The organism is Streptomyces sp. NPDC002680 (genome assembly GCF_042889145.1).
GTDB classification, from domain to species: Bacteria; Actinomycetota; Actinomycetes; order Streptomycetales; family Streptomycetaceae; genus Streptomyces; species Streptomyces adonidis.
This window is the reverse complement of the sequence record NZ_JBIAQP010000001.1, coordinates 1,315,449-1,373,119: the sequence shown is the minus strand read 5'-3', so window position 1 is coordinate 1,373,119 and position 57,671 is coordinate 1,315,449. Positions and strand designations below refer to the sequence as shown.

At 71.6% G+C, this 57,671-nt stretch carries 44 protein-coding genes (2 of these 44 cut by a window edge); 20 read left to right on the top strand and 24 right to left on the bottom strand.

Features of this window, described 5'->3' with window-relative positions; translation table 11 throughout:
* The 6 genes from wecB to ACFYXF_RS06170 all read right to left on the bottom strand — a co-directional run.
* On the bottom strand, window positions 1-24 hold the beginning of the coding sequence (wecB, locus tag ACFYXF_RS06195; RefSeq protein WP_389348348.1) for a non-hydrolyzing UDP-N-acetylglucosamine 2-epimerase. Its footprint begins 1,107 nt before the window's first position; the window shows 24 of its 1,131 coding nt (coding positions 1-24); its start codon is at window positions 22-24; its stop codon lies off the left edge, out of view.
* A 3-nt stretch (window positions 25-27) separates the two neighbouring features.
* Window positions 28-1,287, bottom strand: a complete 1,260-nt coding sequence (locus ACFYXF_RS06190) for a nucleotide sugar dehydrogenase (protein WP_389348347.1) — start codon at window positions 1,285-1,287, stop codon at window positions 28-30.
* Window positions 1,287-2,057 carry a WecB/TagA/CpsF family glycosyltransferase gene (locus tag ACFYXF_RS06185; RefSeq protein ID WP_389348346.1) on the bottom strand — a complete coding sequence of 257 codons (771 nt, stop codon included), beginning with the start codon at window positions 2,055-2,057 and terminating at the stop codon, window positions 1,287-1,289. The genes ACFYXF_RS06190 and ACFYXF_RS06185 overlap by 1 nt, the downstream gene beginning before the upstream one ends.
* A complete protein-coding gene (locus tag ACFYXF_RS06180) occupies window positions 2,054-3,220 on the bottom strand; it encodes a hypothetical protein (protein WP_389348345.1) in 1,167 nt (388 codons plus the stop codon). The genes ACFYXF_RS06185 and ACFYXF_RS06180 overlap by 4 nt, the downstream gene beginning before the upstream one ends.
* A gap of 275 nt (window positions 3,221-3,495) precedes the next feature.
* On the bottom strand, window positions 3,496-4,095 hold the full coding sequence (locus ACFYXF_RS06175; RefSeq protein ID WP_389348344.1) for an acyltransferase: 600 nt from the start codon (window positions 4,093-4,095) through the stop codon (window positions 3,496-3,498).
* 159 nt (window positions 4,096-4,254) lie between these two features.
* Window positions 4,255-5,235 carry an NADPH:quinone reductase gene (locus tag ACFYXF_RS06170; protein WP_389348343.1) on the bottom strand — a complete coding sequence of 327 codons (981 nt, stop codon included), beginning with the start codon at window positions 5,233-5,235 and terminating at the stop codon, window positions 4,255-4,257.
* Between the two features lie 163 nt (window positions 5,236-5,398).
* Between ACFYXF_RS06170 and ACFYXF_RS06165 the strand changes: the two genes are divergently transcribed.
* Window positions 5,399-6,505 (top strand): NAD(P)/FAD-dependent oxidoreductase, encoded by a 1,107-nt coding sequence (locus tag ACFYXF_RS06165; protein WP_389348342.1) that lies wholly within the window; start codon window positions 5,399-5,401, stop codon window positions 6,503-6,505.
* A 160-nt stretch (window positions 6,506-6,665) separates the two neighbouring features.
* Entirely contained in the window at window positions 6,666-8,069 is a 1,404-nt protein-coding gene (locus ACFYXF_RS06160; protein WP_389348341.1) for a cytochrome P450, read from the top strand.
* Window positions 8,070-8,234: 165 nt separating this feature from the next.
* Here ACFYXF_RS06160 and ACFYXF_RS06155 read toward each other — a convergent pair whose 3' ends face one another.
* From ACFYXF_RS06155 to ACFYXF_RS06135, 5 genes are read right to left on the bottom strand one after another with little or no spacing between them, the layout of a single operon-like run.
* Window positions 8,235-9,116 carry an SDR family oxidoreductase gene (locus ACFYXF_RS06155; RefSeq protein WP_389348340.1) on the bottom strand — a complete coding sequence of 294 codons (882 nt, stop codon included), beginning with the start codon at window positions 9,114-9,116 and terminating at the stop codon, window positions 8,235-8,237.
* A complete protein-coding gene (locus ACFYXF_RS06150; protein ID WP_389348339.1) occupies window positions 9,113-10,198 on the bottom strand; it encodes an acyl-CoA dehydrogenase family protein in 1,086 nt (361 codons plus the stop codon). Before ACFYXF_RS06150 ends, ACFYXF_RS06155 begins: the two co-directional genes overlap by 4 nt.
* Window positions 10,199-10,207: 9 nt before the next feature.
* Entirely contained in the window at window positions 10,208-11,338 is a 1,131-nt protein-coding gene (locus ACFYXF_RS06145) for an acyl-CoA dehydrogenase family protein (protein ID WP_389348338.1), read from the bottom strand.
* 3 nt (window positions 11,339-11,341) lie between these two features.
* Window positions 11,342-12,106 (bottom strand): enoyl-CoA hydratase family protein, encoded by a 765-nt coding sequence (locus ACFYXF_RS06140; RefSeq protein WP_389348337.1) that lies wholly within the window; start codon window positions 12,104-12,106, stop codon window positions 11,342-11,344.
* 19 nt (window positions 12,107-12,125) lie between these two features.
* Complete coding sequence (locus ACFYXF_RS06135; RefSeq protein WP_389348336.1) at window positions 12,126-13,226, bottom strand: NAD(P)H-dependent flavin oxidoreductase; 1,101 nt, start codon at window positions 13,224-13,226, stop codon at window positions 12,126-12,128.
* A gap of 108 nt (window positions 13,227-13,334) precedes the next feature.
* Between ACFYXF_RS06135 and ACFYXF_RS06130 the strand changes: the two genes are divergently transcribed.
* Window positions 13,335-14,219, top strand: coding sequence for a CoA transferase subunit A (locus tag ACFYXF_RS06130; RefSeq protein ID WP_389348335.1), 885 nt, complete (start codon window positions 13,335-13,337; stop codon window positions 14,217-14,219).
* Window positions 14,216-15,028, top strand: coding sequence for a CoA-transferase subunit beta (locus ACFYXF_RS06125; RefSeq protein ID WP_389348334.1), 813 nt, complete (start codon window positions 14,216-14,218; stop codon window positions 15,026-15,028). Before ACFYXF_RS06130 ends, ACFYXF_RS06125 begins: the two co-directional genes overlap by 4 nt.
* A 39-nt stretch (window positions 15,029-15,067) precedes the next feature.
* Here ACFYXF_RS06125 and ACFYXF_RS06120 read toward each other — a convergent pair whose 3' ends face one another.
* The 4 genes from ACFYXF_RS06120 to ACFYXF_RS06105 all read right to left on the bottom strand — a co-directional run bounded on the left by ACFYXF_RS06120 (window position 15,068) and on the right by ACFYXF_RS06105 (window position 20,741).
* Complete coding sequence (locus tag ACFYXF_RS06120) at window positions 15,068-17,125, bottom strand: non-reducing end alpha-L-arabinofuranosidase family hydrolase (RefSeq protein ID WP_389348333.1); 2,058 nt, start codon at window positions 17,123-17,125, stop codon at window positions 15,068-15,070.
* A 141-nt stretch (window positions 17,126-17,266) separates the two neighbouring features.
* Window positions 17,267-18,172, bottom strand: a complete 906-nt coding sequence (locus ACFYXF_RS06115; protein ID WP_389348332.1) for an amidohydrolase — start codon at window positions 18,170-18,172, stop codon at window positions 17,267-17,269.
* Window positions 18,169-19,743: a histidine ammonia-lyase gene (gene hutH, locus ACFYXF_RS06110; RefSeq protein WP_389348331.1), complete on the bottom strand. Its 1,575-nt coding sequence runs from the start codon at window positions 19,741-19,743 to the stop codon at window positions 18,169-18,171. The genes ACFYXF_RS06115 and hutH overlap by 4 nt, the downstream gene beginning before the upstream one ends.
* A complete protein-coding gene (locus ACFYXF_RS06105; RefSeq protein WP_389348330.1) occupies window positions 19,740-20,741 on the bottom strand; it encodes an ornithine cyclodeaminase family protein in 1,002 nt (333 codons plus the stop codon). Before ACFYXF_RS06105 ends, hutH begins: the two co-directional genes overlap by 4 nt.
* 136 nt (window positions 20,742-20,877) lie before the next feature.
* Here ACFYXF_RS06105 and ACFYXF_RS06100 point away from each other — a divergent pair, with 136 nt between their 5' ends.
* The 9 genes from ACFYXF_RS06100 to ACFYXF_RS06060 all read left to right on the top strand — a co-directional run bounded on the left by ACFYXF_RS06100 (window position 20,878) and on the right by ACFYXF_RS06060 (window position 33,218).
* A complete protein-coding gene (locus ACFYXF_RS06100) occupies window positions 20,878-22,011 on the top strand; it encodes an ABC transporter ATP-binding protein (protein ID WP_389348329.1) in 1,134 nt (377 codons plus the stop codon).
* Window positions 22,008-22,673, top strand: a complete 666-nt coding sequence (locus tag ACFYXF_RS06095) for an ABC transporter permease (protein ID WP_389348328.1) — start codon at window positions 22,008-22,010, stop codon at window positions 22,671-22,673. The genes ACFYXF_RS06100 and ACFYXF_RS06095 overlap by 4 nt, the downstream gene beginning before the upstream one ends.
* Window positions 22,670-23,359 (top strand): ABC transporter permease, encoded by a 690-nt coding sequence (locus tag ACFYXF_RS06090; RefSeq protein ID WP_389348327.1) that lies wholly within the window; start codon window positions 22,670-22,672, stop codon window positions 23,357-23,359. The genes ACFYXF_RS06095 and ACFYXF_RS06090 overlap by 4 nt, the downstream gene beginning before the upstream one ends.
* A gap of 71 nt (window positions 23,360-23,430) precedes the next feature.
* On the top strand, window positions 23,431-24,363 hold the full coding sequence (locus ACFYXF_RS06085; RefSeq protein WP_389348476.1) for an ABC transporter substrate-binding protein: 933 nt from the start codon (window positions 23,431-23,433) through the stop codon (window positions 24,361-24,363).
* A 93-nt stretch (window positions 24,364-24,456) separates the two neighbouring features.
* On the top strand, window positions 24,457-25,323 hold the full coding sequence (locus ACFYXF_RS06080; RefSeq protein ID WP_369029947.1) for a MurR/RpiR family transcriptional regulator: 867 nt from the start codon (window positions 24,457-24,459) through the stop codon (window positions 25,321-25,323).
* Between the two features lie 46 nt (window positions 25,324-25,369).
* Window positions 25,370-26,551: a cytochrome P450 gene (locus ACFYXF_RS06075; RefSeq protein WP_389348326.1), complete on the top strand. Its 1,182-nt coding sequence runs from the start codon at window positions 25,370-25,372 to the stop codon at window positions 26,549-26,551.
* A 53-nt stretch (window positions 26,552-26,604) separates the two neighbouring features.
* Window positions 26,605-27,390, top strand: coding sequence for a cyclase family protein (locus tag ACFYXF_RS06070; RefSeq protein WP_389348325.1), 786 nt, complete (start codon window positions 26,605-26,607; stop codon window positions 27,388-27,390).
* Window positions 27,387-29,027 carry a thiamine pyrophosphate-binding protein gene (locus tag ACFYXF_RS06065; RefSeq protein WP_389348324.1) on the top strand — a complete coding sequence of 547 codons (1,641 nt, stop codon included), beginning with the start codon at window positions 27,387-27,389 and terminating at the stop codon, window positions 29,025-29,027. The genes ACFYXF_RS06070 and ACFYXF_RS06065 overlap by 4 nt, the downstream gene beginning before the upstream one ends.
* 324 nt (window positions 29,028-29,351) lie before the next feature.
* Entirely contained in the window at window positions 29,352-33,218 is a 3,867-nt protein-coding gene (locus tag ACFYXF_RS06060) for a glycoside hydrolase family 2 TIM barrel-domain containing protein (protein ID WP_389348323.1), read from the top strand.
* A gap of 22 nt (window positions 33,219-33,240) precedes the next feature.
* On the opposite strand, the gene ACFYXF_RS06055 is transcribed toward ACFYXF_RS06060, so the two are convergent.
* Complete coding sequence (locus tag ACFYXF_RS06055) at window positions 33,241-34,440, bottom strand: CdaR family transcriptional regulator (RefSeq protein WP_389348322.1); 1,200 nt, start codon at window positions 34,438-34,440, stop codon at window positions 33,241-33,243.
* 224 nt (window positions 34,441-34,664) lie between these two features.
* On the opposite strand from ACFYXF_RS06055, the gene ACFYXF_RS06050 reads away from it, so the two are divergent.
* Genes ACFYXF_RS06050 through ACFYXF_RS06035 form a run of 4 tightly spaced genes read left to right on the top strand, consistent with a single transcriptional unit; the run spans window position 34,665 to window position 38,454 of the window.
* Window positions 34,665-35,597, top strand: a complete 933-nt coding sequence (locus tag ACFYXF_RS06050; RefSeq protein WP_389348321.1) for a substrate-binding periplasmic protein — start codon at window positions 34,665-34,667, stop codon at window positions 35,595-35,597.
* 12 nt (window positions 35,598-35,609) lie between these two features.
* On the top strand, window positions 35,610-36,383 hold the full coding sequence (locus tag ACFYXF_RS06045) for an amino acid ABC transporter permease (protein WP_389348320.1): 774 nt from the start codon (window positions 35,610-35,612) through the stop codon (window positions 36,381-36,383).
* Window positions 36,380-37,174 carry an amino acid ABC transporter ATP-binding protein gene (locus tag ACFYXF_RS06040; protein WP_389348319.1) on the top strand — a complete coding sequence of 265 codons (795 nt, stop codon included), beginning with the start codon at window positions 36,380-36,382 and terminating at the stop codon, window positions 37,172-37,174. The genes ACFYXF_RS06045 and ACFYXF_RS06040 overlap by 4 nt, the downstream gene beginning before the upstream one ends.
* Complete coding sequence (locus ACFYXF_RS06035; protein ID WP_389348318.1) at window positions 37,171-38,454, top strand: NAD(P)/FAD-dependent oxidoreductase; 1,284 nt, start codon at window positions 37,171-37,173, stop codon at window positions 38,452-38,454. Before ACFYXF_RS06040 ends, ACFYXF_RS06035 begins: the two co-directional genes overlap by 4 nt.
* Before the next feature lie 340 nt (window positions 38,455-38,794).
* Here the strand turns inward: ACFYXF_RS06035 and ACFYXF_RS06030 are convergent, their stop codons facing one another.
* From ACFYXF_RS06030 to ACFYXF_RS06005, 6 genes are all read right to left on the bottom strand, one after another.
* Complete coding sequence (locus tag ACFYXF_RS06030) at window positions 38,795-40,747, bottom strand: hypothetical protein (RefSeq protein WP_389348317.1); 1,953 nt, start codon at window positions 40,745-40,747, stop codon at window positions 38,795-38,797.
* Window positions 40,744-44,499, bottom strand: coding sequence for a DUF5682 family protein (locus tag ACFYXF_RS06025; RefSeq protein ID WP_389348316.1), 3,756 nt, complete (start codon window positions 44,497-44,499; stop codon window positions 40,744-40,746). Before ACFYXF_RS06025 ends, ACFYXF_RS06030 begins: the two co-directional genes overlap by 4 nt.
* A gap of 5 nt (window positions 44,500-44,504) precedes the next feature.
* Window positions 44,505-45,674 (bottom strand): AAA family ATPase, encoded by a 1,170-nt coding sequence (locus tag ACFYXF_RS06020; RefSeq protein WP_389348315.1) that lies wholly within the window; start codon window positions 45,672-45,674, stop codon window positions 44,505-44,507.
* An 82-nt stretch (window positions 45,675-45,756) separates the two neighbouring features.
* Complete coding sequence (locus ACFYXF_RS06015) at window positions 45,757-50,754, bottom strand: hypothetical protein (RefSeq protein WP_389348314.1); 4,998 nt, start codon at window positions 50,752-50,754, stop codon at window positions 45,757-45,759.
* Window positions 50,751-51,605, bottom strand: a complete 855-nt coding sequence (locus ACFYXF_RS06010) for a DUF4132 domain-containing protein (protein ID WP_389348313.1) — start codon at window positions 51,603-51,605, stop codon at window positions 50,751-50,753. Before ACFYXF_RS06010 ends, ACFYXF_RS06015 begins: the two co-directional genes overlap by 4 nt.
* 86 nt (window positions 51,606-51,691) lie before the next feature.
* Window positions 51,692-53,437 carry a SpoIIE family protein phosphatase gene (locus tag ACFYXF_RS06005; RefSeq protein ID WP_389348312.1) on the bottom strand — a complete coding sequence of 582 codons (1,746 nt, stop codon included), beginning with the start codon at window positions 53,435-53,437 and terminating at the stop codon, window positions 51,692-51,694.
* A 120-nt stretch (window positions 53,438-53,557) separates the two neighbouring features.
* Between ACFYXF_RS06005 and ACFYXF_RS06000 the strand changes: the two genes are divergently transcribed.
* A complete protein-coding gene (locus ACFYXF_RS06000; RefSeq protein WP_389348311.1) occupies window positions 53,558-53,884 on the top strand; it encodes a chorismate-binding protein in 327 nt (108 codons plus the stop codon).
* Here the strand turns inward: ACFYXF_RS06000 and ACFYXF_RS05995 are convergent.
* Entirely contained in the window at window positions 53,835-54,236 is a 402-nt protein-coding gene (locus ACFYXF_RS05995) for a DUF5997 family protein (protein ID WP_389348310.1), read from the bottom strand. The two genes, ACFYXF_RS06000 and ACFYXF_RS05995, sit on opposite strands and share 50 nt — an antisense overlap.
* Window positions 54,237-54,315: 79 nt before the next feature.
* On the opposite strand from ACFYXF_RS05995, the gene ACFYXF_RS05990 reads away from it, so the two are divergent.
* Window positions 54,316-55,041 (top strand): LysR substrate-binding domain-containing protein, encoded by a 726-nt coding sequence (locus tag ACFYXF_RS05990; RefSeq protein WP_389348309.1) that lies wholly within the window; start codon window positions 54,316-54,318, stop codon window positions 55,039-55,041.
* A 92-nt stretch (window positions 55,042-55,133) separates the two neighbouring features.
* On the opposite strand, the gene ACFYXF_RS05985 is transcribed toward ACFYXF_RS05990, so the two are convergent.
* Window positions 55,134-56,534, bottom strand: coding sequence for an esterase/lipase family protein (locus ACFYXF_RS05985; RefSeq protein ID WP_389348308.1), 1,401 nt, complete (start codon window positions 56,532-56,534; stop codon window positions 55,134-55,136).
* A 332-nt stretch (window positions 56,535-56,866) separates the two neighbouring features.
* Between ACFYXF_RS05985 and ACFYXF_RS05980 the strand changes: the two genes are divergently transcribed.
* On the top strand, window positions 56,867-57,671 hold the start of the coding sequence (locus tag ACFYXF_RS05980; RefSeq protein WP_389348307.1) for a helix-turn-helix domain-containing protein. It continues 1,034 nt past the right edge of the window; only the first 805 of its 1,839 coding nucleotides appear in the window; its start codon is at window positions 56,867-56,869; the stop codon falls past the right edge of the window.

The window sequence follows — 57,671 nt, the reverse complement described above, 5'->3', positions numbered from 1 at the left end:
CCCGGCGACGCAGACGACTCGCATGGGTCAGAGCACCTCGACAGTGGAGCCCGACGACAGCCGGCGACGGCAGTCGAGGACGAAGGGGGCGTGTTCGGCGACGAGTTCGTAGTCGAAGCTGTCGTGGTCGGTGAGCAGGACCACCACATCGGCGGCGGCCAGCTCCTCCGGTACCGGTTCGACCCGTACCAACCGGGTGTCCACAGGCAGGCTCTCGACGACGTGCGGGTCGGCCGCCCTGACCTGGGCGCCCATGTCGAGCAGGAGTTGGGCGATGCGCAGGGCGGGCGACTCGCGGGCGTCACCGGTGTTCTTCTTGTACGCCAGACCGAGCAGCAGGATGCGCGAGCCGTTCACGGATCTGCGTCTCTCGTTGAAGAGGTCGCTGATGCGTCTCGCCACGTACTCGGGCATGTGGTTGTTGATGTCGTTGGCCAGCTCCACGAACCGGAAGCTCTGGCCGAGTTCACGCTGCACCCGCCAGGAAAGATAGGAGGGGTCGATCGGCAGGCAGTGGCCGCCGACACCCGGTCCCGGCGTGAACCTCATGAAGCCGAAGGGCTTGGTGGAGGCGGCGTCGATGGCCTGCCAGACGTCGATGTCCAGGTGGTGGGCGAACATCGCGATCTCGTTGACCAGCGCGATGTTCACATGGCGGAAGGTGTTCTCCAGCAGCTTGGCCAGCTCGGCCTCCTTCGGCGAACCCACCGGCACGGTGGTGTCGACGAGTTCGGCGTAGAAGTCCTGAACGGCCTTGAGAGACGCCTCGTTGACGCCGGAGACGACCTTCGGGGTCTCCTTGAAACCCCAGACGGCGTTTCCGGGGTCGATCCGCTCCGGGCTGTACCCGAGGTGGAAGTCGGTGCCCGCGGTCAGACCCGAGCCGTCCTCCAGGATCGGGGCGAACAGCTCCTGGGTGGTGCCGGGATACGTGGTCGACTCCAGGACGACCGTGGCTCCCGGGCGCAGATAGCGGGCGAGGGTGGCCCCCGACTCCTTGATGTACCGGAGGTCGGGAGTGCCCTCGTGCAGCGGGGTCGGCACGGTCACCACGGCGATGTCGAAACCGCCGCAGTCACGTGCCGACTCGCTCGGGCGGTACGAGCCCGCGTCCAGTGCCGCCCGGATCCGCTCGGAGGAGACGTCCTCGACGAAGGACTCACCGGCGGCGAGGCTCTTGACCCGCCGGGAGTCGACGTCGTACCCGATCACCTCGTGTCCGACCTCGGCGGCGCGGACGGCCAGCGGCAGGCCGACGTATCCCTGTCCAACCACGACGACGCGCATCAGTTGCTCCTGTTCGCGGAAGCGGGCGACGGGGTGAGCCGGATCAGCTCCCGCGCCGTCATGAGGACGAAGGCCGCGTTGGTGGTGAGGTAGCGGCGGCCGAGGCGACGCGGTTCCTGGAGCGCGCGGTAGAGCCACTCGACGCCCCACCGCTGCCAGGACTCGGGGGCCCGCTTGGTGATCCCGGCGAGGATGTCGAAGGAGCCGCCGACCCCGTGCACGACGCGGGCGCCGGTGCGGGCGCCGTACGCGGCCGTGAAGATCTCCTTCTTCGGCGAGGTCATGCCAAGGAAGAGCATCTGGGCGCCGCTGTCCGCGATATCGCCCGCGATGACCTCCTGCTGGGAGTCGTCGAAGTAGCCGTTGCGGCTGCCCGCCACCTTCAGCCCGGGGAAGCGGTCGGCCACCCGGCGCAGCATCTCCTCCAGCACCTCCTCCTTGGCGCCGAGGAAGTACACCGACATGCCCGCCGACTCCGCCTCGGCCAGCAGCCGCAGGAACAGGTCGATACCGGCCACCCGTTCCGGCAGCGGGGCGCGCAGGATCCGGCTCGCCCAGACCACGGCCTGTCCGTCGGCGAGCACGAGGTCACAGCCGGACACGGCGTCCGCGAGGCGCGGGTCCCGCCGCATGTTCACCAGCTTGGCGGCGTTGACGACGCCGATCTCCAACTGCCTGTCGTCCCGCACGGCTTGGAGGCAGTGCTCGACGGTCTCGTCCATGGTCAGCGGGTCCAGCTCGACCCCGAACAGAGTCTGGCGCTCGCTCATATCCGTCCCCCCTGCCAGGCGTGGAGCATCCAACCGAACTCGTACGGGCGGCATTCGCGGTCCACGGAGAGGGGGCGGTACACCCGGTCCAGGGACTTCAGCCGGAGGTTCGGAGCGACTCGGGTGCCGAGTCCCCGGGCGGCGCGTACGGCCTTCTTCGGGTCGCCCCGGTAGACCTTGCGCCAGGTGACGCCGAGTTCGTCGTGGATCATCGACTCCTCGTGGCCGGCGGCCAGTTCGGGTACGTCGGTCATCCAGCGCAGGCCCTTGCGGATCGCCGCGCCGAAGTCGCTGCCACCCGCGTCGGTCAGGTCGAACAGGGCGGTCGGCGCCATCGCGTGCTGGTGGACGCTGTAGACCGGGTAGCCCTCCACGACACCGCCGGTGCGCGCGTCGTAGTGCCACCACCACTGCCCGCCGTCGCCCTGCAGTTCGCAGATGCGCGCCGCGCAGGCCTCGGACGCGGCCAGCGCCTCGGGGTCGCCGCCCTGTTCGTCGCTGGCGTGGGCGCGGGCCAGGGCCTGGAGCGGGTACGTCTGGTCGGCGAAGCAGCTCACATGCGCCCGGTACCAGGGCACCAGACCGGGCCCGGTGGCATGCGGGAACAGCGGGCTGTCGCCGATCCGGGCCTTCAGCAGCCGGTCCCGAGCTGCGGTGAAACGTCTCTCCACGTCGACCGTGCTGCGAGCCGCCGCGAGGGCCGACAGCACCCAGGCCGCCTCCACCGTGTACTGCGGCCGGCCCTCCTCGTCCAGGGCGTCGACCCGGGCGAGGGCGTCGGAGAGTTTGGGGTGCTCGGTGTCGGCGGCGGCCCAGGCGATGAGCGCCGCGTCACCGAGGTTGGTCACCGCGGGCAGCGACTCGACGAGCAGACCCGTGAACTCCTGGGCCGTGTGCCCGCCGAGCACCGCGCGCTGACGGTCCTCGGGGAGAAAGTGGGCGCCCAGCACGGTGATGGCCGCGTACCGGGTGCTGATCCCGCGCCGCTCCAACGTCCAGGAGCCGTCCGGGATTTGCCGTCCGGACATGGTGAAGACGAAGGCTTCGCCCCCGGGAAGCAGCATCGACGGGAGCCCCGACTCGGCGACGGCAAGGAGCCGTTGGGCGAGCGGAAGCAGCGGCGGCTCGTCACGACCGAGCGCCGCCAGACGTGTTGTGGTCATCGTTTGGGCACACCAACCCCCCTGTGGGTCCTCTGCTTTTGAACAGCCTGGTGATCGCCGCGGCGCCAAGGGCCGCACGGCGGAAGGCAGACAACAGACATCACGCGTCGGAGCGGTCCCAGCTCCTCGCTTCAGGCACAGCTGTCCCTACCCGGTAACCCCCCCTGGGCACTGGTTTCGTGTGCTCATTGTGCTAGGTCTGCATAGTTCGCACACATGTTATGCCTGAGGATGTTCGAAGATTTGCGTTTTGTGGGAAACATGGGAAACAGGCGTCATGCGCGCTCGACGAGTTGGTCGTCCTTCTCGTCGAACAGCCCACCCGTCTCGGGGCACTCCCACACGCCCGGCTCGCCCTCCCGTTGCATCAGTCGTACGCCGGCCCGGCCGACCCAGCCGATCCGGCGCGCCGGAACACCGGCCACGAGCGCGAAGTCCGGCACGTCCTTGGTCACCACGGCACCCGCCGCGACCAGCGCCCATCGGCCGACACGCACCGGCGCCACACACACCGAACGGGCTCCGAGCGACGCTCCCTCGGCGACCACCACCGCCACGGCCGTCCAGTCGTCGCCGCGCTTCAACTTGCCCTGGGGGTCGACCGATCGGGGAAAGTAGTCGTTGGTGAGGACCGCCGCCGGACCGACGAACACCCCGTCCTCCAGCACCGCGGGTTCGTACACGAGTGCATAGTTCTGAAGCTTCACGTTGTCGCCGATCCGCACTCCCGGGCCGACATACGCCCCCCGGCCCACGATGCATCCGGTGCCCAGCCGGGCGTCCTCCCGGATCTGGGCCAGATCCCAGACCGTCGTTCCGTCGCCGACCGTGGCCGCCTCGTCGACCTGAGCGGTCGGCTGGACTCTGAAGCTCACGTGGTTGAACCCTTCTGTTCGTCGAGGCTCGGCGAAGTTCGGCGAAGCTCGTCGACATTCGTGGAGTCTCGTGGAGACGACAAAGGTGCGTTCATGAGATCACCATATGTATGTCGAACTCGGGTGCGGGAGGGCTCAAACGTGAACGTTTGCTGCCTGTCAGTTGGCGACGGTGATCAGCACTCGGCCGCGTCCGCCCGCGTCGACCCGTTCGTGGGCCTTGGCGATGTCGGTGAGCGGGTAGCGGTCGCCGATGTCGACGGTGAGGGCGCCGACCGCTGCCGCCGCCGTGAGGTCACGGGCGGCCTGCCGTCTGGCGTCGGCGGGGAAGTCGTCGCTGCCGAGCAGGCGCAGGGTGATGTTGTTGAACAGCAGGGGCCAGAAGGGGAGTTCGGTGCGGTCGGCGTGGGTGCCGTAGGCGGCGATGACGGCGTCGGGTGCGGTGACGGCGTTGTCGAGGTCGGCGTTGGCGGACAGGGACGCCTCGACGACGCGGTGCACGCCGCCGGGCGCGTGGGAGCGGATGTCCACGGCCGGGTCGGCGGTGTCCAGGGCGACGGCGTGGGAGGCGACCGCCGGGTCCACGTGGTCCAGGTCGCTCTTGTGGCGGACGGTGCCGATGACAGTGGCCCCGCCCCAGCCGGCGAGTTGGGCGGCGAGGGAACCGACACCGCCGAGCACCCCGTGCACGAGGACGAGCCGCCCGTCGACCGGGCCGTCGGCGAACACCGCGCGGTGGGCGGTGATTCCGGGGATGCCGAGGCTCGCGCCGAGTTCGTCGCCGAGGTGGTCGGGGAGTCGGACGGCCTGCTGATCGGGTACGACGGTGTACTGGGCGGCGGTGCCGAACGCGCGGTAGGACTGGGCGCCGTACACCCAGACCCGCTGGCCCACCCGGCGGGCGTCGACGCCGTCACCGACCCGGTCGACGACCCCGGCGGCGTCGCTGTGCGGGATCACGCGCGGGTAGGGCATCGAGGAGCCGAGCCAGCCGCGCCGCTTCTTGGTGTCGCCGGGGTTGACGCCGGAGACGGTCACGCGGACGCGGACCTCGCCGGGGCCGGGCTCGGGGTCGGGAAGCTCGCCGACGCGCAGGACGTCGGCGGCGGGGCCTTGTTCGTCGTACCAGGAAGCGAGCATGGACGTACCTTCGGAGTACTACGGTCGCACTACTTCACGGAATGCACACAGAAACACATCGGATCTTTAAGTTTCAAGCGCTACGCTCGGGGCAGTCGAGTGGCCGCCGGAGTCCACCCACCGCGCGGTACTCGCTCCCCCCACCAGGCACAGGAGACTCGGCGTGCGTGACGGCGACGTAGTGGTGATCGGCGGCGGCTATGCCGGCGTACGGCTGGCGAGACGGTTGGACGAGACGGCGCGGGTCACTCTGGTGGACCGCAAGGAGGTCTTCTTCCATCGTATTGCCTCCCTGCGCGCAGGCGTGCACCCGGAGTGGACGGTCGCTCCGTTCATTCCGTACGACCGGCTGCTGCGCCACGGCCGTGTCGTCGTGGGCAAGGCCGTCCGGGTCGAGACCGCCGAGCGGGAGGTGGTGTTGGGCACGGGCGAGCGCCTCCCGTACGACGTGGTGGTGATCGCCACCGGCGCCGACTATCCCGAGCCGGCCCGCTTCACCGGGACCACCGTCGAGGAGGCGGCCGAGTCGTTCGCCGGGCACCAGCGGCACATCGCCGCCGCCGATCATGTCCTCGTCGTCGGCGGCGGGCCCTCCGGTGTCGAGCTGAGCGCCGAGATACGCCTCGCCCGGCCGGACGCCCGGGTCACCCTCGCCCACTCCGGGTCGGCGCTGCTGCACGCCACGGGCAGCGAACGGGCCGGACGCAAGGCCCGCGCCTGGCTGGAATCGCACGACGTGGAAGTGCTCCTAGACTCGTTCATGTCGCCCGGCAACGACTTCGGCACCTACCGCGACGCACGCGGCCACATCATCGCCGCCGACCGCTCCTTCTGGGCCACGGGCACCACCCCCAACACCTTCTGGCTGCGCATGGCCGGCCACAGCGACTGGCTGAACGCCGCCGGGCATGTGAAGGTCGACCGGACGCTCCGGGTCGAGGGGCGGCCGGACGTGTTCGCGGTCGGGGACGTCAACGACGTCAGCGAACTCAAGATCACCCCCGTCGCGATCGCGCAGGCGGACCTCGCCGTCCACAACATCCGCTCCTACCTTCAGAGTTCGGGCAGGCACCGCCGACAGCCCCGCTTCTACCGGCCGATCCACCGCACCCCGCTGGTCGTGCCGTTCGGCCCCGCCGACGGGGTGACCATGGTGCCCGTGCCCGGCGGCGAGACCGCGGTCCTCGGCGGCCGGACGGCCACCCTGGCCAAGGCCAAGACCCTCATGACGCCCTACATGCGGCGTCAGTTGGGCTACACGGCGGCCTGAGACCAATGTGCCGCACGTGACCAGCGTGACCGGTGGGGCTGCAACTGTGGGTTGCGCCCCCGTTGTTACCCCGCCGTACGGTCTGCGGTAGGGTCCCCAGCGTTTCCAACTACCGGCTGAACGTAGGCCGGTACGGGGAGTGTTGGAGGGCGACGCGACGATGGAATCCCAGTGGGGCGACGGCGGATCCGTGGACCTGGACGGCGCACGGTTGGAGGAGATGTCACCTGAACCGTTGCTGACCAGGGACTACGAGACGCGCCCCTCGCTCGTGTACGAACGGCTGAGGCAGCGGCACGGCCCGGTCGCACCGGTCGACCTGCTGGGCGTGCCCGCCTGGCTGGTCCTGGGCTACCAGGAGTCGCTCCAGGTCCTCCAGGACGACGACGGCTGGCCGAAGGGGCTGGAGAACTGGCGGGCCCGCTCGGAGGGCCGTGTGCCGTCCGACTGGCCGCTCGGACCGTCCCTGGAGGTCAACCATGTGCTGATCCAGGGCGGCCCCGGATACCGGCCGCTGCGGGCTGCGTGGGACATCGCGCTGAAGCCGTTCCAGGATCCCGGCCACCCCCAGGCGAGGCGCCTGAAGCGGGCCGTCACCGCCTACGCCGACGAACTGATCACCCTCATGGGCCAGGGCGGCACAACAGGCCTCGCGGACCTGTCAGCCCAGTTCTCCCGGCCGCTGCCGCTGATGGTGGCCAGCCATCTGCTCGGTATCCCCGGTTCACAGGGCGACGACGCGCTGATGGACATGTGGCGGGTACTGGACGCCGGCCCCGACGCGGAACCCGCCCTGGAACGGCTGCTGGCGACGCTGGCCGAACTGGCGGCGGCGAAACTGGACAGCCCCGGGGACGACTTCCCCTCCTACCTGCTGGCCGCGCACCCCGGACTCTCGATCGACGAACTGGCCCGCGAACTGTTCATGCTGCTGGGCATGACCTCCGACCACGTCGGCATCCTCATATCCAACACGGTGGTCGAGGTCATATCGGGCGAGGGCAGCGTACGGGCCAGCCTCTCCGCCGGGATGGTGAAGGAGACCATGAACCGGGTGGTCATGCGCAAGCCGCCCCTGGTCAACTTCGTGCCCCGCTTCGCCGCGAAGGATACTCCGCTGGGCAACTACACGATCCGGGCGGGCGACCCGGTGTGGGTTTCCGCCGCGGCGGCCCACGCCGACCCGCTCTTCGCGAAGAACGTGTGCCCGAGCACCACGGTCAGCACCCGGGCGCATCTGTCCTGGGGCGCGGGCCCACGCCAGTGCCCGGCGCGCGAACTCGCGTCGACGGTCGCGGCGGTCGGAGTGGACCGGCTCTTCGAACGCTTCACCCACCTGGACCTGGCCCTCCCGGTCGACCAACTCCCGTGGCGCTCCTCCCCGTTCATGCGCGGCCTGCGATCACTGCCGGTGCGGTACGAACTCGCCCCGGTGGCTCCGGAGCGACGCCTGGCCTACGACCAGACAACGCCACCGACGGAGTCGGACCTGCCGGACCCGTCGGCGCGACAGCGGTCGTCGCTGTGGCGGTATCTGACGGGGTTGATCCGCACGGGGCGGTGAGCTGGGGAGCATTTCAGCCCGTGCGGCGCCTTTCAGCCCGTCCGGCGTTTGAGGACGAGGCCGTTCAGGCCGAAAGGGGGGTCTGGGGGCGCAGCCCCCAGGGATGGGACGGGTAGGGGCGGCGGGGGCGAAAAAGGTCTCGAGACCCACCACAACAGGCCGCGCTCAGGCGCCGTACACCGGCGCCGGCGAGGCCACTTCGGTGAGCAACTCACGCACCGCCGAGCCAACCTCGCCGGGCGCCCAGCGCCGATCCCGCACCCGCCGAGGCCCGTGCTGCCAGCCGTCGGCAACGGCGATCGTGCCGCCCTCGGCCTCGAAGACCCGCCCGGAGACGTCGCCCGACTCGGCGGAGGCCAGCCACACCACCAGCGGGGAGACATTCCCGGGGTGAGGTGCGTCGAAGCCGGACTCCGGTGCACGCATCTGCTCGGCGAAGGCCGCGACCGCCTGGGTCATCGGCGTGCGGGCGGAGGGGGCGATGGCATTCACGGTGACGCCGTACCGGCCCAGTTCGGCGGCGGCAATCACGGTGAGCGCCGCGATACCCGCCTTCGCGGCACCGTAGTTGCCCTGGCCGACACTGCCCATCAGCCCGGCACCCGAGGTGGTGTTGACGACCCGGGCGTCGACCGGCCGACCCTGCTTGCTCAACTCCCGCCAGTACGCGGCCGCGTGTCGAAGCGGCGCCGCATGCCCCTTGAGATCGACCTTCAGGACCAGGTCCCAGTCGGCCTCGGTCATGGAGACCAGCATCCGGTCACGGTTGATGCCCGCGTTGTTCACCAGCGCGTGCAGCACCCCGAACTCACCGACGGCCCGCCCGATCAGCGCTTCCGCGTACCCCCAGTCGCTGACGTCCCCCAGGTCGGCGACAGCGGTACCCCCGGCCGCCCCGATCTCCTCGGCCACCACCTTCGCGGCCTCGCCCAGATCATTGACCACGACCCGGGCCCCCTCCGCCGCCAACGCGAGGGCATGCTCCCGCCCCAGCCCCTGCCCCGCTCCGGTGACGACGACGACCCGGTCCCGACAGATCCCGCTCACGTGATTGCCCCTTCGCTGACGATGCCGAGTCCGAGCCGCTCCGCGATGAACTCCCGGTGCTGCACGGGCCCGCCCCAGTCCGCGGCCAGGGCCCAGGCCCGTTTGGCGTACAGGTGGAGGTCGTACTCCGTGGTGTAGCCCATGGCGCCGTGGCACTGGATCGCAGTACGGGCCGTCTTCCGGGCCGCGTCCGAGGCGAGCACCTTTGCCATCGATGTGCGTACGGCGGCCTCCGGATCGGCGGCCGTCTGCGCCCAGCCCGCCGCGAGGACCGCCGGCCGGGCGAAGCGCAGTGCCAGCTCCACATCGGCCAGGGCGTGTTTGACCGCCTGGAACGAGCCGACCGGTACGCCGAACTGGTGGCGCTCCCGGACATGGGCCACGGTCAGTTCGAGCATCCGCTCGCTCAGCCCGATCAACAGCGCGGCCGTGGCCAGCACTCCGTGTCGGTAGGCGACTGCCAGTTCGGCGGGCCCCTCGGCCAGTAACAGCCCACTGCCCGCAAGGGAGTTGACTCGGGCCAGCCGCCGGGAACCGTCCACCGAGTCGACCGGCTCCAACTCCACCTCGTCGCGGGTGTACAGGCGCAGCCCGTCGCCGTCGGGTACGGCGATCAGGTCGGCGCGTGCGGCGAAGGGGACCGGGGCGTCCGGGGTGAGCGACACCGTCAGCAGGGCCGATCCTCTTAGGACAGCCGGGAGTTGGGGGGCGCCCGCTGCGGCGAGCAGAGGGGCGCCGACGGCCACCGTCTCGGCGGCCGGTACCGGCAGACCGCTGCGGCCGAGGGCCTCCATCAGCGGCGGAATCGCGTTCTCGTCGAGCCCGAGGCCGTCGGAACTCCCCGAACTCCCCGAACCCCCAGATCTCCCCGAACCCCCTGAATCACCTGAACCCCCCGACCCCTCGGGGACCAGCGCACCGGTGACACCCACCCCCGCGAGAGTCCGCCACACCGCGTCCACCGCCTCCACGCGGCCCCCCGGCCACCCCGCCCGGATCTGCTCGGCGCCGGCCTGTTTGGCGAGCACCTCACCGGCTGCCTCGGCGAGAGCCGCGTCCCGTTCCGCTACGGCCAAGCGCATCGCGTCCGGTCACCTCCTCGGCAGGCCGAGCAGTCGCTCGGCGACGATGTTGCGCTGGATCTCGTTCGTGCCGGCGTAGATGGGACCCGCCAGGGAGAAAAGGAAGCCTCGGCTCCAGGTGCTGTCCAACTCGGCCTCGGGGCCGAGCAGTTCGGCCGCCGTCTCGTGCAGGGCGATGTCGAGCTGGGACCAGAACAGCTTGTTCAGGCTGGACTCCGCACCGACCGGCCGCCCCTCGACGATCGAGGTGACCTGCTCCAGGGTGAACAGCTCGTACGCCTGGGCCTCGATCCACGCCTGCACCACCCCGTCCCGATGAGCCCCTGGCCCCTTTGTCCGCGCAAGGTCGAGCAGTCGCTCGGCGGTGTGCAGGAACCGGCCGGGGGAGCGCAGCGTCAGCCCGCGCTCGGACCCCGTCGTCGCCATCGCCACCCGCCAGCCCTCCCCGACCCCGCCCAGCACATCGGCGTCAGGCACGAGGACGTCGTCGAGGAAGACCTCCGCGAACCCCTCGTCACCATCGAGGCGTTCGAACCCGCGCACTGTGACACCGGGCGCGTCCAGCCGGACAAGGAAGTACGTCAGCCCTCGATGCCGCTCCGCCTCCGGGTCCGTACGGAACAGACCGAACAGGTGCGTGCAGAAGGCGCCACGGGTCGTCCAGGTCTTCTGGCCGGTCAGCCGCCACCCGCACGCCCCCTCGTCACGGACCGCCCGGCTACGGATCGCGGCGAGGTCGCTCCCCGCACCCGGCTCGGACCAGCCCTGTGCCCAGAGATCCTGCGCGGCGGCCATCCTCGGCAGAATGCGCCGCTGCTGCTCCTCCGTACCGAAGGCGAAGACGGTCGGCGCCAGCAGGAAGATGCCGTTCTGGGTGACCCGGGCGGGCGCCCCGGCCCGGTAGTACTCGTCCTCGAAGACCAGCCACTGCCACAACGACGCGTCCCGCCCGCCGTACGCCTCGGGCCAGGACACCACCGACCAGCGGGCCTCGAACAGCGCCCGCTCCCACTCCAGATGGGCGGCGAACCCCTCACGGGTGTCACCGGACGGGAGCGGGGTCCGCGGCACGTTCGCCGCCAGCCACTCCCGCGCCTCCTGCCGGAACGCCTCTTCCTCCGGGCTCCAGGTGAGATCCATGGCTCAGCCCTCCCCGTCCGGGCGCCCGCCGAAGGTGTCGCGGACCTCGGCGGCGACACCGGAGAGGTTGATCTCGAAGGTGAAGCCCTGTTCGTAGCGGTAGCTGCGTTTGACGTCCCAGAGGTCGATGCCGTTGAAGGCCTCCTTGGCGGCGCGGATCACCGTCGGGTTCTTCCCGGCGATGTCGGCGGCGACCTCCAGGGCGCGGTCCCGGAGGCGGTCGGCCGGTACGACGTCGAACACCGAGCCGAAGGCGTGCAGTTCGGCGGCCGACGCGGTGGCGCAGGTGTACATCATCGCCCTGGCCCGATGCTGCGGGACGAGACGGGAGAGGTGCGTCGCGGCACCCAGTGCGCCCCGGTCCACCTCCGGCAGCCCGAAGTAGGCGTCCTCGGCCGCGACGATCACGTCCGAGTTGCCGACCAGACCGATCCCGCCGCCGAGACAGAAGCCGTGGACCGCCGTGACGACCGGCACCGCACACTCGTAGACCGCGGCGAACGCGGCGAAGCAGCCACGGTTCGCCCCGATGAGGGCGGTGTGGCCGGTGTCTGCCTGCAACTCCTTGACATCCACACCCGCGTTGAAACCGCGGCCCTCGGCGCGCAGCAGCACCGCCCGTACGTCAGGGTCGCGGCCGAGCCGCTCGACCGTCTCCGCCAGCTGGTACCAGCCCGCCACCGGAAGGGCGTTGACCGGCGGGCAGTCGACGACCACCTCGGCGACACCGCGCTCGTCGACGGTGGCCCTGATGAATTCCGTGCCCATGCGCTCTCTCCCGTCCTGGTCACCGTTCGCTTCGTGTTCCGTCGGCCTTGGTCAGGCGGGTGAGGACCGCGTCGGCCTCCGCGACGATGCGTTCGACGAGTTCCACGCAACTGGGCAGGTCGTCGATCACGCCCGCGACCTGGCCGGAGGCCAGGGTGCCGAGGTCCGTGCGGCCGTCGACCATGCTGGCGCGCAGCATCATCGGGGTGTTCGCCGCCATCAGGACCTGGGACCAGCCCAGTTGATGGCCGCGCCGCATCGCCAGTCCCTCGCGGACCAGGTCGGACCACGAGGTCCCGGAGACCTTCCGGAACGCGACGGCGTGCCGCAGCGACCGGACGAGCCGCGCGGGCGCCCGTTCCCGCAGCAGCCGTTCCACCGCCTCGGTGCGCAGTACGCGCTGGGGGATGCCGTCGAGGACCGGGGTGACGACCGTGTCGGTGACGCCCCGCTTCAGATACTCGGCCTTGACCGAGTCCCGTACGGTGCTGTCGCTGGTCAGCAGGAACCGCGTGCCCATGGCGATGCCCACGGCCCCCAGGGCGAGTGCGGACACCAGCCCCCGCCCGTCCCGGAACCCGCCGGCCGCGATGACCGGGATGTCGACGGCGTCCACGACCTGCGGGACCAGGATCGAGGTGGGCACGCCCCCGGTGTGGCCGCCGCCCTCACCGCCCTGCACGACGACCGCGTCCACGCCCCACGCCTGCACCTTCTCCGCATGCCGGCGGGCACCGATGGACGGGATGACCACCAGCCCGGAGTCCTTGAGCTCCCGGATGACGCGTTCGTGTGGCGCGAGCGCGAAAGACGCGATCTTCACGCCCTCGCGCACCAGGAGTTGGCCGCGCTCCAGGACGTCGGGGGAGTCGCCGCGCATGTTGACCCCGAACGGCGCGTTGGTGCGCTCCCGGACGGCCCGGACGGCGTCCCGGGTCTCGTCCAGGGAGAGCGTGGCGCTCGCCAGGATGCCCAACCCGCCGGCCGCCGCCGTGGCCGCCGTCAACTCCGGTCCGGACACATACCCCATGCCGGTCTGCACGATCGGGTACCGGACACCGACCAGATCGCACAGCGCGGTGTGCAGGGCGGGATGGACGGGGGCGATGGGGGCGCTCATGCCGGGACTCCTTCCGCTTCCGAGGGGTTGTCGGTCGACCCAACGTAACCTAACAATTGTTTGCTAGGTAAGGCTGTGGATAACTTGGACGCGCGGGAGGAACAGCCCATGGGCGACAAGTCGATGTCCCTGGAGGACGTCGCCGGAACCGTCGAGTCGGGCATGACGATCGGTATCGGCGGCTGGGGATCGCGGCGCAAACCGATGGCGCTGGTGCGTGAACTCCTGCGCGGCGACGCGCGCGACCTGACCGTCGTCTCCTTCGGCGGCCCGGATGTGGGGCTGCTGTGCGCGGCGGGCCGGGTCCGCAAGCTCGTCTACGGCTTCGTCTCGCTGGACAGCATCGCGCTCGACCCGCACTTCCGCGCCGTACGGGAGCGGGGCGGTGTGGAGACCGCCGAGTACGACGAGGGCATGTTCGTCACCGGTCTGCGGGCCGCCGCGAGCCGGCTGTCCTTCCTGCCCACCCGCGCGGGCCTCGGCTCCGACGTCCTCACGATGAACCCCGACCTCGTGACGATCGCCTCCCCGTACGACGACGAGGAGTACGTCGCGATGAAGGCACTGCGGCTCGACGTGGCCCTGGTGCACGTCAACCGCGCCGACGCGGCGGGCAACGCCCAGTACCTGGGCCCGGACCCGTACTTCGACGACCTGTTCGCGATGGCGGCCGACCGCTGCTACGTCAGCACCGAACGGATCGTGGAGCCGGGCGGCCTGCTCGCCGACGGGCCCGCACAGTCGCTGCTGATCAGCCGTCTCTTCGTCAACGGGGTCGTCGAGACGCCCCGAGGCGCCCACTTCACGTCCTGCGACCCGGACTACGCGCGCGACGAGGCCTTCCAGGCGCACTACGCGTCGGCGGCGCGGGACGCCGACTCCTGGGAGCTGTTCCGCAAGACGTTCCTAGACGGCGACGAACAGGCGTACCAGGACGCCGTGGCCGAGTTCCACGCGAACCGCGACGACGGACGACAGGGGGAGGGGCGATGACGGAGAGCCCTTCGGCCGAGACGGAGACCGCCCAGGCCCGGACAGACATCACCCGTGCCGAAGTGTGCGCCGCGGCCTGCGCCGACGTCTGGTGCGGCGCCGGGGAGATACTCGCGCACACGGCCGGTGTGCTGCCCTCGATCGGTGCTCGCCTCGCGCGGCTGACGACCAGCCCGGACCTGGTCCTGACCGACGGCGAGGCCTACTTCATGAGCGACCCGCCGCCGCTCGGCCGAACGGCCGCCGACGGAGGCGTGGTCGAGGGCTGGGTGCCGTACCGGAAGGTCTTCGACATCGTCGCCAGTGGCCGTCGGCAGAGCATGATGGGCGCCAGCCAGATCGACCGGTACGGGAACCAGAACATCTCCCTCATCGGCGACTGGCGCCGTCCCACGCGCCAACTCATCGGCGTACGCGGCGCTCCCGGGAACACGGCCAACCACCGCACCGACTACTGGGTGGCCAGGCACACCCCGAAGGTGTTCGTCGAGAAGGTCGACGTGGTCTGCGGCGTGGGCAACGACCGCGCGCGCGGGACGGGCGGAAACGGCCTGAGGTTCCACGACCTTGGCGTGGTGATCACGAACCTGGCGGTCCTCGACTACGGGGAGGACGGGCGGCTGCGCGTGCGCTCGCTGCATCCCGGCGTCACCGCGGACGAGGTCCACGCGAACACCGGCTTCGAGATCGACACGAGCGGTGCCACGGAGACCCGGCTGCCCGACGAGACCGAACTGCGGCTCATCCGCGAGGTCGTGGACCCACGCGGCCTGCGCGACCGCGAGGTGAGCCGGAGCACCGGGTCGTAGGACCCGGCACCCCGGCTCGGAACCAGAACTATCGGCCGGTCAGCACGGCGAGTTGGTCTGGGTGAGCAGGCCGAGCCGCCACGGCAGGGTGTTGTAGTCGCCGGTCGCGTTCGGGTCGAGCCCCTGGTACAGGTACTGGAGCTTGCAGCCGGGGATCGTCAGCGTCTGGTCGTACCCCGCGCGGATCATCTCGCCGTGACTGATGTCCCGCGTCCAGGCCCCGGCCGGGAAGGTGACGTTGTTCGCCCGGGCGAACGGGTTGCTCTCGGTCGCCGCCAGCGCCGTCCACGACCCGGCGAGACCGGTGGAGGTCCAGGAGCGGAACCAGCGTTTCCCGTCCGACCCGATCGCCTCGACGAGCAGCAGATACTGGTTGGTGCCCTGCACCTTGTAGACGTTGGCGGCCTCGAACAGGGCGTATCTGTTGGCGTCCTGGGCCGCTATCACCGTGTTGGTGAAACCGTTGGGGAACTGGCCGACGGTCGTCTGTGAGCGGTACAGATGGCCGTTGTCGTCGGAGGAGAACAGATAGCAGTTGGCGCTGTCGCAGATCACCCACATGTCGACCCAGTAGCCGTTGCCGATGTTCTGCTTGATGATGTCCGGCATCGCCGAGTAGAAGTGGCGGGGCGCGCTCCAGCCGTTCGGGTTGCCGATGTCGGAGTTGGTGGAGAAGGAGGCGTTCCCGGTCTGGTAGACGAGGTACCACAGGCCCTGCGGCGCGTAGTAGAACACCTGCGGCGCGGCCCGGTACCCGGTGCCGATCGCGGAGCGGTCCAGATAGTGGTGCGTGGCCGAACCCGCCTGCGACCAGTCCGTGAAGTTCAGATACACCAGGTTGTACCCGGAGGCGCTCGCGGTGCTCGCGAACACGTGGTACCTGCCGTGGAAGTACACCACCGACGGGTCCTTGATCCCGGCGATGTTCGGATGCGTCGAGTCGGACTTCGGAGCGATCAGCGAACTGCTGGAACTCCAGCTGAAGTTGGCGGGCAGCGCAGCCGCCGAGTCGGCCGATCGGGTGCTCGCGGCGGACTTCGCCGCCACCGTGGCCGCGCTGCCGCCCAGCGCGGTCAGTGTCGCCGTGTAGGCCGCCTTCTTGTTCCCGCTGCCGTCGAACAGCAGCGGCTTCTCCCCGCTCCGCCAGGAGTCGGTGTCCCGGATGCCCCACACGGAGATCCCGGTGCAGCGCGACACGTTCAAGCACGCCCGGACGGTGTTCGTGCACGCGGCCGACGGCGCCTGCGCGATGTCGAGTTCGGTGATCTGTACGTCCACACCGAGTGCCGCGAAGCTCGACAGCGTGGTCTGGAAGTTCGACGGCGGGCCGCCGGTGCCGAAGTGCGCCTGGAATCCGACGCAGTCGATGGGCACGCCCCGCGCCTTGAAGTCACGCACCATGCGGTAGACGCCCTGCGTCTTCGCGGCGCTCCAGTTCTCGATGTTGTAGTCGTTGTAGCAGAGCTTGGCCGCCGGGTCGGCCGTCCGGGCGGTGCGGAAGGCCTGTTCGATGAAGCCGTCGCCCAGCAGGTTCTGGAACACCGAGGGGCGGTGAGTGCCGCTACTGCCGTCGGCGAACGCCTCGTTGACCACGTCCCAGGAGTGGATCCTGCCCTTGTAGCGGTTCATCACCGTGGTGATGTGGTTGTTCATCACGGTACGCAGCGTGTTCGCGTCCGTGATCGAGCCGACCCAGCCCGGCAGTTGGGAGTGCCAGACCAGGGTGTGGCCGCGCAGTCGCTGCCCGTTCGACGAGGCGTGGCTCGCGATCCGGTCCGCGGGCGCGAAGTTGAACGAGCCGCGCGAGGGCTCCGTGGTGTCCCACTTCAGCTCGTTCTCGGGTGTGACCATGTTGAACTCACGGTTCAGGATGCCCGTGTAGGTGGCGTCGCCGAGCTTCCCGGCGGCCACTGCGGTCCCGAAGTACCGCCCGGACTGGGCCGCTTGGGCGCCCAGGGTTGAGGCCCGGACGTCCGCCGTGGGCTCGGCTGCGGGCACGGCCGTGGCGGTGCCGGTCGCCAGCAGCAAGGTCGCGGAGAGCAGCCCCAGCGCCGGTGCCCGGCGCCACCCCGCTTGTGTTTGACGTAGGCATGACATGTGAAATGCGCTCCTCTTGGGTGCGGGTTAAGAGGTGTGCGAGGTCGGCACGGATACTAGGAGGCGCCCGGCGCGCGTCAATCCCCCTCGCATCATTCGCATTTCACTTCGAAATGTTTCGACACTTCTGTGCTTCTGCGGTCAGCCCTTTCCGGTGAGCAGCCGCCGAGGATTGGAGATCCGGAAGGCGTACGCCGCCGCTCCGCCGAGCCCGAACCCGGGATGCAGCGGCGGCTCCGCGTAGGGCCGGTCCGAGCCCTGGACGACGGCGCCGGTGCCGAGGGCGCGGACGATCGCGTCGACGGCACGCGGACCGTAGGACGACGTGTCGACGAAGACGCCCGGGTCCGCGTCCCCGTCCGTCAGACCGCCGGACCGGGCGGCGAACCGCTCCCCGTGCAGCGGAGCCAGCCCGGCCAGCAGCGCGAAGCACACGCGCAGGCGCGGATGGCGAGGCCGGCCGAAGGCGCGGAACGCGAACCAGGCGGCGTGCATCTGCTGGACGTACGGCACCATCGCGGGCCACCAGCCGGGGCCTTCCGACTCGCCGGCCGCCGGTCCCGGGTGGACGAACAGCGGCAGGTCGCGCTCCTCCAGCAGGTCGAGGAGCGGGGCGCAGCGCTCGTAACCCGCCGCATCGGCAAGGGCGTTCGCCGGGAGCTGGAGGCCGGCGAAGCCCCGGTCGAGGTCCTTGGCCGTCGTGTCCGCGTCGATGTCCCGTACGCAGGCCGCGGCCCAGGCGTCGAACGGTTTCGGAAGTTCGGCCGATCCTTCGTGGTACGCGTCCAGCAGGGGCCGGGCCTCGGCGGCGGGCAGCCACTCCACGCCGATCGGGGCGGACAGCGAGACGAGCACCCGGCCGAGACCGTCGGCGGCGGCGAGTTCCGCACGGCGGGCGATGTCGTGGTCGGCGGGCGGTAGCGCGAAGGGCGGCTCACCGCGCAGGTACAGGGTCCAGCCGTCCAGGAACGGTGGTTCGCGGCGGGCGCGCAGGGCCGCCACCAGCGACGGGGTCCACAGATGCTGGTGTACGTCGACGCTGGTCATGACGTTCCTCCTGCCGGGGCCGACGATTCTTCCAGCAACGCGCGCAGTGCGCCCCGGACGTCGTCGGACCCCAGGATGCCGTCACTCACCGCCGTCACGTCCACCCCGCAGGGCCGGTCGTCGTCGAGGCGGGGCACGGCCGCCCGGATCGCCCGGTGCAGAAGCCGGGGTCCTCGGCCCATCGTCGGGGGCGCCGCCAGGTCCACCGCCTGCGCGGCGACCACGGCCTCCACGGCGAGCAGTTGCCGCAGCCGGACCAGGAGCGTGGCCAGCCGCCGGGCACCGAGCGACGCGTTGGTCGAGTCGTCCTCGACGGCGTCCGCGCCATGGCGGGGATCGGTGGACACCGGCGTGGACAGCAGCCGGATCTCGGCGACGAGCGCCTGGGCGGTCTTGGTCAGGGGCGCGAAGCCCGAGCGCTCCGGCCCGTACGGCGAGAGGTTCGCGGGCAGCCCGCTGACACCGGGGTCGAGCAGCCGGCGCATACGCTCGGCCGAGATCGAGGCCGTCTGGGTCAGGGCCAGCGCGAGGGTGTCCAGGGCGAGGGCGAGCGCCGGGGTGTGGAAGTTGCCCGAGGACAGGATCTCGCCGGTGTCGGGCAGCACCACCGGGTTGTCGCCGCAGCCGTTCAGCTCGGGGTCGAGCGCGGCTCCGGCGAAGTCCAGGGCGGCGTACGCGGCCCCGTGCACCTGGGCGGCGCAGCGCAGGCTGACGGGGTCCTGGACTCGCCGCGCGTTGCGTGGATCGCCCAGCTCACCGCCGTCCAGCAGGGCGAGCAGCTCATCCGCGGCACGGGACTGGCCAGGCGCGGGGCGCAGGCCCAGTACCCGGGCGTCCAGCGGACTCGTGTTCGCCCGGAAACCCTCGTACGTCAGTGCCGTGACCGCCTGCGCCAGCGCGAGGAGCGCGGCGGCCTCGTGCAGGACGAGCGCCCCCTGCCCGGCCGCCAACGGACTCGCGCTGCACAGCACATGGCCGTCCTTGGGGCCCAGTTCGGCCGGCGCGAGACCGGCCCGCCGCAGTGCCGTCGCGCCGTCGAGCACCTCGCCGTCGAACTCGGCGCTGCCCTCGCCGATGACGACCAGGCCGACATGCGCGAGCTGGCACAGGTCGGAGGCGCCGATCGACCCCACCTCGGGGATCACGGGATGCACGCGCGCGTTGAGCATCGCCACCAGCAGCCGCACGATCTCCGGCCGTATCCCGCTGCCGCCGCCCGCGATGCCGTTGACGCGGGCGAGGACGGCGGCGCGTACGACGGGCACCGGCAGCGGATCGCCGACCGCGTTCGCCCGTCCCCGCACCGTACGGACGCTGAACGCCTCCAGCTCGGCGCGCGGCAGGGCGTACGACGAGCGGGTGCCCAGGCCCGTCGTCAGGCCGTACGTCGGGACCTGGCGGTCGACGATGTCCTCGACTACGGCCCGCTCACGCACCAGCCGCGGCAACACCTCGTCCGCCAGGGTGACTCGGGCGCCGTGATGGGCGACGGCGACGACATCCTCGTACGACAGAGTCCGCCCGTCGACGACGACCGTACTGCCGCTGCCGCTGCCGCCGATGTCCGTCATGAGAAGCGCAGCTTCTGGCCGAGGCCGCGTTCTTCGGCCTTCTTCAGCATGGCGGCGCCGAGTGCGATGTCGGAGAGGGAGAGGCCGCGGTGCCAGAACAGGTTCGTCTCGTCGGGGCTCTCGCGGCCGGGCTTGTGGCCCGCGACGATCTCGCCCAGTTCGCCGTGCAGGTTGTCCTTGTTGAGCCTGCCCGAGTCGACGTGGGTGCGCAGGGCACCGAAGGGTCCGGCGTGGGCCTGGCCCCAGTCGTCGACGACGATCTTGTCCATGATGTCCGTGAGGCTGAGTTCGACCGCGCTGTTCGTGCCGTAGGGCACGACCAGCGCACCGGGCGAGATCCACTCCGTCTTGAGGAGCGGCTCCGGGCGGTCGAGGCGGGACGCCTCCACCACGATGTCCGCGCCCTCCACACAGCTTCGCCAGTCCTCCGTCACGACGACCGGCTTGCCCAGGTCCCGCTCCAGCCGCTCCGCGAAGGCCTCACGGCTCTCGGGGCGGCGCGAGTGGACGCGGATCTCGGTGAGGTCGAAGATCCGGTCGAGCAGGCGGACGTTCCAGTACGAGGTGGCGCGGGCGCCGATGTGTCCGAGCACCCGGGAGTCCGCGCGGGCCAGATGGCGCGCCCCCAGCGCGGTGAGGGCGCCGGTGCGCATCTCGGTCAGGGCGGTCGCGTCGACCACGGCCACCGGCATCCCGGTACGCGGGTCGAAGAGGTTCAGCAGAGCCATCTCGGAGGGCAGACCGGCCTTGTAGTTGCCGACGTAGTCGCCCACGATCTTGACGCCTGCCAGTGCGAGCGGGGCGACATAGCCGCGCAGCACGTTGAAGTGACCGTCGAACGCGGGATCGGGGACGAGATGGACGCGCGGTTCGATCACCGTCTCGCCCTGGCCCTGGGCGCGCAGACCCTGCTCGACGGCGTCCAGGATTTCGCCGTCGGTGAGTTCCAGCTGTTCGATGTCCGAGCCGTTCAGAAAGGTGAACCAGACCGGTTTCATGCGCTGTCTCCATACATTTCGGACGTCCCTGGCCTGATTTCGTGTGACTGTAACGTGCCGTTTACAGATGGGCATTGACTGTCATTCAGTCACGGATAACTCTGCATGACCATATGCAGTCGGGTAAGGGGCAGCTTTGATCAGATTCGACGCGGTGAGCAAAAACTATCCAAACGGCACCACTGCGGTGGACGATCTGTCGCTGGATCTGGCCGAGGGTGGCATCACGGTCCTGGTCGGTCCCTCCGGCTGCGGCAAGACCACCACCCTGCGCATGATCAACCGCATGGTGGAGCCGACAACAGGCACGGTCAGCCTGCGCGGCCAGGACATCCGGGACGTCCACGCACCCGAGCTGCGGCGCGGCATCGGCTATGTGATCCAGCACGCGGGGCTGTTCCCGCACCGCACCATTCTGGACAACATCGCCACCGTTCCGCTGCTGCTCGGCTGGAGCCGGAAGAAGGCGCGGGCGCGGGCGGCGGAGCTGCTGGAACTGGTGGGGCTGCCGAGCGAGATGGCCAAGCGCTATCCGAACCAGCTCTCCGGCGGGCAGCAGCAGCGTGTCGGGGTGGCCAGAGCGCTCGGCGCCGACCCGCCTGTCCTGCTGATGGACGAGCCCTTCAGCGCGGTCGACCCGATCGTCCGGGCGGAACTACAGGCCGAGTTCATCCGGCTGCAGAAGGAACTCCACAAGACGATCGTGTTCGTCACCCATGACATTGACGAGGCGATCAAGCTCGGCGACAACATCGCGGTGTTCCGGACCGGCGGCAGGCTGGCCCAGTTCGACACCCCCGAGCGGCTGCTCGCCGAGCCCGCCGACGACTTCGTGGCCGACTTCGTGGGGCACGACCGGGGCATCCGCCGGCTGTCCTTCGTCGACGGGGCCAATGTGCCGCTGCGTGACGGCCCGGTGCTGCCCGCGACCTCGTCCGTGGCATCGGCCCGGACGGGCGACGAGCCCTGGGTGCTGGTCGTCGACGACGCCCGACGGCCGCTCGGCTGGGCAGCCGTCGCCGACCTGCCGGAGAGCGGCACGCTCGCCGACGCGACGCTGGCACCGCTCGGCCACACCTTCAGCCTCGTCGGCGACTCGGCCCGGGCCGCCCTCGACTCGGCGCTCCTGTCGCCCGCCCGGCTCGCGGTGGGCGTGGACGCGGACGGCGCGGTCGTGGGGGTCGCGGACGCCCACGAGCTGTCCGCCGGGACGGCGGAGGCCGGGGCAGCCGACGCGGATGCCGACGGGACGGGCGGTGCGAAACGATGAGTGACGACGAGCCCCTGATCCGGTGGCAGTGGATCGGCGACCACGCCGGTGAGCTGGCCGACTACACCGGAATCCATCTGAGACTCGGCCTGCTGCCGGTGCTGTTCGGGCTGATCATCTCGGTGCCGCTCGGCATCCTCTGCCACCGCTGGCGCTGGCTGTACCCACCCGTGCTGACCGTGGCCAACATCCTGTACTCGATCCCGTCGCTGGCCCTGTTCATGATCTTCGTCCGCTATACGGGGCTCACCGAACGCACAGTGATGATCCCGCTGACGCTCTACACCCTGTCGGTGCTGGTGCCCAACGTCGTGGACGGGCTGGCCTCGGTCCCCGAACCGGTCCGGCTCGCGGCCACCGCGATGGGGTTCGGCGCGATACGGCGTGTCGTCCAGGTCGAACTGCCGATCGCCGTACCCATCGTGATCGCCGGTGTCCGGGTCGCCGCCGTGTCGTCCATCAGCCTGGTCGCGGTCGGACAGCTGATCGGACAGGGCGGACTCGGGTACTACATCACCCGTGGCCTGCAACTCGACTTCCCGACCCCGATCATCACGGCGATCGTGCTGATCATGCTGCTCGCACTCGCCACCGACGCCCTGCTGGTCCTCGCCCAGCGGCTGCTGACGCCCTGGTCCCGGAACAAGGTGACGGCGCCATGAACGACTTCCTGAACCAGGTCGAGCTCGTGTGGGACTGGCTGACGTCCTCGCAGCAGTGGCACGGCGACGACGGCATCCCCCATCGCCTCCTCGAACACCTCACCTACAGCGGCATCTCCCTGCTGTTCGCCGCCCTCATCGGGCTGAGCTTCGGGCTGCTCGTCGGGCACACCGGCCGCGGGGCGTTCGCCGTGGCGAGCGTGGCGAACCTGGCGCGGGCGATCCCCACCTTCGGCCTGGTGGTCCTCGTCGTCACCCTCGCCGGGCTCAGCGTGACGCCCGTCCTCATCGCCCTGATCGCGCTCGCGGTCCCGCCGATCCTCATCAACACCTTCGAGGGCGTCCGGGGTGTCGACCCCGACACCAGGGACGCGGCACGCGGGGTCGGAATGACCGGGTGGGAGGTCCTGGTACGGGTCGAGGTGCCGATAGCGCTGCCGCTGATCCTCCTCGGCCTCAGGGTCGCCGCGATCCAGGTCGTGGCCACCGCGACCGTGGCCGCCTACCCCGGTCTCGGGGGACTCGGCCGCTTCATCGTCGACGGGCTCTCCCGCAACGACTACGAACTGGTCATCGGCGGCTCGACCGTCGTCGTCGTACTGGCACTCGTCGTCCAGGTCGCCTTCACCGCGCTGCGGCGCGTCATCGTCTCGCCGGGCCTTCGGGTCTCGGCGTCGAAGTCCTGATTTTCTTCGTCTGCAGAGTTGCCGAGCCTCCGGGCTCCGAGAAAGGAAACACCATGAGCACCATGCGAGGCATGTACCGTGGCGCCGCCTTCGGTCTGATCGCCGCACTCTCGCTGACCGCCTGCGGAGGCGGTGGTGACAGCGACAGCAGCAACCCGCTGACGGGCGACAGTGCCGACAGCGGTGGCAGCGGGAAATCCATCGTCGTCGGTTCGGCGAACTTCCCCGAGAACCAGCTGCTCGCCGAGATCTACTCCCAGGCTCTGGAGGCCAAGGGCCTCAAGGTGACACGGAAGTTCGACATCGGTGCCCGCGAGGTCTACTACGACCAGATCGTCAAGGGAGGCATCGGGGTCTTCCCGGAATACAACGGCGCCCTGCTCTCGGTGGCGGTCGACAAGAACAGCACCGCGACCAGCACGGAGGAGGTCAACGCCGAGCTGAAGGCGAAGCTCCCCTCGTCCGTGGAGATCCTCGACTCGGCCGCCGCCGAGGACAAGGACTCGGTGACCGTCACCTCCGAGACCGCCGCCAAGTACAACCTCAAGACCCTCGCCGACCTCAAGCCGGTCGCCAAGGACATGACGATCGGGGCCGGTTCGGAGTTCAAGACCCGCAAGCAGGGCGGGGAGGGCCTGAAGTCGGTCTACGGCGTCGAGTTCGGCAAGTTCCAGCCGCTGGACGCGGGTGCCCAGACCACGCTGGTGAAGCTGCTCAAGGACGGCGACGTACAGGCCGCGAACCTGTACACCACCGACCCCGCCATCGTCGAGGACAAGCTGGTCGTCCTGGAGGACCCGAAGAACCTCTTCTCCTCGCAGAACGTGACGCCCCTGGTCTACAAGTCGGCGGTCGACGACACGGCGAAGGCGGCGCTCAACGGCGTCTCCGCCAAGCTCACCACCGAGGACCTGCTGGAGATGATGAAGAAGCTCGTCAACGACAAGGAGGACTCCAGCGACGTCGCGAAGGAGTGGCTGACGAGCGCCGGTCTCGTGAGCTGACCCGGTTCGGCTGTGGCGATACCGTCCGCCCTCTCTCCCGCCCGGCCCGTCGGGCGGGAGAGAGGGGACCGAACACGACCGGCTGGGGAGCAGATGAGCGACGGCGTCGGCACCGACACGGCCGAGGCGGCCGGTTCCTCCGTACGGCTGCACCAGCTCTTCGAGGGGCGTCGGCTCACCCCGACACAGCGCCGTATCGCGCACTGTCTGGTCCGGCAGGCTGCGGACGTCCCCTTTCTGTCGAGCGTGGAACTGGCCCAACTGGCAGGCGTCAGCCAGCCGTCGGTGACCCGGTTTGCGGTCGCCCTCGGCTTCGACGGCTACCCGGCACTGCGAAAGCATCTGCGGGACGTCGCACCCACCGGCGCGGAACCGGGGGAACGGTCGGACAACCCGTACCAGCAGGCCGTACAGGCCGAGATCGACAACCTGCGGCAGCTGGCGTCCCTGCTCGCGGACCCCGGGCCCGTGGAACGCGCGGGACGGCTGCTGGCCGCCTCCCGGCCGCTGCCGGTGCTCGGGCTGCGCGCGTCCGCCGCCCAGGCACGGGGGTTTGCCTACTTCACGGCCAAGGTCCATCCCGATGTACGGCTGCTCGACGAGGGCGGCTCGCTGCTCGCCGACCGGATCGACGCGGCCCGGCAGGCCGGTGCGAGCGCCCTCCTGTGCTTCGCGCTGCCGCGCCATCCGCGCGAACTCCTCGACGCCCTCGACCATGCCAGGGACGCGGGGCTGACCGTGGTGACGATCGCCGACGGTACGTTCGCCCCGGTGGCCGCCCACAGCGATGTGCTGCTTCCGGCGGCCGTGGGCACCGGCCTGGTGTTCGACACCGTGAGCGCTCCGATGCTCCTGGGACAGGTGCTGCTTGAGGCCATGTGCGACGCATTGCCGGACGCGCAGGCCCACTTGGAGGAGTTCGACGCGCGGGCCGCCGCACGGGGGCTGTTCGTCGAGTGAGCGCCTCATGCCCAAGTACCACCCACCGAGAGCGAGTTCGCACCCCATGACCGCCCACCTCGTCGACTCCTGCCCCCTCGGCGCAGCGACCACCCTCACCGAACTCGCCGACGACCCGCATGCCCGCCTCGCCCTGCTCCGCACACATGAACCGGTGTCCTGGCTACCGGAGTTGGGCGGCTGGCTGGTCACCCGGCGCGATCTCGCGCTGACCGTGATGCGGGACTCCGGGACGTTCACCGTCGACGACCCCCGCTTCTCCACCGCCCAGGTCGTCGGCCCCAGCATGCTGTCCCTCGACGGCGACGAACACGCCCGTCACCGCGAGCCCTTCAACGCTCCCTTCCGACCCCGGGATGTGCACGAGGGCTTCACCGCCTGCATCGAACGCGAGACCGACCGGCTCATCACCGCCCTCCCGCCGAGCGGTGCCGCCGAACTGCGGCGCGCCTTCGCCGGACCGCTCGCGGTCGCCGTAGTGACCGAGGCGCTCGGTCTCACCGGCACCACCGCCGACACCGTCCTCTCCTGGTACGACGCCATCGTGCGCTCGGTCTCCGACATCACCGCCGGACACACGGCGAGCCCCGCCGGCACCGCGGCCTACACCCAGCTGCGGGCCGCCGTGGAAGCCACCGTCGCCGACCGGGACACCGCCTCCCTCCTCGTCTCCGCCGCCGGACGCCTGACCGTGCCCGAGGTGGCCTCCAACGCCGCCGTGCTGATGTTCGGCGGCATCGAGACCACCGAGGCGATGATCACCAACGCGCTGCTGCATCTGCTCGGGCACAGCGACCAACTAGCGCTCGTCCAAGCCGACTTCGGCCTCCTGGACGGCGCGATCGAGGAGTCGCTGCGCCTCGAACCCGGCGCGGCGGTCGTGGACCGCTACGCGACCCGCGACACCGTCCTCGGCCCGGCCACGATCCGTCGAGGCGACCTGGTCACCGTCTCCCTGACCGGCGCCAACCGTGACCCCGCCGTCTTCCCCGACCCCGACCGCTTCGACGTCCGCCGTGCGAACGCCCGCCTCCAACTGGCCTTCGCCCACGGCCCGCACTACTGCATCGCCGCACACCTGGCCCGCCTGGAGACCCGTATCGCCCTCCACCGCCTCCTCGAACGCCTGCCCGGCCTCCGCCTCGATCCGGACCACCCCGTCACCCCGCAGGGCCTGGTCTTCCGCAAGCCGGCCACCCTGCACGTGCTCTGGGACGCTCCCGCCTGACACCCCGTCGGGCTGGGATGCTGAAGGCCTCAGCAGCGTCCCAGGAGGCATCCATGTCCCAGCCGTCCGTCCTCGCTTCGTTGGTGTCGGGCCTGCGCGGCGGGTCGATCGAAGTCGTCGACCTCACCGCGCCGTTGTCGTCGTCCACACCGGTGCTCCAGCTGCCTCCGCCCTTCGGCCAGACCGCCGTGTTCGAGCTGGAGGAGATCAGCAGGTACGACGACCGGGGACCGGCCTGGTACTGGAACAACTTCCGCAGCGGTGAGCACACCGGCACCCACTTCGACGCCCCCAACCACTGGGTGACCGGCAAGGACCTCGCCGACGTGGCCTCGGTACCGGCGGGCCGGCTCATCGCCCCGGCGGCGGTGCTGGACTTCACCGCCGAGGCGGCGCAGGACCCGGACTTCCTCGTCGAGGTCGACCATGTGAAGGCCTGGGAGGCCGAACACGGCCAACTTCCCGACGGGGGCTGGCTGTTGCTCCGTACGGGCTGGGACGCCCGCTCGCACGCCCAGGAGCCGTTCCTCAACGCGGACGAGAACGGCCCGCACACGCCCGGCCTGTCCCCGGAGTGCGCCCGTTGGGTGGCCGAGGAGTCGCCGGTGATCGGCCTTGGCGTCGAGACGGTGGGCACGGACGCCGGAGGCGCGCACTCCTTCGACCCGGCGTTCCCCTGCCACACGTATCTGATGGGCAGCGACAAGTACGGCCTGACCCAGCTTCAGAACTTGGCCGCGCTGCCGCCGACCGGTGCCGTCGTCGTCGCGGGGCCGCTGCCCATCGTCAGCGGGTCCGGGTCCCCGGCGCGGGTGCTCGCCCTGGTGGAGCGGGCATGAAGGTCGCGGAAGCCGTCGGACGGGCGCTGGCCGCCTCCGGGATCGACCATGTGTTCGGCGTGGTCGGCTCGGGGAACTTCCACGTCACCAACGCCCTGGTGGCGGCGGGCGCGCGGTTCGTCGCCGCACGGCACGAGGGCGGCGCCGCGACGATGGCCGACGCGTACGCGCGGACGAGCGGCACGGTGGCGGTGCTCAGCGTGCACCAGGGGCCGGGCCTGACGAACGCCGTCACCGGCATCGCCGAGGCCGCCAAGAGCCGCACCCCGCTCCTCGTCCTCGCGGCCGAGGTCACCGAGCCGAAGTCCAACTTCTACGTCGACCAGACGGCGCTTGCGGAGGCGGTGGGCGCGGTCAGCGTGCGGGTCACCTCGGCCGAGGACGCGGTCGACGTGACCTGCGCCGCCGTCCGGCGCGCCCTGCACGAACGGCGCACGGTCCTGCTCAACCTGCCGCTCCAGGTACAGAGCCTGGACGTCCCCGACGAAGCCCTGGCAGAGGTCTCACCGCCGCCCGAACGGCAGCCGGTCGCACCGTCGGCGGCCGACGTGACCGCGCTGGCCGACCTGCTCGGGCACGCGCGACGCCCGGTCTTCGTCGCCGGGCGGGGAGCACGCGGGAGCGGCGCCAGGGACGCCCTCATGGACCTCGCCGAACGCCATGGCGCACTGCTCGCGACCTCGGCCGTCGCCCGTGGCCTCTTCCACGGCAGCCCCTGGTCGCTCGACGTCTCCGGAGGCTTCGCCTCGCCCCTGGCCGTCGAACTGATCCAGGGCGCCGACCTGATCGTGGGCTGGGGCTGCGCCCTCAACATGTGGACCATGCGGCACGGCGCCCTGATCGGACCCGAGGCGACGGTCGTCCAGGTCGACGACGAGCCATCGGCGCTCGGCGCGCACCGGGAGGTCCGGCACGGCGTTACCGGCGACGTGACACTCACGGCCCGGCGCGTGCTCGACGCGGGTGGCGCCCAACGACAGGGCTACCGCACGGCCGAGGTCGGCGAGGCGATCGCCGCCCGGGTACGGATGCGGGACGTGCCGTACGAGGACGAGGGCGGCCGGGAGCGGATCGACCCGCGCACACTCAGCATCGCGCTCGACGACATCCTCCCCGCCGAGCGGGTGATCGGCGTCGACTCGGGCAATTTCATGGGCTATCCAAGCGCGTTTCTGTCGGTGCCGGACCAGCACGGCTTCTGCTTCACACAGGCCTTCCAGGCGATCGGCCTGGGCCTGGCGACCACGATCGGCGCGGCGCTCGCCCGGCCGGACCGGCTTCCGGTGGCCGCGCTCGGGGACGGGGGCGCGCTGATGGGCGCCGCCGACCTCGACACGGTACGAAGGCTCGGGCTGCCGATGGTGGTGGTCGTCTACAACGACGACGCGTACGGCGCGGAGGTCCACCACTTCGGGCCCGACCGACACCCGCTCGACACGGTCGTGTTCCCGCCGACGGACATCGCCGCCGTGGCCCGGGGCTACGGCTTCGAGGCGGTCACCGTGCGCAAGCCGGCCGACCTGAAGGCCGTACAGGACTGGGTGGCCGGACCGCGCTCCGCGCCGCTGCTCATCGACGCCAAGGTGACGCGCGAGCACGGGTCCTGGTGGCTGGAGGAGGCGTTCAGGGGGCACTGAACCCCGCCGACCGCGACGGCCGACCGCGACGGAGTCCTGCCGAGCCATCAGCATCCATCATCAGGATCCAACAGAGTCCGACAAGATTATTGCTTCGGCTGTGTTCGAAGTCCTAGGGTGAGGCTGGCTCGGCAGCTCCCACTGTCACCAGCAGTTGTGTGCTGACCCCATGTCAACTCCTGCACCGCCCAGGTGGGTTGAGCCGCCACCGATGACCACAGCGCTGCCGGATTCCGGGTCGGATTGTCAACAGGAACGAACAGGATCTGACGCTCCCTCAGTCCGTGCGGCGCACTGTCTGTCGTACCGAGGAAGGTCACGGTCATGCCGCACCCCCACGACTTCGCCGTCAGCCGCCGCCGTCTCCTGGAGGGAGGGGCCGCCGTTCTCGGCGCGCTCGCCCTGTCCGGAGCGACCACCGCCCAACGGGCCGTCGCGGCAGACGCGTTGGACGCCACGCCCGAGTGGAACGGCCATATCGACGTCTTCCGCCTCGGCACCGAACCGCCGCACACCACGCTGATGCCGTACGCGACCGTCGCCCAGGCCCTCGCCGCCGACCGCACCCGCTCCCCGTACCGGCTGACCCTCGACGGCACCTGGAAGTTCGCGTACGTCGACCGCCCCGACGACCGGGCCGCCGACTTCTACCGCACCGATGTCGACGACAGCACCTGGGACACCATCCCCGTCCCGTCCGCCTGGCAGCTGCACGGCTACGACAGCCCGATCTACATCAACAGCGACTACCCGTGGTGGGGTCCCAACGGCCGGGGCGAGGACGCGCAGCCGCCCGCCGCCCCGACCCGGCACAACCCCGTGGGCCAGTACCGGCGCACCTTCACGCTCCCGCGCGACTGGTCGGGACGACGGACGTTCCTGCACTTCGAGGGCGTCAAGTCCGCCCACTACGTATGGATCAACGGGCAGTTGGTCGGCTACCACGAGGACTCCTACGACCCCTCCGAGTACGACATCACCCCGCACCTGAAGCCCGGCACCAACCAGATAGCCGTCGAGGTCTACCGCTACTCCGACGGCGACTGGCTGGAGGACCAGGACATGATCCGGCTGAGCGGCATCTTCCGCTCGGTCTACCTGTACTCGACGCCCGCCGTGCGGCTGAGGGACTTCAGACTCGACACCCCGCTCAGCGACGACTTCACGTCGGCCGAACTGTCGGTCACCGCGAACGTGCGGGACTACGGCGGCCAGGGCGCCGGCCAGTACTCCGTCGAGACCCAGCTGTACGACGCGGGCGGGCACCCGGTCTGGTCGCGTCCGTTGCAGCAGACCGTCGCGCTCGGCGCCGGCGAGGAGACGTCCGTACAGGCCGCGAAGGCCGTGCCCGCGCCGCGCCTCTGGTCGGCCGAACACCCCAACCTCTACACGGCAGTTCTGCGCCTGCGCGACCCGGCCGGCAAGGTGATCGAGACCCTCTCCCACCGGGTCGGGCTGCGCGAGTTCGCCCTCAAGGACGGGCTGATGCGCATCAACGGCCAACCGGTCTCCTTCCGGGGCACCAACCGGCACGAGATGCACCCGGTCCACGGCTCGGCCCTCACCCGTGCGGACATGGTCGAGGACATCGGCATCATCAAACGGCTGAACATCAACACCGTCCGCACCTCGCACTACCCCAACAACCCGTTGTGGCTGGAACTCGCCGACGAGTACGGCCTGTACCTCGTCGACGAGACCAACCTCGAAACCCACGGCATCCGGGGCGAGTACCCCGGCAACCACGCCGAGTGGACCACGGCGTGCGTGGCCCGCGCCCAGAACATGGTCCACCGCGACAAGAACCACGCCTCGGTCGTCATCTGGTCGCTGGGCAACGAGGCGGGCGGCGGCACGACGTTCAACGCCATGTACGACTGGATCCGCTCCTACGACACCACCCGGATCATCCAGTACGAGGGCGACGACCGCCCCGGCATCAGCGACATCCGCTCCGAGATGTACGACAGTCCCGCACGAGTCGAGCAGCGGGCGAAGGACACCGCCGACACCCGGCCGTACGTGATGATCGAGTACTCCCACGGCATGGGGAACTCCAACGGCAACTTCAAGAAGTACTGGGATCTCGTCCGCCGCTACCCCGTCCTCCAGGGCGGCTGGATCTGGGACTTCGTCGACCAGGCCCTCGCCTGGCCCACCCCGACGCGCAAGCTGTTCACCGAGTCCGGGCCCGCCGCGCTCCAGGGCGAGACCGTCGCCGGTGGCGCCACCTTCAGCCGCGACAAGGGCGTCTCCGGCGGGACCGTCTTCGCGCGCGACGCGAGCCTCGATCTCACCGGCTCTCTGACGCTGGAGGCGTGGATCACCCCGCACGTCCTCGGCTACCACCAGCCCGTCATCGCCAAGGGCGACACCCAGTACGCCCTCAAGCAGTCGGACAGCGGCCTGGAGTTCTTCATCTACGGGGGCGGCCAGTGGATCAGCGCCTACTGGGCGCTCCCCGACGACTGGACCGGCACCGAGCACCACATCGCCGGTGTCTTCGACGCCACGACGGGCACCCTGACCCTCTACGCCGACGGCGTGGCCCGGGCGACCCGCACCACCACCCGACGCCCCGACATCAACACCGCGCCCCTCGCCCTGGCCACCGACGTCGACAACCCGACCCGCGAGTTCAGCGGCACCATCCGACGGGCCCGCGTGTACGCCCGAGCCCTGAGCGCCGCCGAGTTGGCCTCGGACAGCCGTGGCCCCGGCGACGACGGCGTACGGTTCTGGTTCGACGCGGCCACCGTCGGGCTCGTGGAGAAGCGGCCCCGGGACAAGACGTTCTACGCGTACGGCGGTGACTGGGGCGACAACCCCAACGACGGGGCCTTCTCCGGGGACGGCATCGTCACCGCCGACCGGGGCCTCACCGGCAAGTCGGCCGAGGTCAAGCGGATCTACCAGGCCGTGCAGATCACTTCGGGGTCGGTGTCGGGTGCCGTCACCCTCGCCAACGAGTACCTGTTCACCAACCTGCGGGAATTCGACGGGCGTTGGGAGCTGGTGCGGGACGGAGGGGTTGTGCAGCGCGGCAAGTTGAGCCGCAGTCAGTTGGACGTGCCTCCGCTGTCCGCGAAGGACATCACGGTGCCGCTGACGCTGCCGAGCAACCCCGCGCCGGGTGCCGAGTACTTCCTCCAACTGTCGTTCCACACACGGGAGTCCACCAAGTGGGCCAAGGCCGGCTTCGAGGTGGCCCGGCAGCAACTCCCCGTCGACGCGGGCAGTCCCGCCGTCACGCCCGTACCCCTGGACAGCGTCCCGGCGCTCAGCCATGAGGACGGCGACGCGTCAATCACCGTCAAGGGCAAGGACTTCTCGGTCACCGTCGACAAGAAGACCGGCGCGATCACCTCGTACAAGGCGGGCGGCACCCAGCTGATCTCCGCCGGGCCCGTCCCCAACTTCTGGCGGGCGCCCACCGACAACGACCGGGGCAACGGGCAGCACACCCGCAACCAGACGTGGCGCGACGCGGGTTCGCTGCGCACTGTCACGGGCGTCACCGTCCGTGCCCTGCGCGACCGGGCCGTCGAGATCAAGGTCGCCGGCACCCTGCCCACGACGACGGCATCGACGTACACCACCACCTACACCGTCTTCGGCAACGGCGAGATCAAGGTCGACAACACCCTGCACCCGGGGGCGAGTTCACTGCCGTACATCCCGGAGGTCGGCACCCTGCTGCTCCTGCCCAGCCGACTGGACCGGCTGCGCTACTACGGGCGCGGCCCCGAGGAGAACCACTGGGACCGCAACAACGCGACCGACGTTGGCCTGTACTCCGGCACCGTCGACGGGCAGTGGAGCGGCTATCTGCGCCCGCAGGAGAACGGCAACAAGACCGACGTCCGCTGGATCGCCCTCACGGACCGCCGGGGCTCCGGTCTGCTGGTCTCCGCCGAACCGCTCCTGGAGGTCAACGCCTCGCACTTCACACCCGAGGATCTGTCCGTCGGGGCCCGGCACGACTACCAGCTCAACCCGCGCGAGGAGGTCGTCCTGCGGTTGAGCCACCGGCAGATGGGCGTCGGCGGCGACAACAGCTGGGGCGCGCACACCCACGACGAGTACAAGCTGTTCGCCAACCGCGACTACTCGTACAGTTATCGGCTGCGCCCGCTGACGGACGTCGGCGAAGCGATGGCGGCCTCGCGGCGGCCCACAGCGGGGGAGTAGCCAGGCAAGAGGAAGGGGGGCGTCATCCTTCGTCTGGGGTGGCGCCCTCGCCCAACTCGTCGGTGAGACAGGCGAGATACAGGGCCATGGTGGTCCGGTGTTCGCGGAGCGGGCGGCCGGTGAGCTGCTCGATCTTGTTCATGCGGTAGACGACGGTGTTGCGGTGGATGTGCAGGGCGGCGGATGTCCGTACGAGGTTGAAGCCGCTCTCGCACCAGGCGGTGATCGTGTCGCGCAGCACCGGCCAGTCCGGCTGGGCACGCAGATTCGCGGCTGTCAGTTCGACCAGGCGCCTCCGGGCCGGCTGGTTCACCGCCGCCAGGACCTGGTGGACGCGCAGTTCGGCGATCAGATGCACTCGGGGGCCGCCCGTCACCCGGGCGCCGAGGCGCAGTGCGTCGCGGGCGTCTTGCCAGGAGTCGCGCAGCCCGGCGACGGAGACGGCAGGTTCGCCTATCCCCACGCGGGCGGTCAGGCCGTCCTGCGCGGCGATGACGTCGGTGAGCCGTCGGCAGTCGGCGGCCAGGGAAGCCACCTCGGCGCGGGCCGGCAGGCGGCGCAGTACGCCGATCCAGCCGGGGGCAGTGGAAGCGACGATGTCCTGTGGATCGGCGAAGACCTCACGGACCGTGCGGAGCAGTTCCGAGCGGATCAGCGCCATGTCCCGAGTGGGCGTGCTGCCCTGCCGTCGGGCGCCCGCGTCGGGCACGCTCACCTCGATCGCCACCGCGACCCGCTGAAGCCGCAGGTCGAAGCCCAGTTCGGCGGCCCGGAAGACGAGGAAGTCACCCTCCACGACTTGCGGGTCGTACGAGGCGATGTCGGCGAGCAGGGTCTCCGCCGCCCGCTCGGCGAGCAGTCGGGAGCGCAGCATCACGGACTCCCTGAGCAGGATCTCCGTCTGGCGCTTCACCAGCAGGCCGAACCGGCGCACCTGGGTGGGCGTTCCCGTGATGCCGACCGTGCCCACCGCCTGTCCGCCCGTGACCAGCGGCAAGGTCATGCCGGGGCGTACTCCGCGGAGCTGGTGGGCCTGCGAGGCGTTGTGCGTGGCGGGTTCCTGGGTGCGGATCACCTCGACGGACGCCTCGTGGAAGGTGCCGACGCGGCTGCTGTCGCCGCTGCCGATGACCATGCCGTCCGCGTCGGTGATCAGCACGTTGAAGCCGATGACGGCGGAGGTGTCCCCGGCGATCTCCTGCGCGAGTGACGGGCTCAGCATGCTCGTTCCTCCCGTCCTTCTCCCCCCGGCGACTGGACGCAACGTACAGGAGATCGATCGAATTCAGCCACAAGTCCGTACGGAGTGACCGGTGACGCGCAGTGCCCGGGTGCCTAGCGTATGGGCCCAATCACCTCCCCGATCACTTCCCCGCCGGGGGCACAGCGTGGTGAAACGGCGGGCTCCTCCAGCTTCCTCGGCACCGGTACGGAAGGCCCACGCCCATGACCCGTATACGCCCACTCGCCGCCGCCCTGTCGGCCGCGCTCCTGATGCTGACGGCCGCGGCCTGCGGTTCCGGCGACGACGACGCCCCGACGAACGTGTCCGCGAAGACCGCCGCACTGGGCACGCTCACGCCCGGTGTGATCAAGGTGGCCGTCCAGCCGTACGCCCCCTACACCACTGTCCAGGGGGACAAGATCGTCGGCCTGGACGGCGACATCCTCACCTACGTGGCCGAAAAGCTCGGTCTGGAGATCAAGCCCCAGGTGACCGACTTCGCCGGCATGCTCGCCGGAGTGCAGTCCCGTCGCGTCGACATCACCATCGGCGGCGTCGCATGGTCCGCCGAACGGCAGAAACAGGGTCTGTTCACCGACCCGCCGTACTACTCGCCCCCGGCGATGGCCGTCCGCAACGGCAAGACGTACAAGACGGTCGACGACCTCAAGGGCCTCGAACTCGGCACCGTCGAGGGCTATGTGTGGGTCAAGTCGATCCAGTCCGTCCCCGACGCCAAGCTGCACGCCTACCCCGACGCCAACGGGGTCTTCGACGACCTAGGCGCGGGCCGGGTCGACGTCGGCTTCCTCGATCCGCTGATCATCATCGCGGCGCAGAAGGAACGCCCGGAGCTGAAGATCAGCACGCAGTACCTGACCCCGCCGACCGCCGCCGAGGTCAAGGCCAAGCCCGACTACCAGTACTTCCAGCCCTACCAGACCGGCTTCTACCTGCCCAAGAAGGCCACCAAGCTGGAGCAGGCGATCTCCGCGCAGATCGACGCCATGTACACCAACGGCGAGATGGCGAAACTCGTCAAGAAGTACGGCGGCGACCCCGAGCAGTTCCTCAAGCCCGCCGCCGACGTCACCACCGCACGCCGGGGCGTGGACCGGCCCCAGGACTGGACCCCGCCGTCCATCGTGAACTGAGGGGCTGCTGACATGTCCGACCTCGCCGCTGTCTTCGAAGTCCCCTGGTCCGACTATCGGTCCGACCTCCTCGACGCCCTCTGGCGCACCCTCTCCTACACGGCCGTGAGCTTCGTCGGCGCGGTGCTGCTCGGCTTGGCCGTGGCGCTGCTGCGGCTGAGCAGGGCCTGGCCCGCACGTGCCGTCGCCGCCGTCTACACCGAGCTGTTCAAGAACATCCCGCTCCTGGCCATCATCTTCCTCAGCTACTTCGGGCTCGCCTCGGCGGGCATCCGGCTGGACGTCTTCACCGCAGGCTGCCTGAGCCTCGTCGTCTTCTACGCGGCTTATCTCTCGGAGATCTTCCGCTCGGCGATCAGCGGTGTGCACACGGGACAGACCGAGGCCGGACAGGCCCTTGGCCTCGGCCGGGCGGGCATCTTCGGCCAGATCATCCTGCCGCAGGCCGTGCGACAGGCGCTGCCCGGCACCAACACCATGCTCGTCGACCTGCTGAAATCCACCTCGCTGCTCGTGACTGTCTCCGCCGCCGAGCTGATGTCCGAGGGCCGGCTCATCACGTCGTCGACGTTCCGGGCGCTGGAGGTGTACCTGGTCATCTCCGCCATCTACTTCGCCCTCTGCTACCCCCTCTCCCAGCTGCTCCTCCTCCTGGAGCGGAAAGTGCGGGCGGGCGTCGCCCTCTCGCCGTGGCGGCGTCGACGCCTGCGGGCGGCGCGGGTCCTGCTCGCCCAGGACGCGCCCGACTCGCCCGTGGGAGCCGACGTGAAGGCAGGTGCCGTATGACCGAGTCGCTCGCAGCGGCGCGCAGCACACCGCATGCGCTCCCGGAAGCAGTCGTACGGATCGAAGGGCTGCGCAAGTCCTTCGACGGCCGGCTCGTCCTCGACGACGTCCACCTCACCATCGGCCGAGGATGCATCGTCAGCGTCATCGGCCAGAGCGGCGGCGGGAAGACCACCCTGATGCGCTGCGTCAACCTGCTCGAACAGCCGGAGCACGGCACGATCGAGGTCGCGGGCGAGGTCGTGCACCAGGACGGCCGTACGGTCTGCCGGGACCTGCCGCGGCTGCGCCGTACCGTCGGTATGGTCTTCCAGCGCTTCAACCTGTTCCCGCACCTCACCGCGGTGGAGAACGTGGTCCTGGCCCAACGCAGGGCTGGAGTACCGGAGTTGGAGGCGTTGGAACGCGCCGTCGCACTGCTGCGCCGGGTAGGTGTCGCCCACCGGGCGCTCGCCCTGCCCGACCAGCTCTCCGGCGGCGAGCAGCAACGCGTCGCCATCGCACGGGCGTTGGCCCTCAAACCCGAACTGCTGCTCTTCGACGAGCCCACGTCCTCCCTGGACCCCGAGGCCACCCGGGAGGTACTGAGCGTGATGCGGGAACTCGCCGCCGACGGAATGACGATGATGCTGGTCACCCATGAACTCCCCTTCGCCCGCGAGGTGTCCGACCATGTCGTCTTCGTGGACGGCGGCCGGATAGTGGAGGAGGGCACGCCTGAGAACGTCCTCGGCGCCCCTGCCCAGCCCCGCACCCGGGAGTTCCTCGCGTCGTACGGCTCGACCTCATGACCGGCGGTGTGCCGGACAGCAGCCCTGTGGCCGTCGTGGGAGGCGGTGTCGTCGGACTGTGCACGGCGTACTACCTGGCCGCGGCAGGCCTGCCGGTGGTCGTGATCGAGCGGCGCGGACTCGGCTCGGGCGTCTCCCGGGGCAACGCGGGCTGGGTCTGCCTCAGCCACTCGACGCCCGTCCCGGCCCCCGGCGTACTGCGCTACGCCCTGCGTTCGCTCGGCCGCCCCGACTCGCCGCTCTACCTCCGTCCGCTGCCCGACCCGGCGTTCGCCCGCTGGCTGTGGCGGTTCTGGCGCAGCAGCACCCCGGCCGCGTTTCGGCGCGGCTACGCGGCGATCGCCGAGCTGAACCGGCCCACCTTCGACCTCTTCGACGGTCTGCGCGAGGCCGGGGTGGCCACGACCCTCACCCGGCCCGGCATGGTGCACGCGTTCCTGTCCGAGGCCGAGGCCCGCCATCACCTCGCGGTCCAGCGGGAGATGGCGGACGGCCACTATCCGATGCCTTCCGATGTCACCACGGGCGCGGAGGCACATCTGCTGGACGCTGCGTTGTCACCGCGGGTGCGCGCGGCCTACCTGGTGGAGGGGGAGGGGGTGGTGGACCCGGAGGCGTTCGCCCGCGCCCTCGGCGAGGCGCTCGGCGCGGCCGGGGTGAAGGTCCATGAGAACGCGGAGGTGACGGGGTTCAGGACCGAGGGAGGGAAGGTCAGCGCGCTGAGCACGGACCAGGGGGACATCCCCTGCTCCACGGTCGTCGTCGCGGCCGGCATGCGCTCACCCGACCTGCTGCGCACCCTCGGACACCGGCTGCCGCTCCAGGCGGGCAAGGGCTACAGCTTCTCCGTCGACCTGGATCCGGCACCCCGGCACACCCTCTACTTCGGCGAACGCAGAGCCGTCGCCTCACCGATCGGCGGCACCACGCGGATCGCCGGCACGATGGAGCTGAGCGGCAACAACAACCGGCTCGACTGGCGCAGAATCGTCGCCGTGGCCCGAGCGAGCCGCCACTACCTGGGCCAGTGGTTCGACGACCCGGACGACCTGGTGAGCCTCATCCGCGAACCCTGGGTCGGCGGACGCCCGTTCCTCCCCGACGGACTCCCGGTCATCGACCGCCTCCCCGGGTACGCCAACGCGTACGCGGCCACGGGACACGGCATGCTCGGCGTCACCCTGGGCCCGGCGACCGGGCACCGGCTCGCGGAGTACATCCGCACGGGGAGGAGGCCCGAGGCGCTTGTGCCGTTCCGCTTTGACCGGCTGCGCCGGTGAGGTCCAAGGCGACCTGCGGGCAGGTGGGCGCGGACCTGGGCGAACTCGGCGGGTGGTTCGACGAGTTCGCGCTCCGTGAGGGGGACGGGGACGGGCGCCACCTTCACCCGGGAAACGGTGTTGTCGCGGTCGATGACCACCTGCCGGAGGAGCCACGGGCGGTCATGGGTAGGGATGTTGCAGCGACCGCGCGTGAAGTCGGCGAGGACACGGCGGCGCCGGGCCCGCTCGGTAGTGCATCTTTGCCGGACGCCGGACGCCGGACGCCGGACGCCGGACGCCGGACGCCGGACGCCGGACGCCGGACGCCGGACGCCATCCCGCGTGGGCTTGCTCTCGCTTATGTGGACATGAATAGGGGTATGGATACGGCCTGTTTCGCGCCCCACGCATCGGCGCACAGCGCCCGGTCGACCTCGTCCGTGTAGTGGGCGGCGGCGAGCCAGGCGCGGGTGAACCGGTAGACGTCGGCCGGGGCGAGACGGCCGAAGGCGTCGCGGGAGCGGTTCGACGCGGCGGCGTGGAGTTCGTCGAGGAGATCGGCGGCGGTGACGAACCCGAGACGGTGCAGGCGCCGACTCTCGGCGGCGCTGTCCCCGGGGAACGCCAGCGCACGACGGCCACCGGAAGCGGCCTGGTGGACACGGCGGCGCAGGAGATGCAGCGGCGCCTCGTCGACGGTGGGCGGAGTGTCGGCCGGCGGGGGCGCCGAGGTGGGCAGGTCCGCGTGCTGGAGACGGTCGAGGCCCAGGTCCAGACGGGCGTCCGGATCGCCGGGGTGCGTGGCGGCGAGGAGCAGCGCGCGGGGGAGCGGTGCCGGGGTGAGGCGGGCGATGATCCGCAGCCGGGTGTTCCGGGCGGCGGCGAGATGGCGGAGGTTGTCGCGGTAGGGCAGCGCGGGATGGTCATGGGCGGCGGCGAGATGGAGCGTCAGGCCGTCGCAGTCGGCGAGCAGACAGTCACCCGCCGCCTCGCGGACCGTACCGACGAGAGTGACGTCGAGAAAGAGCAGACCGTGGCCGCCGCCCAGGGCACGCGTGACCTGCTCTCCGACCGGCACGGCCCAGAGGCGGTCGAGCGGCTCGGCGCTCCAGGAGGCACCGGACGCGCGTACCGCCCGTACACCCGCGCCCGTCCCCAGCCGTCCCGTCGGGGAGACGGTGGCGCCGGACACGGCGAGCCCCGCGCGGGACAGCTCACGGTGGGTCAGCGCCGTGTCGCCGATGCGCACCGCCCGGTCGGCGGCGCCCACGGCCCGGCCGGAGCCGCCCGGGGCCACGTCGGAGACTGTGCAGAGGCGGCCCGTCGCGTCGGCCGTCCAGGTGACGGCCCCCGCATATCCGGTCGCGGTCAGGATCGGCTCGGAGAAGAGCCCGTAGAGGCGCAGGGAGCCGTCGGGGGTGTACGGCTGTCGTACGATGCCGCGCAGTGCGGCGACTTCGGCGCCAGTCGCATGCGGGAGACGGTGGGCGACGCCCAGGACGTCGCGGAGTGCGGCGACCAGATCGGCGAGGCGGTACGCCGGGTCGGCGGCGCGGGCCGCACGGAGCCCGGTGACCACCGAGGCTGCCGAAGCTGCGGCCCTGGGCAACCCGGTGAGCCGGGCGGAGTGCGCCGCCCGCAGCAACTCCGCCTGAAGCACGGCACCGGCTCCGTCCGCACCGGCTTCCAGAACGGCGCCCGTGGCCTCGTACAGGGTCCGCGCGGCGGCGGCCTGCTCGGCGGTCGTCGTGGTGTCCGCCTCCGACGGGGGCGGGGGCACGGGAAGCGCGGAGGAGCGGGTCTCTTGCGCGGCTCCTGCCTCGGCTCCTGCCCCTGCCCCGGCCCTGGCTCCGGCCTTGGTGTCGGCTCCGGCTCCGGTCCAGGCCTTGGCTCCCGCTCCGGTCCCGGTCCCGGCCTTGGCTCCCGCCCCGGCGTCGGAGCTGGAATTGGCGTCGGCGTCGGCCCCGGCCCCGGCCCCGGAGTCAGTCCCGGCCCCGGCCCCGGAGTCGGACCCCGGCTCGGACTCGGCGACGGGTGCCGTCGATGCCGCCGCCGCGCGGTGCAGGCAGGCCGGGGCGAGCAGGCAGCCGCAGTGGATCGCGTCCGCGCTGGTCACGACGCCGCCGGGGGCGTGCAGTACGAGGTCGGTGTCGTCGTCGACGGCGATGCGTACGGTGTCACCGTCTACGACGACCGGACGGCCCGCCAGTTTGGCGATGCCCGCGTCCAGCCGCTTGCGGAGCCGGGGCGTCAGCGCCTCGACGAGTTCGGCGGTCACGGCCGGCGTGACCGGCGGAAGATGCGGACTCATGCGATCTTCTCCCCTACCCAGCGGGCGAGTTCGAGCGGGCCGAGGGCGGCGACGGGCATGCCCGGGGCGACGAGCTGTCCCGCGACGCCGGTGGAGTACCTGGGGCGCCCCGAGTCGTCGAGGCTCGCGCAGCCCAGCACCTGGCAGCCGGCCCCGACCAGCGCGCGCACCTCGGCGAGCAGTCCGCCGATCGGGTAGCCCTCCTCGAAGTCGCTGACCACCACGACGAGGGTGCGGGACGGCACGGTGACGAGTTCGCGGGCGTGCCGCAGCCCCGCGGCGATGTGGGTGCCGCCGCCCACGCTGACCTCCAGCAGCAGCGACAACGGGTCCTCGACATGTCCGGTGAGGTCGATGACCTCCGTGGAGAAGGCGAGGAAGTGCGTGGACAGGGCCGGCACCCCGGCCAGCACCGAGGCCGTGAGGGCGGCCCAGATCGTGGACGCCTCCATGGACCCCGACACATCGGTGACCAGGATCAGCCGCCAGTCGGCGGAACGCCGGGCGCGCGTACGGAAGACCGGGTGCTCCGGAATGACCTGCACCGTGCCGTCCGGGGCGCGTCGCGCGGTCGCGAGGTTGGCGCGCAGGGTGCGGGGCAGGTCGAGGCCGCCGCCCGGCCGACGGCTGGGGCGCGGGAGCGCGGTGCCGTGCAGCGCGGGGCGCAGCCGGGTGGCCAGTTGCCGGGTCAGCTCCTCCACCAGGCGCCGGACGAGCGGGCGCAGGGCGGCGAGCCGTGCCTCGGGCAGCCCTCCCGCGTGCCGGAGCACGGTACGCAGGAGATCGACCGAGGGGCGCACCCGGTCAGGATCGAGTTCGGCGAACACATCCGTCCGGCCCGACGCCGCCGCTGCCGCCAGCACCTCCTCCCGGACGCCCGCCCCGAAGAGCGCGGCCAACTCCTCCGACCACTCCCGCACACCGGGGTACGGCGTCTCCCGGCCGCCTCCGCCACCGAGGGCGCCTCTGCTGCCCTCGCCCCGTCCGCTGCCGTACAGCTCGTCCAGCGCGGTGGCCAACGAGACGGCGGAACGCGGCAGTTGATCCGTACGACGGCCGAGCAGGAGCCGCCAGCGGTCGGCGGGGGCGAGACGGTGCTCCTCGGAGGGGGCAGAGGCCGCCGAACCTGGGCTGCCCGCCGTACCGGGCCCGGCGGACCCGGGGTGCGTGGTCTCCTGCGGCGGGGGCAGAAGGCCGAGCGTCCGGAGCGTGGCACGCGCCGCGAGGTCCGCACGGGTCCAGGTGGCGAGGGTGCCGGGGTCGACACCGCCGGTGTCGGCCGCGTGCGTGATGGCGAGGCGCTCCTCGACGGTGGCGAGAAGCCGGTCGCGGGCCGCCGGGCTGAGCGTGTCGAAGCCTCCGCGAAGCGCCGGGAGCCGGTCGAGGAAGGCCCGGTCGGACAGCTCCGAGACACGGTCGAGGAGGGGATCCAGCGCGGGGGCAGCCGCCTCCAGGAGCGGGCCCGCAGCCGTGAGCAGCCCGGTGAGCCGGGCGGTGAGCGCGGACCGTGCCTCGGCGTCACCGGCCGAGTCGACCCAGGAGGCCACCAGACCGCCGAGCACCCGAGGATCCTCGTGCCCGAGGAGAACACGTACGGCCACGGCGGCGCCGCGCATCAACGGGGTGCCGTCGGTGGCCAGCCGGGCGAGCGCGTCGGTGAGCCGGATGCCGCCCGACAGGTCGGCACGGTGGGCGAGTTCGAGCAGGGCGCGAGCGTCGGCGGGATCCTCCGAACCGGTGAGCCCGTCCACCTGACGTACCGCCGCCGAGGTGAGCGACCCGGCCACGGCGACCGCCCGCACCGTACGGTCCTCGTCGGCGCCGAGCCCCGCGACATGACCGGCCCGCAGCCGGTCCAACAGCCCCAGACCGGCGAGGAGTTCGGACAGAGTGCCGGACTGCGGGAGCAGGTCGCCGACCTCGTCGAGCCGCTCGTCCGAGAGCGACGGCAGGCCGCACTCCGCCGCCGCCCGAAGACCGTCGAGGGTCTGCGCGGCGGTGGGCCCGCCCTCGTCCCGCTCCGTACGCAGCCGCTCGCGCAACACACCCTCGGCGGCCTGGGCAGGGGTGACTCCACGGACACCGGCCGCGCTCAGGACGGCTGCCGTGGCAGGCGTCCAGCGCACCTCCCAGCGCGAGGTCAACGCCTCGGTACCGCCGACGCCGACGACCTCCTTGGCCTCCGCGTACGGGACTCCGCACACCGTCAATCGGCGCAGCAGCAGCTCACGGCGGCGGTCCAGGTCGGAGCGCAGCGGGTCGAGGCGCAGATCCCGGGGGCCGCCGGGACCGTCGCCGCCCGGTCCGGGCAGCCCCAGTGCCGACAGCTCCGCCTCGACCGCCGGAACGAGACCGCTGCGGGGCGCGTCGGGTGCCGGGCGGCCGACGCGCGTTCCGACGAGCACCCGTTCCATCGCCCGGGCGACGGCCCGGCCCCGCCCGTACGGCTCGCCCTGCGCGAGCACCGTCTGCACCGCCTCCACCAGCTCGCCCCGGCCCGCCGCGGGCAGCCCGCGCAGTCGGGCGAGATCCCCGGCGAGGCGGCTGATCTCCCGTGCGTCGGCGGGCCCCGACGGATGACCGAGTGCCCGCAGCTCCGCACACACCCGTACGGCCACACGCGTCAGCGCCTCCTCCAACGCGGCCGGATCCCCCGCCGCGCCGAGCACCAGGTGCTGCCACTCCGGGTCCCGGATGCCCGCCGGATACCCGGACCGCTCGTCCAGGAGCGCGTAGGCGTAGGGGATGAGCGAGGTCGTCCACCGAGGGCGTTCGAGCTGCCTGCCGCCTCGACTCCGATGTTCCGGCACAGGCTCCGTGACCGGTGACACCAACGCCGGGGCGTGGAAGGCGCCGACGAGCACGACGGCCCGCTCACCGTTGGCGGTGGCCGCGGCCAGACAGGAGCGCATCCAGCGCTCACGCCGCAGATCCAGCTCGGGAATCCCACCCGAGGCGGCGGCATCCTCCCGCAGCGCCCAGCCCGTCAACAGAGCTGCCCGCCGCAGAGCTTCGGGCGGCGATCCCGGCGCGGCGGCCTCGACGAGCCGGTCCCAGAGGTCGTCACCGGGACGACCGCTGAGACGGGCCCGCAGGGCGGTAGCGAGACCTGAACGGCCGGATTCTTCGGGGGTGTTGACCGACGCGGGGGCGTCGACGGGTTCGGGGCCGTCGGGTTGTCCGGGCGACTCGGTGGCACGGACAGGGGCCGTGCCGTTTGCGGTCTCCGGCCCGGTGGCGGCAAGGGGGGAGCCGTCGGACGGACCTGGACCCGGACCCGTGTCCGCACCCGGACCTCCACCCCCACCCGGCTGCGGGCCCTGCTCCGCAGCCGGGGACGGGCCCGGGTGGTGCGCCGACCGCGCCGGAGCGGACCGCCCCTCACCCCACGCCCTGTCCGCCAGCGGCAGATCGCAGGCGACCACCGGGACCCCGTGCCGCGCGGCCCAGCGCACCGCGGCGAGTTCGGGGGAGAAGTCGGCGAACGGATAGAAGGCCGGCCCCTCCCCGCCGGACCCGTCGAGCGGCGCGGCGGCGAGGGCGACCGGGGCCCGGGTCTCCTCGTGGCCGAGCCAGGGCAGCCATTCCTGCATCTCGGCGGGGAGTTCGACGAGCAGCACGTCAGGTTTCGCCTCGTCCAGCAGCGCGGGCACCGCGGCTGCCAGGGAGGGCGCGTGATGCCGTACGCCGATGAGGTAGGGCACCGCCGGGTCGGTGAGGGCCGCTACGGCGTCGTCGGGGGAGAGGCGCACGTCGGTCAGCCCTCCAGCACGGTGCGCAGATCCCACAGGGTGCGCCAGGTGGCGGACCCCTGCTCGGCGCGGCGCCGGACCGGACCGTCCCAGTAGCCGCGCAGCCGGGCCGCGTCGGCGGGGTCGTCCTTGCGGACCACGCCCAGGAGATGGCCCGGCAGCAGCCCGAGGACATCGCGGTCGCCCGGGAAGTAGGCGGCGGCGAGCCCCAGCGCACCCGCGACGGACACGGCTTCCGCGGTGCTCATCACGGTGGACGGCCGCTCCACCTCCCAGCCCTCCGCGGACCTGCCCTCCCGCAGATCACGGAAGGCGGTGACCAGTGCCTCCAGCACGGCGTCGTCGACCCGGAAGGGCGCCCCGGCCCGCTCGACGGACGCCCGCGCCTGGCTCCGTACCAGTGCCGTCTCGGCGTCCAGGTCCGCGATCGGGCCGACGGTCTCGAAGTTGAAGCGGCGCTTGAGCGCGGCCGACATCTCGGAGACGCCCCGGTCACGCAGGTTGGCGGTGGCGATGAGGCTGAAGCCGGGCGCGGCATGCGCGAGGGCGTCCTCGGTGCCCGCCAGCTCGGGGACGGCGATCCGCCGCTCGGAGAGCAACGAGACCAGGGAGTCCTGCACCTCGGGCAGACAGCGGGTGACTTCCTCCACCCGCGCGATCGCACCCCGGGTCATCGCGGTGAGGACCGGGGAGGGCACGAGCGCCTGCCGACTGGGTCCCTGCGCCAGCAACAGGGCGTAGTTCCAGCCGTACTTGAGCTGGTCCTCGGTCGTGCCCGCGGTGCCCTGCACGACCAGACCGCTGGTGCCGCACACCCCGGCGGACAGCAGCTCGGACAGCATGGACTTGGCGGTACCCGGCTCGCCGACGAGCAGCAGGCCGCGCTCCCCGGCGAGCGTGACGACACACCGCTCGACCAGGGCCCGGTCACCGACGAACTTGCCCTCCACGACGAGTCGCCGTGGCACACCGTCGGGTGCGTCGGCGTCGTCGGGCAGCCGCAGGGCCTGACCGGCGCTGCCCATGACGAAGGTGACGACGGCGCGGGGGGTGAGCCGCCAGGCGGGCGGGCGCGGCCCGTCGTCGTACGCGGCCAGGAAAGCCAGTTCGGTGGCGTGACGGTCCTCGGGCGGGACGATCTGGCGGGTCGCGTCGGGGGCGAGGGCGGTGGTCATCGGCGACCTTCACTGGGTGTGAGCGGTGTGCGGGGTTCCGGCCGGCGTCGCGAAGGCGTCGTCCGGGCGGTTCGGACGGCGGTCATCGGCGTCCCTTCCGGGTGGCACGCGTGGTCAGTTCCTCGTACGCGGGGGCGTCACCGTCGCGCACCCGCCCCCACGCACGGGCGAACAGCTCGGGCACCGGCAGCAGCGGCACGACGCGCAGGCCGTGACGCACCGGGTAGAGGCCCTCCTTCCACGTCTCCACCGGCAGCGCGGGCGACTTGAGGTCGAGCCACCCGCAGGGCAGGAACAGGGTGCGCCCGGCCCGCGGCCGTTTGGCCTCCACGACCAGGTCGGTCGCGGCCAGCTCGGTGCGGGCCTTCTTCATGCGGGCGGGCTTCCAGCCGGTCCAGTGGGCGCAGTTGCGGTCCGTGGGGTCGGGCAGGGCCAGCAACTGGAGATACAGCGCCGCCGCGTCCTCGCTCAGACCGTGGGCCGCGGCGACCTCGGCGACGAGCGCGGGCGCGCAGACGGTGGGGTCCTGGGCGTGGCCGCCGGGCCCCTCGGGGTCGGTGCCCGCCGCGAGGGCCCGGGCCAGGTCGTCACCGAGGATCGTCCGCACGGCCTGCATACCGTTGCTCGGCGAAGAGCCCACCAGTCCTTCGACCAGGCCGAAGACCGCGTCGTCCGTACTGGTCAGGGCGGCCGGCCGGACCAGGACGGTCTCGGTGTCCCCATGCCAGGGACGCAGCACGAACACCTCCCCGACGGGCGTCGAACCGTCCGCGTCGGCTCCCCCGGTGGCGGGCAGCCCGTACACCTTGCGCAGTTCGGGGGCGGTCGCCCGGCCCTGCTCCGTGTACTCGATGTCGAGGTCGAGCAGCAGTCCCGGGTCGGCGAGGCGTCGGCGCAGCGCCGCGAGTCCCTCGGGCAGGACGGCGCGCAAGGGGTGCCCGTAGGGCAGGACGTAGGCGAGCGAGGCGAGGGTGGCGACGGAGCGCGTCAGGTCGTACCGCCCGGGCAGGGCCCGCGGGTCCTGCGGGGTCAGACTGCCGTTCTTGTCCGGCCGTTGGACCGTGGTGCGGGAGATCCAGGGAGTGCGCCCCGGATTGAGGATCTCCTCGGCCGAGGCGGCGGGAAGACCGGCGAGATCGGCCGCGACCTCCTCGGGCACTCGGACGACGGAGCCGAGGCGCTCGGCCCACAGCCGGCCCGCGGCAGTCGTGTCCGGCCCGGACGTCCACAGGTCGGAGGGGTCCTCGGGCAGCAGGGCCCCGACCAGCGCCGTCCGGTCCTGCCTGTCGAGGGAGGCCAACAGGCCATTGCCCAGGTCGAGTTGGCGTGGCTTCAGTCCGATCGCGGCGAGTACGTCGGCGCCGGGCTCCTGCGGTCGGCCGGCGAGCAGCACGGTGGCCTGGACGGGGCCCAGTCCGCCCCGGGTCGCGGTGACGAGCGCGGCCGGTGTCTCCGGCCGCCAGGGTGCCGCGCCCTTCTCCCGGATCAGCCGGACGACGTCGGCGAGCCCGTCGGTGGCCAACGTCGGTGCGAGGGCGGTCTCCTCGTCCAGGGTGAAGTGGGCGACGGAGCCGAACGCGCCGGACGGATCGTGGTCGAGGGCGAGCCAACTCACGCGGTTGCGGGCACCGTCGATGCTGTGGCAGCCGAGGACGGCCACCGTACGGCCGTCCCGGCGCAGCACCTGACCGGCGCGTTGCTGCTTGTCGTGCGGCTCGGTCAGCACGATCTGGCGCAGCTGACCCCCCGGCTCGGAGAGCGGCCCCTCGGCGATCGCCTCGAACAGCAGGAGCAGCGCCTCGCGTTGGGCGTCGGACACGGTCTGCAGGGCGGCGCGGTAGGCCAGGGGCCGCAGCGCGGCCAGCGCGGACGGCCAGGCCATGCCGTTCCCCGGGATCGTGTGCTCCTCGCTGAGCCAGCTGTCGCCGAGGGCGCCGAGACGGGCGCGGTCGGGCAGCGGCTTGCCGTCGGCGGGCCGCCCGGACAGGACGTGGTTCACGGCCCGGATCTGGCGGAGCACGCCCCACTGATGGTCGCCTCCCCACCATCCCCCGATGTCGGCGAAGCCGTCGGCGGCGTTGCGCAGAGTGCGGTCGTCGCCGTGCTCGGGACGGTAGTCGGCGAACATGCCCTCGGTCCGTCGCCGGTCCGACGTGGCCCGCTCGACGGGGGGCGTCACGAAGGCGGCTACCGACTCGCCGAGCCGGAGCGTCGTCAGGACCAGGGTGGAGACGCCGGTGAGCAGCCGTTCGTCCGTGAGGTCCGGCAGGGCCCGGCCGACGGCCTGCCGTGTGACCTCGTCCGCGGTCGGTACGACGGGCTTGCCGCCGACAGTGGCACCGACCCCTCCGGCCGCGACCACTTGTGCCTGACGCTCGGCCAGAGCCCGCGTCGCGACATGCAGCACCTCCGCCGCCCGCTCGTCGGTGAGCGCGCGCAGCACGCCCGACGCCCGCTCGTCCCGGGGCCGCAGCGCGTGCCAGAACGCGACCGGCGGTACGAGCCGGGTGCCGGAGGCGAACTCCCCGCCCCGTTCGTTGGGCGTCACCTGGCCCAGCTCACCGGCGTTCGAGGTGTCGTCCGGCGCGAACAGGCCGACCTGCCGGTAGCTCTGGACGGCGACGGGCTCCGCACCTCCGGGCAGCGTGAGCGCACCGAGCGGAACACCGCGCGACTGTCCCCGGGCCCACCGCACGGTGACGGTCCGGCCGTCCGGCGTACCGGTGGTCGTCCGTGCCTCGGCGCCCTCGCCCTCCGTGCGCACCCAGCGGCCGAGCACCGTGCCGTCGGTGCCGAACGGGCTGTGTTCGAGGCCGGGTTGCAGGGGCAGCACCTCACACTGTTCCTGTGCCAGGGTCGCCTCCTCATGGATCCCGGACCGCAGGAAGGCGGGCAGCGACGCCCGGCCGTGCGTGCCCGTGGCCGGGTCGTACTCCAGCCACACCTGCCGAAGGCCCTGCCTGCCCTGGCGCCAGAGCGTGGTGCCGTCACCGATGACGGGCCGACCGGCCGGCACGACGGTGTCGCCCGCGTGCAGAGTGCGCCCGCCGGTCGCACGACCGCCGCCGGACAGCGGGATCGAGGGTGCGCCCGCGTCATTGCCCCACCAGTACGGGAGCTGTTCGCCACCGACGGCGAAGACCTCGGACGGGCGGGAGGACCAGTAGCCGAACTGCTTGCCGTCCTGCCGCCACACCACGAGCAACTCGCCGTCGGTGTACCGGAAGTGCGGACGCGTCCACTGGTCCAGCGCGACAGGGATCCGCAGATCGTGTTCGAGCAGCACCTTGTCCGGGCCGACGACGACCGCCTTGTGCGCACGGGCGAGAATCAGCGCGGGCCAGGCCTCGTGCACACTCACCGTGTCCTCGCGGTGGGCCTTGGTCTCGGCGTCGAGCAGCCGCAGCGCGTCGTCGAGGGCGGGCCAGCCCAGTTCGTCCATGATGCCCGCGCGCAGGGTGCGGCCGAGCAGTGGAGCGATGTCGTGCGCGGCGATCCGCGCGACGGCCTCGGGGCTGACCTCGGCGGCCACCGGACGGAAGGGACGCAGCCGGCCGAGCGCCGTGCGGGCCCCGGGCAGGCCCGTCGCGCCGCTGAACTCCGCCGCCGCGTCGTCGAGCCACTCGCGCAGTACGTCGCCCAGCACGGGATGCGCCGAGAGCGCCGACAACAGCTCGGCTGCCACCCGGCCGCGGCCCAGGTTGCCGACAGCCGCGTACAGCAGGGGCCGGAGCCGGGGATCGGAGACCGTGGCGGTCAGCTCGCGACGGCCGGTCCCGGAGCCGCTCAGCCAGTTGTCGAGGGCCAGATACACGTCGGTGTCGGCGGGCGGCACGGTGAGAGGGATGCCCTCGGCGGCGCACAGGTCCAGCAGGTCGAGGTCGGCGCCCGCCTGCCAGCGGCCGGTGAACAGGTCGACGGCCCGGCCCTCGGCGCGCAGCCGTGGCGCCATCCGGGCGACGAGCGCGAGCGTCACCGGGGAGCGTTCGGAGACGGCGCCGCCGTGCTTGCGGTGGGTGGCCCAGCGGCTGAGCCAGCCCGCCGCGTCGACACCGCTCGCGGCCTCGTCGTCCTCGCCGGTCAGCAGACGGTCGGCGCCGCTCTCGGCCAACAGCGCCAGCCAGAACTCGTCGTCCTCGGTCTTGCGGCCCAGACCGGCCGGCATGATCTCCAACAGCCGCGCCCGTACGGCCGGTTGACGCTCGGCGAGGACGGCGAGGGTGGCTCGGTAGGCGGTCCAGAAGGAGGCGGGCGCCCGTACCGCCGCAGGTGAGGCGAGCAGGTCGGCGAGGAGGGCGCACTCCTCGGTGACCCGGGGGAGCCCGGTCGCCTTGATCAGACCGCGGGCGTCCTGCGGCAGCGACGCGTACGGCGGCATCCCGGCCGCACACCGCTCCACGGTCAACTGCCGGAACTGTGCCCAGGCCTCGGCCGGATCGAGCCGACGCGCCAGGTCCTTCACATGCTCCTTGAGCGCCTTGACCGTCAGCGCCCCGGCGAAGGCGAACTCCAGGAACACGGCCCGCTGCCGCTCCTCGTCCACGGTGAGCGCGTGCACCCGCTCGGCCTCGCGGGCCTTGCCGAAGAAGGCGGCCGCGTACGTCGTGTTCTCGTGCTGGAGGAAGATCCGCGCCGCCTGCTCGTAGAACGTGGGCAGGAAGTGCGGCACGGCCCGGCCGAGCAGGTCGCCGAGCGCGTCGAAGCCGTCCTTCGCGGTGCCGGGACGGGACTTGGCCTGACGTGCGAGCCGCTCCACGTCCTTGACCAGCGCGAGTGCGTGGTGGCCGTTCGCCGGGTCGTTGACCAGCGCCCAGGCGGGGAAGCCCAGTGTCTCCCGGCGGACCTGACCGACCTCGGGGGCCTCCGGCTCGCGGACCAGACCGAGGAAGTCCAGGGCGAGATCCTCGGCCTCGCCGAGGGTGCCCGGCACCAGCCGGACGACCTGCCGCTCGTCGAGCGCGGGATGCGTGTAGGTGCGCACGGTGAGGGTGTCGGCGTCCTCGCGGGCGGTGCTGCCCACGGGCAGGACGGCGCCGGCCTCCAGGAGCACGGCCGTCGTGCTGTCGTCGTACGTCGTCATGCCGCCCGCTCCTCGTCCTCGATGTCCCGCCCGGCGTACAGCGAGGCCGCCATGCGCATGCCCTCCGACCAGGCGACCGGGCCCACCTGACCGAGCCTCAGTCCCCGGCCGGAGCCGTCGGTCCAGGTCAGGGGACCGGTCTCGGTCTCCTCGTAGCTGTCGTAGTCGCCGATCCAGACGCGGGCCTCGATCACGCGGCCGTCCTCCCGCACGGAGCAGACGGAGTTGCCGCCGCGCACCCGGAAGCCGAGCTGGGTGGCCCTGGCGTGCAGGAAGCGCAGTTCCTTGAAGGCCCCGCCCGCGTACTCCTCGACGACGGTCCCCTCGGCGTCGAGGCCCGCGGGGCGGTGCCACACCTCGCGGAAGAGCTGCTGGGCGCGCTGCTCGACGCCGAGTTCGACGGCGAACTCCCGCAGGTCCTCCAGGTCTTCGAGGAGCACGGGGTGCGGGAGACGGACGAGGTCGGGCGCGATGCGCACGGTGTCCCCGTCGAGGTCGACGAGACCGAGCCCGCGGTCGAGGTCGGCGTCCCGCAGGAATCCGGCCACCGCGCCGTCCGGTCCCGTGACGACGACATCGCGCAGGGCGTGCTGCCAGGCGGGGTCGGGCCACACCCGGGCGAGGACGGCGAGGGGCACCGGAAGCGACCGCACCATCCACCGCTCCACGTCGGTCAGGCACTGGCGTTCGTGCCGCTCCAGCCACTCGGCGAGCTGCCGCAGCCCCACCACCGACGGATCGTCCGCGAGCTTGCCCGGCACGGACTTCAGCCGTCGGCCGGCCGCGTTGCGGCACACCACCTTCCCACCGTCCAGGCCGACTTCGTAGTCGCCGGCCGTCACCCACCCCATAAGTGCCTCCCCGCACTCCCGTGATCAAGTGACGGGAACTCTAGGCGAGACCACTGACAACGCCCTCCGGCTGTGGACAACGCCGGTCAGGACGGCCGTGACCGGGCCGCCAGAACGGCGATGTCGTCCTCGGCGGGAGAGTCCGCGAGCTGGGCCAGGACGTCGTCGAGGATGACGTCGAGGGAGGCACGCGGCGACAGTCGCAGCCGGGTCAGGCGGCGCAGCGAGACGTCGATGTCCTCGCCGCGCCGCTCCACCAGCCCGTCCGTGTAGAGCAGCAGCACGCCCTCCGGGACCGCCGGGCGGGTGAACGTCGTATAGCTGCCGAATCCGGTGCCCAGGGGCGGGCCGGCGGGGACCTCGACGAGGGCGACCGTGCCGTCCGGGGAGAGGAAGGCCGGTGGGAGATGGCCGGCGTTCGCGTACGACACGGTGCGCCGGGCGGGATCCTCCAGCGCCACCAGACAGGTCGCGACCCGGTCGAACCCGGAGTCGGCGACCGTGCGGTCGGCGTGCGCGAGCAGCAGATGCGGCGGGAGGCCCGCCATGGCCAGGGCGCGCAGCGCGGAGCGGTAGTGGCTCATCGCGACGGCGGCCTCGACCCCGTGCCCCATGACATCCCCGATGACCAGCAGATTCCGGCCGTCGGGCAGCTGAAGGCGGTCGAACCAGTCGCCTCCGATGAGGGCCACGTCGTCGGCGGGCAGATAGCGGAACGCCGTCCGCGCCTGCGGGTCCGGCGGCGCGGTCGTCTCGGTGAGCAGGGCGTGCTGCAGCTCCAGGGCCATGCTGTGCTCGCGGGTGTGCAGCGCGGCGCGCTCCAGGGCGCGGGCGGCCCGGTGCGCCAACTCCTGGGCCACCGACACGTCGTCGACCGTGAACCCGGGGGAGTCGAACGCGCGCACGAGCGACAGGGTGCCCAGGGGACGTCGGCCCGCGATCAGCGGCAGGACGAGGACCGAGTGGACGCCGATGTCCCGGTAGGCCGTGGCCCGCTGCGCGTGCACCGCACCGGACTGCCACTGCTGCTCGGAGATGCCGTTGCTCAGCCAGGGCCGGCCGGCGTCCAGGCAGGCGCGGATCTCGGTGCCCGGCGGATAGTCCAGGGTGTCGCCGAGACCGGCCAGGGCCTGCACCGCGTCCTTGACGCCGGGCACCGCCGAGAGGGCCGCCCGGCGCAGCCGCAGCACGCCCGGCGGCGGCCGGTGCGGACCGGCCTTCACATCGAGGTTCAGCTCGACCCCGGCCGCGTCCGCCAGGTCCGGCACCATGAACTGGGCCAGTTCGACGCAGGTCGTCTTCACGTCGGAGGTGGTGCCGATGAGCGCGGTGGCGGTGTCCAGCAGGGTCATCCGGCGGTGCGCGCGCTCCAGCTCGTCGACGTGCTGCTGCGGGGCGCTGATCTCCAGGAAGATCCCGGCGAGCCCCAGCACCCGGCCCCGCGCGTCCTGGAGCCGGTGGTAGGTGGCGTGCCAGGCGCGGCGGGTGAAGGGCTGGTCCGCGCGCGTGTGCCCGGTACCCACCAGCTCACGGGGCTGTCCGTCGTACAGCACCTGCCGCAGCACGCTCTCGGGCCGGTCGACGTCCGGCGACGCCTCGGCCAGGGTCCGCCCCAGGAGTTCCTCCGCCGACAGGCCGCTGAGCCGGACCATGTGCGGGTTGACGTACAGGAAGCGTAGGTCCGGGTCGAGGACGACCACACCGGCGGCGGTGCCCTCGACGAGTTGGTGCAGCAGCCCGTACTCCTCGACCAGCCGGGGCAGGTCCGCGGCGCTGGGCCCGGCGAGCAGCGCCTCGATGTTCTCGAAGAGCAGCGGCCGGAATGCGTCCATGGCCACCGCACCTCTCGTCGTCGTAGCGCTTGCCGCACGGCAGAGACAATGATCGGCCTGCCGGGGGACTAGTGCACGTCGAGAGGGTCCGGGGTGCCGCCAGCGCGACACGCGACGCGGATGTGCGGGCCCGGGGGCCCGTGCCGTGCGGTGTGGGCGGTCCCGCGCGTCTGGGGGGAGGAACGCGGGCTGTACGCGGGCGCCGTCCTCACCGCCGCGAGCGACGGTTCCCTGGACGCGGCACTGGTCCTGCGCACCGTCTTCCAGGAGGGCGACCGGACCTGGGTCCGGGCGGGCGCGGGCATCGTCGCGGACTCACGCCCCGAACAGGAGACGGAGGAGACCCGGGAGAAGCTCGCCGGCATCGCGCCCTACCTGGTGCCCAGGCCCAGCGCGGCTACTTGCCCTGCCGCTCCCGCTCCTGCTTGTCCTGCTGCAACTCCTTGATACGCGCCGCTTCCTTGCGGACGTCGGCCTGCACGGAGCGCTCGCGCCGGAGCCAGCCGGGGTCCTCCTGCTTCAGCGCGTCGATCTGCTCGGTGGTCAGGGGCTCGGTGACCCCGCCCCGGGCGAGCCCCGCGATCGAGATGCCCAGCTTCGCGGCGACCACCGGACGGGGGTGCGGGCCGTCGCGGCGCAGGTCGCTCAGCCAGGCCGGCGGGTCGGCCTGCAGCGCGGTCAGCTCGGCGCGCGTGACGACACCCTCCTGGAACTCCGCGGGGGTGGCCTGGAGGTACACACCCAGCTTCTTCGCCGCGGTCGCGGGCTTCATGGTCTGGGAGGTCTGGTGCGTCGTCATGGTGTCCAGGGTATCGAGCGTACGAACCAGCGCCGACCACGGCGGACGGCGCAGGGGAACGGGCAGGTAGCCTGGCGCGGTGACTGGCTCGGAAGATTCCCCCGCGTTCCGGCTCGCGTACGTCCCGGGAGTGATCCCCGCCAAGTGGGTGCGGATCTGGAACGAGCGGCGCACCGACGTCCCCCTGACCCTGCTCCAGGTGTCCACCACCGAGGCGCACGACCTGCTGTTGGCGGGCGACGCCGACGCGGGCCTCGTACGCCTGCCGGTCGACCGTACGGTGCTCAGCGCGATCCCCCTCTACACCGAGACCACCGTGGTCGTGGTCCCCAAGGACCATGTCGTGGCCGCCGTCGACGAGATCACCGCCGAGGATCTCGCCGACGACATCGTGCTGCACCCCCTCGACGACACCCTCGCCTGGGAGAGCCTCCCCGGCCGCCCCGCGATCGAGCGCCCCGCGACGACCGAGGACGCGATCGAACTGGTCGCCGCCGGCATCGGCGTCCTCGTCGTCCCCCAGTCCCTGGCCCGCCTCCACCACCGCAAGGACCTCACCTACCGCCCGGTCACCGACGCCCCCGAGTCCCAGGTCGCCCTGTCCTGGCCGGAGGCCCGCACGACCGACCTGGTCGAGGACTTCATCGGCATCGTCCGAGGCCGCACGGTCAACAGCTCCCGCGGCCGCAGAGAGGAACCAAAGCAGGCTCAGCCGAAGCCCAAGAAGCGCTCCCAGCCTCCTGCGGGAAGGTCGGCAGCCCGGGGCAGGGGCACCCGCCAGGGCAAACCTCGCCGCAAGTCGTAGATCGGCCCTGGGGAGGCGGCGCGGAACGCGCCCCGAAAGGGGCGCGGGGAACTGCGCGACCAGCCCCCACCGGCCCGCGGCGAAGAAACCACTTATCCAGACCCCGGCAACACCACGAAACAGTCCTGAACCCGCCCCGGAACCGGCGCCCCCGACTCCGCCGCGAACTCGACCTCGTACAACCCCGCCTCCAACACCCTCCGCACCTCGTACAGACCCGGCACAACCTCCCGCAGAACCAGAGAAACCGTCTCCCCGTCCTCCCGCGTCACCATCGCCCGCACCCGCTCCGGCGGCCGAGCAGCACCCACGACCCGCGCACGCAAAGTCACCGGCCCCGAGCCGACATACGCGTCGTCGACCTCACTGCTGATCGCCGGAGCCACCCGCGCCGGCGGATCCGACGGACCACGCACGTCCATCAGGCCGGGCGCCTGAAGACGCAGCAGCAGTTCGAGGAGCCGACCGCTCAGCACACGCGGCGACTGGAGAGCGCCGTGCGCCTCCGGCACGAACCGGCACCGGTCCTCCGGCAACGCGGGCGGCATCGCCGAGACCCGCGGCACCGCACCGTCCCCGTCCGCCAGGACCGCCGGGACCAGCGCTCCCGGCGGCTCGACCGAGCAGACCACCCCATGCCCGTTCCACCGCGCCGACTGGAGTGTGCCGCCCTGCCGGGTACCCACCAGAGGCAGCGTCGCGTGCTGGTGCGCGTACGCGGGAAAGCTCTCGGCGTTGTACGCGGCCGCCGCCGCGATCTCCCGGTGGAAGCCCAGACCGTCACCCACGAGATCCCGCCGCACCCCCGGCAGCGGCGCCGCGTCCTCGATCCGGATGTGCCCCGCCCCGGTGTCGATGACCGAGTACACCGGCAGCAGCTGGTGCACGGAGGGGAAGCCGCGGGTCAGGCTCCGTACGCCGGGCAGGTCCCGGAAGCCGTTGGCGAGCGTGTCGAGCGCGCGCACCGAACCGCGGTGCGGGGTGCCCAGCGTGATCAGCGCCCGGCAGTCGCGCCAGCCGCCCAGCACCTCGACGTAGTAGCGGGCGATCAGGCCGCCCATGCCGTGGGCGATGACGACGGCCTTGGTGTCCTGCGCGCCGGTCCGCCGCCGGAACTCGGCGACATGCAGGTCGATCTCCTCGGCCAGCCTGCGGGCGTGCACCCGGTTGTCCAGCCGCCAGTCGTACGGGAACGTGAGCAGCCCGCCGCCCGGACCGTCCGTCACATCGAAGTGCTCGCGCACCCAGTCGACGGTCCGCGCGTAGCCCCTGCTCCGCAGCAGGCCGGGCAGTATGGCGACGTCGGGGAACAGCCGTGACGCCCTGACCGGCGAGGTGTCGCAGCGCAGTGCCAGCGGATGCCCGGTGGTGTCCGGATCCCGCAGCTCGGCCAGGGACTGGAGCAACGGTTTGCCCGGCGCCCACAACGGACCCGTCGGCCCCTCCAGGACACTGCCGAGGATTCCCGGGACCAGGACGATCGGATGTCTCACAGGACAACGCATGTGCCCGCCCCCGACTGCCGGATGCGGAGGCCCCAGGTGCCCACCCCCGTGGAGCACCCGGGACCTCCTCCTCGGTACCTCGGACCAGTACCGAGGAGACAGGGGACAGGAAGGGGGGAGCCGTTTCCGGCCCGGCCCGGGGACTCCCTTCGCCCGATCCTGTTCCTCAATGTGTTCTCCATACATTCGACGGGACGCTCCGTACGCCTTTTGGGTCAGCTTTGTCCGATCTCGCCGTCAGGGGGAGAGATCCGGTGTTGCCAGGGCATATTTGGCAACACCGGGCAACAGGCGGGCGAGGGCGGGCGGTCGGGGGTCGCATGGACGACGTGGTGAACGGCGTGCCGGAAGACGTGGCGGACGAATCGGCGCAGTTCGGCGGGGAGTTACGCCGCCGGCGGCTCGCCGCCGGACTCTCCCTCGCCGACCTGGCGGGCCTCGTGCACTGCAGCCGGGGCTACCTCAGCCGTATCGAGAACGGCCACCGCCGGGTCACCCGTGAACTGGCCGAAGGCTGCGACGACGCGCTGGACGCCAAGGGCGAACTGCTCGACCTGGCCCCCGAGTCCCGGGCCGACGCCCCCGACGTACCGCCCGCACGAACACCTGGCCTCCGGCGCGCGACGACACCGTCCACCTCCGGCACGGTCCCGGCCCAACCCTCCCGGTACGGCGCCGAGTTCGACCGGCTGCTGCACCGCGGCGACACCAGCTACCTCGCCGGGCGCATGGAGGAGGCGGACGCCTACTACCGCCAGGCGTACCAGCAGGGCGCCGACAACCCCGAGGCACAGGCCGTGGCCGTCGTACGGCGGGCCAGGCGCTGGTCCGATCCGGGCCGTGTCGACCACGAACTCCTGCACCTGATCCGGGAGACCCTGGCCACGCTCAAGACCCGCGACGGCGCCGAGGCGGCCGGACTGCGCCTCCGCCTCGGCGCACATCTGGCGAAGAAGCTCTCCATGTCCGTCAGCGAGGACACCGCCTGGCCCGGCGCCGGACCCGAACGCGGCGCGGACCTGGCCCGCCGGACGTTGGAAGGCCTCGCCACCGGCGGCCAGGACGAGGAGACGCGCTGCGAGGTGCTCACCGAGTGCCGCTGGGGCCTGTACGACTTCGTACCGG

What these genes read in the sequence shown, in the direction of transcription:
- ACFYXF_RS06190 (WP_389348347.1), bottom strand. Translation starts at nt 1,287, where the DNA reads ATGCGCGTCGTCGTGGTTGGACAGGGATACGTCGGCCTGCCGCTGGCC.
- ACFYXF_RS06185 (WP_389348346.1), bottom strand. Translation starts at nt 2,057, where the DNA reads ATGAGCGAGCGCCAGACTCTGTTCGGGGTCGAGCTGGACCCGCTGACC.
- ACFYXF_RS06180 (WP_389348345.1), bottom strand. Translation starts at nt 3,220, where the DNA reads ATGACCACAACACGTCTGGCGGCGCTCGGTCGTGACGAGCCGCCGCTG.
- ACFYXF_RS06170 (WP_389348343.1), bottom strand. Translation starts at nt 5,235, where the DNA reads ATGCTCGCTTCCTGGTACGACGAACAAGGCCCCGCCGCCGACGTCCTG.
- ACFYXF_RS06160 (WP_389348341.1), top strand. Translation starts at nt 6,666, where the DNA reads ATGGAATCCCAGTGGGGCGACGGCGGATCCGTGGACCTGGACGGCGCA.
- ACFYXF_RS06150 (WP_389348339.1), bottom strand. Translation starts at nt 10,198, where the DNA reads ATGCGCTTGGCCGTAGCGGAACGGGACGCGGCTCTCGCCGAGGCAGCC.
- ACFYXF_RS06145 (WP_389348338.1), bottom strand. Translation starts at nt 11,338, where the DNA reads ATGGATCTCACCTGGAGCCCGGAGGAAGAGGCGTTCCGGCAGGAGGCG.
- ACFYXF_RS06140 (WP_389348337.1), bottom strand. Translation starts at nt 12,106, where the DNA reads ATGGGCACGGAATTCATCAGGGCCACCGTCGACGAGCGCGGTGTCGCC.
- ACFYXF_RS06135 (WP_389348336.1), bottom strand. Translation starts at nt 13,226, where the DNA reads ATGAGCGCCCCCATCGCCCCCGTCCATCCCGCCCTGCACACCGCGCTG.
- ACFYXF_RS06130 (WP_389348335.1), top strand. Translation starts at nt 13,335, where the DNA reads ATGGGCGACAAGTCGATGTCCCTGGAGGACGTCGCCGGAACCGTCGAG.
- ACFYXF_RS06125 (WP_389348334.1), top strand. Translation starts at nt 14,216, where the DNA reads ATGACGGAGAGCCCTTCGGCCGAGACGGAGACCGCCCAGGCCCGGACA.
- ACFYXF_RS06120 (WP_389348333.1), bottom strand. Translation starts at nt 17,125, where the DNA reads ATGTCATGCCTACGTCAAACACAAGCGGGGTGGCGCCGGGCACCGGCG.
- ACFYXF_RS06115 (WP_389348332.1), bottom strand. Translation starts at nt 18,172, where the DNA reads ATGACCAGCGTCGACGTACACCAGCATCTGTGGACCCCGTCGCTGGTG.
- hutH (WP_389348331.1), bottom strand. Translation starts at nt 19,743, where the DNA reads ATGACGGACATCGGCGGCAGCGGCAGCGGCAGTACGGTCGTCGTCGAC.
- ACFYXF_RS06105 (WP_389348330.1), bottom strand. Translation starts at nt 20,741, where the DNA reads ATGAAACCGGTCTGGTTCACCTTTCTGAACGGCTCGGACATCGAACAG.
- ACFYXF_RS06095 (WP_389348328.1), top strand. Translation starts at nt 22,008, where the DNA reads ATGAGTGACGACGAGCCCCTGATCCGGTGGCAGTGGATCGGCGACCAC.
- ACFYXF_RS06090 (WP_389348327.1), top strand. Translation starts at nt 22,670, where the DNA reads ATGAACGACTTCCTGAACCAGGTCGAGCTCGTGTGGGACTGGCTGACG.
- ACFYXF_RS06085 (WP_389348476.1), top strand. Translation starts at nt 23,431, where the DNA reads ATGTACCGTGGCGCCGCCTTCGGTCTGATCGCCGCACTCTCGCTGACC.
- ACFYXF_RS06080 (WP_369029947.1), top strand. Translation starts at nt 24,457, where the DNA reads ATGAGCGACGGCGTCGGCACCGACACGGCCGAGGCGGCCGGTTCCTCC.
- ACFYXF_RS06075 (WP_389348326.1), top strand. Translation starts at nt 25,370, where the DNA reads ATGACCGCCCACCTCGTCGACTCCTGCCCCCTCGGCGCAGCGACCACC.
- ACFYXF_RS06070 (WP_389348325.1), top strand. Translation starts at nt 26,605, where the DNA reads ATGTCCCAGCCGTCCGTCCTCGCTTCGTTGGTGTCGGGCCTGCGCGGC.
- ACFYXF_RS06065 (WP_389348324.1), top strand. Translation starts at nt 27,387, where the DNA reads ATGAAGGTCGCGGAAGCCGTCGGACGGGCGCTGGCCGCCTCCGGGATC.
- ACFYXF_RS06060 (WP_389348323.1), top strand. Translation starts at nt 29,352, where the DNA reads ATGCCGCACCCCCACGACTTCGCCGTCAGCCGCCGCCGTCTCCTGGAG.
- ACFYXF_RS06055 (WP_389348322.1), bottom strand. Translation starts at nt 34,440, where the DNA reads ATGCTGAGCCCGTCACTCGCGCAGGAGATCGCCGGGGACACCTCCGCC.
- ACFYXF_RS06050 (WP_389348321.1), top strand. Translation starts at nt 34,665, where the DNA reads ATGACCCGTATACGCCCACTCGCCGCCGCCCTGTCGGCCGCGCTCCTG.
- ACFYXF_RS06045 (WP_389348320.1), top strand. Translation starts at nt 35,610, where the DNA reads ATGTCCGACCTCGCCGCTGTCTTCGAAGTCCCCTGGTCCGACTATCGG.
- ACFYXF_RS06040 (WP_389348319.1), top strand. Translation starts at nt 36,380, where the DNA reads ATGACCGAGTCGCTCGCAGCGGCGCGCAGCACACCGCATGCGCTCCCG.
- ACFYXF_RS06035 (WP_389348318.1), top strand. Translation starts at nt 37,171, where the DNA reads ATGACCGGCGGTGTGCCGGACAGCAGCCCTGTGGCCGTCGTGGGAGGC.
- ACFYXF_RS06030 (WP_389348317.1), bottom strand. Translation starts at nt 40,747, where the DNA reads ATGAGTCCGCATCTTCCGCCGGTCACGCCGGCCGTGACCGCCGAACTC.
- ACFYXF_RS06020 (WP_389348315.1), bottom strand. Translation starts at nt 45,674, where the DNA reads ATGACCACCGCCCTCGCCCCCGACGCGACCCGCCAGATCGTCCCGCCC.
- ACFYXF_RS06015 (WP_389348314.1), bottom strand. Translation starts at nt 50,754, where the DNA reads ATGACGACGTACGACGACAGCACGACGGCCGTGCTCCTGGAGGCCGGC.
- ACFYXF_RS06010 (WP_389348313.1), bottom strand. Translation starts at nt 51,605, where the DNA reads ATGGGGTGGGTGACGGCCGGCGACTACGAAGTCGGCCTGGACGGTGGG.
- ACFYXF_RS06005 (WP_389348312.1), bottom strand. Translation starts at nt 53,437, where the DNA reads ATGGACGCATTCCGGCCGCTGCTCTTCGAGAACATCGAGGCGCTGCTC.
- ACFYXF_RS06000 (WP_389348311.1), top strand. Translation starts at nt 53,558, where the DNA reads ATGTGCGGGCCCGGGGGCCCGTGCCGTGCGGTGTGGGCGGTCCCGCGC.
- ACFYXF_RS05995 (WP_389348310.1), bottom strand. Translation starts at nt 54,236, where the DNA reads ATGACGACGCACCAGACCTCCCAGACCATGAAGCCCGCGACCGCGGCG.